Origin of the sequence: Lysinibacillus contaminans, assembly GCF_001278945.1 — a bacterium.
GTDB classification, from domain to species: domain Bacteria; phylum Bacillota; class Bacilli; order Bacillales_A; family Planococcaceae; genus Lysinibacillus; species Lysinibacillus contaminans.
Map to the genome: position 1 here is coordinate 57,672 of NZ_LGRV01000005.1, position 57,671 is coordinate 115,342.

At 38.0% G+C, this 57,671-nt stretch carries 62 protein-coding genes, 1 riboswitch and 2 other annotated features (2 of these 65 cut by a window edge); of the genes, 54 read left to right on the top strand and 8 right to left on the bottom strand.

The window, feature by feature from the left end; genetic code table 11:
- Both AEA09_RS15430 and abc-f read left to right on the top strand, forming a co-directional pair.
- A protein-coding gene (locus AEA09_RS15430; protein WP_053584855.1) for an AraC family transcriptional regulator crosses the window boundary here: on the top strand, positions 1 to 182 show its end. Its footprint begins 667 nt before the window's first position; the window shows 182 of its 849 coding nt (coding positions 668-849); its start codon lies off the left edge, out of view; its stop codon occupies positions 180 to 182.
- Between the two features lie 302 nt (positions 183 to 484).
- Positions 485 to 2,113 (top strand): ribosomal protection-like ABC-F family protein, encoded by a 1,629-nt coding sequence (abc-f, locus tag AEA09_RS15435; protein WP_053584856.1) that lies wholly within the window; start codon positions 485 to 487, stop codon positions 2,111 to 2,113.
- 141 nt (positions 2,114 to 2,254) lie between these two features.
- On the opposite strand, the gene AEA09_RS15440 is transcribed toward abc-f, so the two are convergent.
- Both AEA09_RS15440 and pdxR read right to left on the bottom strand, forming a co-directional pair.
- The gene (locus tag AEA09_RS15440; RefSeq protein ID WP_053584857.1) at positions 2,255 to 2,680 is read right to left on the bottom strand and encodes a nuclear transport factor 2 family protein; all 426 of its coding nucleotides are present in this window, start codon (positions 2,678 to 2,680) and stop codon (positions 2,255 to 2,257) included.
- A gap of 170 nt (positions 2,681 to 2,850) precedes the next feature.
- The gene (pdxR, locus tag AEA09_RS15445; protein WP_053584858.1) at positions 2,851 to 4,251 is read right to left on the bottom strand and encodes a MocR-like pyridoxine biosynthesis transcription factor PdxR; all 1,401 of its coding nucleotides are present in this window, start codon (positions 4,249 to 4,251) and stop codon (positions 2,851 to 2,853) included.
- Positions 4,252 to 4,369: 118 nt separating this feature from the next.
- Between pdxR and AEA09_RS15450 the strand changes: the two genes are divergently transcribed.
- The 10 genes from AEA09_RS15450 (at position 4,370) to AEA09_RS15500 (ending at position 13,664) form a co-directional block, all read left to right on the top strand.
- Complete coding sequence (locus AEA09_RS15450; protein ID WP_053584859.1) at positions 4,370 to 5,329, top strand: proline dehydrogenase family protein; 960 nt, start codon at positions 4,370 to 4,372, stop codon at positions 5,327 to 5,329.
- Positions 5,326 to 6,216 (top strand): DMT family transporter, encoded by an 891-nt coding sequence (locus tag AEA09_RS15455; protein WP_082332699.1) that lies wholly within the window; start codon positions 5,326 to 5,328, stop codon positions 6,214 to 6,216. Before AEA09_RS15450 ends, AEA09_RS15455 begins: the two co-directional genes overlap by 4 nt.
- A 277-nt stretch (positions 6,217 to 6,493) precedes the next feature.
- Positions 6,494 to 7,330 (top strand): helix-turn-helix domain-containing protein, encoded by an 837-nt coding sequence (locus tag AEA09_RS15460; RefSeq protein WP_245622883.1) that lies wholly within the window; start codon positions 6,494 to 6,496, stop codon positions 7,328 to 7,330.
- Between the two features lie 213 nt (positions 7,331 to 7,543).
- Positions 7,544 to 8,527: an ABC transporter substrate-binding protein gene (locus AEA09_RS15465; RefSeq protein WP_053584860.1), complete on the top strand. Its 984-nt coding sequence runs from the start codon at positions 7,544 to 7,546 to the stop codon at positions 8,525 to 8,527.
- Between the two features lie 93 nt (positions 8,528 to 8,620).
- Positions 8,621 to 9,628, top strand: a complete 1,008-nt coding sequence (locus AEA09_RS15470; protein WP_053584861.1) for a FecCD family ABC transporter permease — start codon at positions 8,621 to 8,623, stop codon at positions 9,626 to 9,628.
- Entirely contained in the window at positions 9,621 to 10,652 is a 1,032-nt protein-coding gene (locus AEA09_RS15475; protein ID WP_053584862.1) for a FecCD family ABC transporter permease, read from the top strand. Before AEA09_RS15470 ends, AEA09_RS15475 begins: the two co-directional genes overlap by 8 nt.
- Positions 10,653 to 10,681: 29 nt before the next feature.
- Complete coding sequence (locus AEA09_RS15480; protein ID WP_053584998.1) at positions 10,682 to 11,476, top strand: ABC transporter ATP-binding protein; 795 nt, start codon at positions 10,682 to 10,684, stop codon at positions 11,474 to 11,476.
- 52 nt (positions 11,477 to 11,528) lie between these two features.
- Positions 11,529 to 12,275 (top strand): alpha/beta hydrolase, encoded by a 747-nt coding sequence (locus AEA09_RS15485; RefSeq protein WP_053584863.1) that lies wholly within the window; start codon positions 11,529 to 11,531, stop codon positions 12,273 to 12,275.
- Between the two features lie 91 nt (positions 12,276 to 12,366).
- Positions 12,367 to 12,849 (top strand): GNAT family N-acetyltransferase, encoded by a 483-nt coding sequence (locus tag AEA09_RS15490; RefSeq protein ID WP_053584864.1) that lies wholly within the window; start codon positions 12,367 to 12,369, stop codon positions 12,847 to 12,849.
- 302 nt (positions 12,850 to 13,151) lie between these two features.
- Positions 13,152 to 13,664 carry a YfiT family bacillithiol transferase gene (locus AEA09_RS15500; RefSeq protein WP_053584866.1) on the top strand — a complete coding sequence of 171 codons (513 nt, stop codon included), beginning with the start codon at positions 13,152 to 13,154 and terminating at the stop codon, positions 13,662 to 13,664.
- Positions 13,665 to 13,757: 93 nt separating this feature from the next.
- On the opposite strand, the gene AEA09_RS15505 is transcribed toward AEA09_RS15500, so the two are convergent.
- Positions 13,758 to 14,300, bottom strand: a complete 543-nt coding sequence (locus tag AEA09_RS15505; protein WP_053584867.1) for an isoprenylcysteine carboxyl methyltransferase family protein — start codon at positions 14,298 to 14,300, stop codon at positions 13,758 to 13,760.
- A gap of 1 nt (position 14,301) precedes the next feature.
- Positions 14,302 to 15,384: a type III polyketide synthase gene (locus AEA09_RS15510; RefSeq protein ID WP_053584868.1), complete on the bottom strand. Its 1,083-nt coding sequence runs from the start codon at positions 15,382 to 15,384 to the stop codon at positions 14,302 to 14,304.
- A 313-nt stretch (positions 15,385 to 15,697) separates the two neighbouring features.
- Between AEA09_RS15510 and rsgA the strand changes: the two genes are divergently transcribed.
- The 3 genes from rsgA to metG all read left to right on the top strand — a co-directional run bounded on the left by rsgA (position 15,698) and on the right by metG (position 19,323).
- Positions 15,698 to 16,771: a ribosome small subunit-dependent GTPase A gene (rsgA, locus tag AEA09_RS15515; protein ID WP_053584869.1), complete on the top strand. Its 1,074-nt coding sequence runs from the start codon at positions 15,698 to 15,700 to the stop codon at positions 16,769 to 16,771.
- Positions 16,772 to 16,855: 84 nt separating this feature from the next.
- Complete coding sequence (fosB, locus tag AEA09_RS15520) at positions 16,856 to 17,278, top strand: metallothiol transferase FosB (RefSeq protein WP_053584870.1); 423 nt, start codon at positions 16,856 to 16,858, stop codon at positions 17,276 to 17,278.
- A gap of 99 nt (positions 17,279 to 17,377) precedes the next feature.
- Positions 17,378 to 17,634: a binding site (T-box leader), on the top strand.
- Positions 17,635 to 17,688: 54 nt separating this feature from the next.
- Positions 17,689 to 19,323, top strand: coding sequence for a methionine--tRNA ligase (gene metG / locus AEA09_RS15525; protein WP_053584871.1), 1,635 nt, complete (start codon positions 17,689 to 17,691; stop codon positions 19,321 to 19,323).
- Between the two features lie 65 nt (positions 19,324 to 19,388).
- Here metG and AEA09_RS15530 read toward each other — a convergent pair whose 3' ends face one another.
- Positions 19,389 to 20,963 carry a 2-isopropylmalate synthase gene (locus AEA09_RS15530; RefSeq protein WP_053584872.1) on the bottom strand — a complete coding sequence of 525 codons (1,575 nt, stop codon included), beginning with the start codon at positions 20,961 to 20,963 and terminating at the stop codon, positions 19,389 to 19,391.
- A 133-nt stretch (positions 20,964 to 21,096) separates the two neighbouring features.
- Positions 21,097 to 21,336, bottom strand: a binding site (T-box leader).
- A gap of 190 nt (positions 21,337 to 21,526) precedes the next feature.
- Between AEA09_RS15530 and AEA09_RS15535 the strand changes: the two genes are divergently transcribed.
- The 7 genes from AEA09_RS15535 to AEA09_RS15565 all read left to right on the top strand — a co-directional run bounded on the left by AEA09_RS15535 (position 21,527) and on the right by AEA09_RS15565 (position 25,886).
- Positions 21,527 to 22,276, top strand: coding sequence for an HAD-IIB family hydrolase (locus AEA09_RS15535; protein ID WP_053584873.1), 750 nt, complete (start codon positions 21,527 to 21,529; stop codon positions 22,274 to 22,276).
- A gap of 107 nt (positions 22,277 to 22,383) precedes the next feature.
- Positions 22,384 to 22,878, top strand: coding sequence for a DUF1648 domain-containing protein (locus tag AEA09_RS15540; RefSeq protein ID WP_053584874.1), 495 nt, complete (start codon positions 22,384 to 22,386; stop codon positions 22,876 to 22,878).
- Positions 22,879 to 22,966: 88 nt separating this feature from the next.
- A complete protein-coding gene (locus AEA09_RS15545) occupies positions 22,967 to 23,623 on the top strand; it encodes a YdeI/OmpD-associated family protein (protein ID WP_053584875.1) in 657 nt (218 codons plus the stop codon).
- A complete protein-coding gene (locus AEA09_RS15550) occupies positions 23,620 to 24,054 on the top strand; it encodes a DUF1801 domain-containing protein (RefSeq protein WP_053584876.1) in 435 nt (144 codons plus the stop codon). The genes AEA09_RS15545 and AEA09_RS15550 overlap by 4 nt, the downstream gene beginning before the upstream one ends.
- Positions 24,051 to 24,434 carry a VOC family protein gene (locus AEA09_RS15555; protein ID WP_053584877.1) on the top strand — a complete coding sequence of 128 codons (384 nt, stop codon included), beginning with the start codon at positions 24,051 to 24,053 and terminating at the stop codon, positions 24,432 to 24,434. The genes AEA09_RS15550 and AEA09_RS15555 overlap by 4 nt, the downstream gene beginning before the upstream one ends.
- A 12-nt stretch (positions 24,435 to 24,446) precedes the next feature.
- Positions 24,447 to 24,902, top strand: a complete 456-nt coding sequence (locus AEA09_RS15560; RefSeq protein ID WP_053584878.1) for a nucleoside deaminase — start codon at positions 24,447 to 24,449, stop codon at positions 24,900 to 24,902.
- Between the two features lie 3 nt (positions 24,903 to 24,905).
- Positions 24,906 to 25,886, top strand: a complete 981-nt coding sequence (locus AEA09_RS15565) for a GNAT family N-acetyltransferase (RefSeq protein ID WP_053584879.1) — start codon at positions 24,906 to 24,908, stop codon at positions 25,884 to 25,886.
- A 312-nt stretch (positions 25,887 to 26,198) separates the two neighbouring features.
- Here AEA09_RS15565 and AEA09_RS15570 read toward each other — a convergent pair whose 3' ends face one another.
- Entirely contained in the window at positions 26,199 to 26,636 is a 438-nt protein-coding gene (locus AEA09_RS15570; protein WP_053584880.1) for an RrF2 family transcriptional regulator, read from the bottom strand.
- A 192-nt stretch (positions 26,637 to 26,828) separates the two neighbouring features.
- On the opposite strand from AEA09_RS15570, the gene hmpA reads away from it, so the two are divergent.
- The 15 genes from hmpA to AEA09_RS15645 all read left to right on the top strand — a co-directional run bounded on the left by hmpA (position 26,829) and on the right by AEA09_RS15645 (position 39,780).
- Positions 26,829 to 27,995 (top strand): NO-inducible flavohemoprotein, encoded by a 1,167-nt coding sequence (gene hmpA / locus AEA09_RS15575; protein ID WP_053584881.1) that lies wholly within the window; start codon positions 26,829 to 26,831, stop codon positions 27,993 to 27,995.
- A gap of 178 nt (positions 27,996 to 28,173) precedes the next feature.
- Positions 28,174 to 28,434 (top strand): metal-sensitive transcriptional regulator, encoded by a 261-nt coding sequence (locus AEA09_RS15580; RefSeq protein ID WP_053584882.1) that lies wholly within the window; start codon positions 28,174 to 28,176, stop codon positions 28,432 to 28,434.
- A gap of 41 nt (positions 28,435 to 28,475) precedes the next feature.
- The gene (locus tag AEA09_RS15585; RefSeq protein ID WP_053584883.1) at positions 28,476 to 28,817 is read left to right on the top strand and encodes a rhodanese-like domain-containing protein; all 342 of its coding nucleotides are present in this window, start codon (positions 28,476 to 28,478) and stop codon (positions 28,815 to 28,817) included.
- 12 nt (positions 28,818 to 28,829) lie between these two features.
- Positions 28,830 to 29,126, top strand: coding sequence for a rhodanese-like domain-containing protein (locus AEA09_RS15590; RefSeq protein WP_053584884.1), 297 nt, complete (start codon positions 28,830 to 28,832; stop codon positions 29,124 to 29,126).
- Positions 29,127 to 29,198: 72 nt separating this feature from the next.
- The gene (locus AEA09_RS15595) at positions 29,199 to 29,753 is read left to right on the top strand and encodes a sulfurtransferase TusA family protein (RefSeq protein WP_053584885.1); all 555 of its coding nucleotides are present in this window, start codon (positions 29,199 to 29,201) and stop codon (positions 29,751 to 29,753) included.
- A gap of 15 nt (positions 29,754 to 29,768) precedes the next feature.
- Entirely contained in the window at positions 29,769 to 30,164 is a 396-nt protein-coding gene (locus tag AEA09_RS15600) for a DsrE/DsrF/DrsH-like family protein (protein ID WP_053584886.1), read from the top strand.
- Positions 30,165 to 30,248: 84 nt separating this feature from the next.
- A complete protein-coding gene (locus AEA09_RS15605; protein WP_053584887.1) occupies positions 30,249 to 31,376 on the top strand; it encodes an MBL fold metallo-hydrolase in 1,128 nt (375 codons plus the stop codon).
- A 200-nt stretch (positions 31,377 to 31,576) separates the two neighbouring features.
- A complete protein-coding gene (locus AEA09_RS15610) occupies positions 31,577 to 31,804 on the top strand; it encodes a sulfurtransferase TusA family protein (protein WP_053584888.1) in 228 nt (75 codons plus the stop codon).
- Between the two features lie 63 nt (positions 31,805 to 31,867).
- Positions 31,868 to 32,644: a sulfite exporter TauE/SafE family protein gene (locus AEA09_RS15615; RefSeq protein ID WP_053584889.1), complete on the top strand. Its 777-nt coding sequence runs from the start codon at positions 31,868 to 31,870 to the stop codon at positions 32,642 to 32,644.
- A 12-nt stretch (positions 32,645 to 32,656) separates the two neighbouring features.
- Positions 32,657 to 33,361: a DsbA family oxidoreductase gene (locus tag AEA09_RS15620; protein WP_053584890.1), complete on the top strand. Its 705-nt coding sequence runs from the start codon at positions 32,657 to 32,659 to the stop codon at positions 33,359 to 33,361.
- A gap of 239 nt (positions 33,362 to 33,600) precedes the next feature.
- Positions 33,601 to 34,551, top strand: coding sequence for a c-type cytochrome (locus AEA09_RS15625; RefSeq protein ID WP_053584891.1), 951 nt, complete (start codon positions 33,601 to 33,603; stop codon positions 34,549 to 34,551).
- Between the two features lie 199 nt (positions 34,552 to 34,750).
- Positions 34,751 to 35,251, top strand: a complete 501-nt coding sequence (locus tag AEA09_RS15630) for an RNA polymerase sigma factor (protein WP_053584892.1) — start codon at positions 34,751 to 34,753, stop codon at positions 35,249 to 35,251.
- Positions 35,241 to 36,224 (top strand): hypothetical protein, encoded by a 984-nt coding sequence (locus tag AEA09_RS15635; RefSeq protein ID WP_053584893.1) that lies wholly within the window; start codon positions 35,241 to 35,243, stop codon positions 36,222 to 36,224. The genes AEA09_RS15630 and AEA09_RS15635 overlap by 11 nt, the downstream gene beginning before the upstream one ends.
- Positions 36,225 to 36,311: 87 nt before the next feature.
- Positions 36,312 to 38,300, top strand: a complete 1,989-nt coding sequence (locus AEA09_RS15640; RefSeq protein WP_053584894.1) for an ABC1 kinase family protein — start codon at positions 36,312 to 36,314, stop codon at positions 38,298 to 38,300.
- A gap of 358 nt (positions 38,301 to 38,658) precedes the next feature.
- Complete coding sequence (locus AEA09_RS15645; protein WP_245622885.1) at positions 38,659 to 39,780, top strand: C40 family peptidase; 1,122 nt, start codon at positions 38,659 to 38,661, stop codon at positions 39,778 to 39,780.
- Between the two features lie 158 nt (positions 39,781 to 39,938).
- Here AEA09_RS15645 and ytvI read toward each other — a convergent pair whose 3' ends face one another.
- Positions 39,939 to 40,997 (bottom strand): sporulation integral membrane protein YtvI, encoded by a 1,059-nt coding sequence (ytvI, locus tag AEA09_RS15650; protein WP_053584895.1) that lies wholly within the window; start codon positions 40,995 to 40,997, stop codon positions 39,939 to 39,941.
- Positions 40,998 to 41,105: 108 nt separating this feature from the next.
- Between ytvI and AEA09_RS15655 the strand changes: the two genes are divergently transcribed.
- The 17 genes from AEA09_RS15655 (at position 41,106) to AEA09_RS15735 (ending at position 57,163) form a co-directional block, all read left to right on the top strand.
- Positions 41,106 to 41,654, top strand: coding sequence for a hypothetical protein (locus tag AEA09_RS15655; protein WP_053584896.1), 549 nt, complete (start codon positions 41,106 to 41,108; stop codon positions 41,652 to 41,654).
- Positions 41,655 to 42,068: 414 nt separating this feature from the next.
- Positions 42,069 to 42,289, top strand: a riboswitch (cobalamin riboswitch).
- A 238-nt stretch (positions 42,290 to 42,527) separates the two neighbouring features.
- Complete coding sequence (locus tag AEA09_RS15660; RefSeq protein ID WP_053585000.1) at positions 42,528 to 43,070, top strand: hypothetical protein; 543 nt, start codon at positions 42,528 to 42,530, stop codon at positions 43,068 to 43,070.
- 1 nt (position 43,071) lies between these two features.
- On the top strand, positions 43,072 to 44,016 hold the full coding sequence (locus AEA09_RS15665) for an ABC transporter substrate-binding protein (protein ID WP_082332702.1): 945 nt from the start codon (positions 43,072 to 43,074) through the stop codon (positions 44,014 to 44,016).
- Between the two features lie 172 nt (positions 44,017 to 44,188).
- On the top strand, positions 44,189 to 44,968 hold the full coding sequence (locus tag AEA09_RS15670; RefSeq protein ID WP_053584898.1) for a tyrosine-protein phosphatase: 780 nt from the start codon (positions 44,189 to 44,191) through the stop codon (positions 44,966 to 44,968).
- Between the two features lie 101 nt (positions 44,969 to 45,069).
- The gene (locus AEA09_RS15675) at positions 45,070 to 46,449 is read left to right on the top strand and encodes an MATE family efflux transporter (RefSeq protein WP_245622886.1); all 1,380 of its coding nucleotides are present in this window, start codon (positions 45,070 to 45,072) and stop codon (positions 46,447 to 46,449) included.
- On the top strand, positions 46,449 to 47,282 hold the full coding sequence (locus AEA09_RS15680) for a putative RNA methyltransferase (protein ID WP_053584899.1): 834 nt from the start codon (positions 46,449 to 46,451) through the stop codon (positions 47,280 to 47,282). The genes AEA09_RS15675 and AEA09_RS15680 overlap by 1 nt, the downstream gene beginning before the upstream one ends.
- A 79-nt stretch (positions 47,283 to 47,361) precedes the next feature.
- Positions 47,362 to 47,970: a lysophospholipid acyltransferase family protein gene (locus AEA09_RS15685; RefSeq protein WP_053584900.1), complete on the top strand. Its 609-nt coding sequence runs from the start codon at positions 47,362 to 47,364 to the stop codon at positions 47,968 to 47,970.
- A 118-nt stretch (positions 47,971 to 48,088) separates the two neighbouring features.
- Complete coding sequence (locus AEA09_RS15690; protein WP_053584901.1) at positions 48,089 to 48,553, top strand: low molecular weight protein-tyrosine-phosphatase; 465 nt, start codon at positions 48,089 to 48,091, stop codon at positions 48,551 to 48,553.
- A 184-nt stretch (positions 48,554 to 48,737) separates the two neighbouring features.
- Complete coding sequence (locus tag AEA09_RS15695) at positions 48,738 to 49,457, top strand: YebC/PmpR family DNA-binding transcriptional regulator (RefSeq protein ID WP_053584902.1); 720 nt, start codon at positions 48,738 to 48,740, stop codon at positions 49,455 to 49,457.
- A 201-nt stretch (positions 49,458 to 49,658) separates the two neighbouring features.
- Entirely contained in the window at positions 49,659 to 51,401 is a 1,743-nt protein-coding gene (locus AEA09_RS15700; protein WP_053584903.1) for a methyl-accepting chemotaxis protein, read from the top strand.
- Between the two features lie 134 nt (positions 51,402 to 51,535).
- Entirely contained in the window at positions 51,536 to 52,111 is a 576-nt protein-coding gene (locus AEA09_RS15705) for a YdcF family protein (protein ID WP_053584904.1), read from the top strand.
- Between the two features lie 72 nt (positions 52,112 to 52,183).
- Positions 52,184 to 53,881 carry a M3 family oligoendopeptidase gene (locus AEA09_RS15710; protein WP_053584905.1) on the top strand — a complete coding sequence of 566 codons (1,698 nt, stop codon included), beginning with the start codon at positions 52,184 to 52,186 and terminating at the stop codon, positions 53,879 to 53,881.
- A gap of 119 nt (positions 53,882 to 54,000) precedes the next feature.
- On the top strand, positions 54,001 to 55,080 hold the full coding sequence (locus AEA09_RS15715; RefSeq protein WP_053584906.1) for an AI-2E family transporter: 1,080 nt from the start codon (positions 54,001 to 54,003) through the stop codon (positions 55,078 to 55,080).
- Between the two features lie 11 nt (positions 55,081 to 55,091).
- Positions 55,092 to 55,706 (top strand): NUDIX hydrolase, encoded by a 615-nt coding sequence (locus AEA09_RS15720; protein WP_053584907.1) that lies wholly within the window; start codon positions 55,092 to 55,094, stop codon positions 55,704 to 55,706.
- A 155-nt stretch (positions 55,707 to 55,861) separates the two neighbouring features.
- Positions 55,862 to 56,326: a hypothetical protein gene (locus tag AEA09_RS15725; protein WP_053584908.1), complete on the top strand. Its 465-nt coding sequence runs from the start codon at positions 55,862 to 55,864 to the stop codon at positions 56,324 to 56,326.
- A 21-nt stretch (positions 56,327 to 56,347) separates the two neighbouring features.
- Positions 56,348 to 56,539 carry a hypothetical protein gene (locus tag AEA09_RS15730; protein ID WP_053584909.1) on the top strand — a complete coding sequence of 64 codons (192 nt, stop codon included), beginning with the start codon at positions 56,348 to 56,350 and terminating at the stop codon, positions 56,537 to 56,539.
- Between the two features lie 18 nt (positions 56,540 to 56,557).
- Positions 56,558 to 57,163, top strand: coding sequence for an alpha/beta hydrolase (locus AEA09_RS15735; protein ID WP_053584910.1), 606 nt, complete (start codon positions 56,558 to 56,560; stop codon positions 57,161 to 57,163).
- A gap of 47 nt (positions 57,164 to 57,210) precedes the next feature.
- On the opposite strand, the gene AEA09_RS15740 is transcribed toward AEA09_RS15735, so the two are convergent.
- On the bottom strand, positions 57,211 to 57,671 hold the end of the coding sequence (locus AEA09_RS15740) for an MMPL family transporter (RefSeq protein WP_053584911.1). Its footprint extends 1,648 nt past the window's final position; 461 of the gene's 2,109 nt are visible here — the last part of the coding sequence; the start codon falls outside the window, past its right edge; its stop codon occupies positions 57,211 to 57,213.

The window sequence follows — 57,671 nt, forward strand, 5'->3', positions numbered from 1 at the left end:
CAGTGTTTGAAGTAAAGGGAGCTATGCCCACAGCTATCACAACCATGTGGGAGAAGATTTATCAAGAGTGGTTACCATCAAATGCATATGAGCTGACGAACGGTCCTGAATTAGAAGTATATAGTGATGGCGATACATCAAGTGCCGATTACTATTCGGAAATTTGGCTACCTATTAAGTAATATTTTCGTTTTTTCAAAAGTGATGTTAAACTAATTGTAATTATGAATGAAGGGAAGATGGGTGGCCCATGAACAACTAATCTTATTTTTACGTTTGAAATTTAAAATTTCAATGAATAAAAAATAGGATTAGTCTGCCCATTTTCTATAAAACAACGAGCTATTACACAACAATTGCGCCTTGGCGTAATTGTTGCTGGATGACAAAATAGTCTTTTTGTGTAACGTTATTTTTGCAGCTAATCCTTCCAAAAACATTGGAGGGATTTTTTTATGCCTCCGAATAGAGAGGAATGGATTGTATGAAGGAAATTTTGAAATTACGAAATATTAGTTATGAAATTATGAATACATTGATTTTCGAAAATATCAATGCGACGGCAAAGCAAGGTGAGGTAATTGGTATTATTGGCAAAAATGGTGCGGGAAAATCTACTTTATTGCAGCTTATCAAAGGTTTGATATCACCTATAAAAGGTCATTTGCAGTGGCTTCAGAATGTAGATATTACTTACGTTGAGCAAGAATGTGAGAGGTATTTGGAGCGTGACGTTTCAGCGAAAGAGGCTGATTTGCTGGCGAAATGGGGAGTGCCAACCGTATCATATGCTTCATTAAGTGGTGGTGAAAAGCTGAAAATACGGTTAGTAAATGGTTTTGCACAGGATGCACAGCTTTTATTATTAGACGAACCAACTAATCATTTAGATGAACAGGGTACGGCCATGCTTATAGATGAGATAAAAAATTATCCCGGTACCATACTTGTTGTTTCGCATGATCGGTATTTTCTAGATAAGGTGACAACGAAAATTTGGTCACTTGAAAAGACAAAGCTTATCGAACACAGTGGCAATTATTCGAGCTATATGGAGGCCCGAAAGCTGCAAAGGTTGTCACAAGAGCGTGCTTATGAGAAGCAACAAAAAAATATGGAACGTATTGAGGCACAAATGAAGGAACTGACGTCTTGGTCTCAAAAGGCACATGCTCAGTCAACAAAGCAGGAAGGCTTTAAAGAGCATTATCGTGTGAAGGCAAAACGTATGGATGCGCAGGTAAAGTCGAAGAAAAAGCGTTTGGAAAAGGAACTTCTCAAAGAAAAGGTTGAACGCGTCGTTCCAGACGATAACGTACTATTTTCAGTAGAGTCTAATCAGCGAGTAGGGAAACGTTTTTTAGAGGTAAAGCATTTAACAAAATCGTATGGGGACCGTTTACTATTTAAAAATGCTCACTTCACCATAAAATATGGCGAAAAACTTGCTATAGTTGGACCAAATGGCAGCGGGAAAACAACATTGTTGAAAGTTCTAATCAGTCAGGAGCGAGCTGAAGGGGATATATGGATTTCACCAGCTGCTAATATTGGCTATTTAACACAGGAAGTATTTGATTTGCCACTCCACAAAACGCCTGAGCAATTATTTTATAAGGAGACGTTTGAGGAAAGAGGGAAAGTCCAAAATTTAATGAGGCATTTAGGGTTTACACCTGCGCAATGGACTGCATCAATTGATAATATGAGCATGGGTGAAAGAGTAAAGTGTAAGCTGATGGCATATATTTTAGAAGAAAAAAATGTTCTTATCTTAGATGAGCCAACAAATCATCTCGATTTGCCTTCTCGTGAGCAGCTTGAGCAAACATTAGCACAGTATAACGGTACATTACTTGTCGTGTCACATGACCGTTACTTTCTTGAAAAAACAACGGAGCAAACATTACAGATTACAAATGGCAGCATCAAGAGACAGTGGCAAGATAAATCCCCTCAAATTGATGATACTGTGGCTATCCGATTAAAACTTGAAACAGAAAGGCAAGAAGTATTAGGGAGATTAAGTTTTTTAACAGCAAAAGATAAAGAGTATGGCACACTGGATCAAAAATTTAATGAGCTATCGAAACGGATTAATGAGCTTTCGTAAAAATGGATTGTAGAAAACCCCTCGAGTCATCAACACTTTATTAGTGAGGATGCTTCAAGGGGTTTTTATGATGGTGGTATTTAAATTGATTTCGTGTTTTCTACAATAATTTTTATTGATTAATAGTCTTTTTGTTGTTTATTAATTGTAGCAAACATCCGTATTCCCTATTGAAAGGTTATTGATATAAGTGGAAATTCTTTGGATTTTTGCGTTTTCTCCTGCATTACTGAAATGGTAAATATCGCAGAAGGTATAGTTTATATTATCGTCTGAATGTACAACACCATTTACTGCACTTGTACGACCGTTTATGATGATATTTTTAATGTGTAGTGTTTTTATTCTAAGATTTTTCATTTGCTTTAACTTTTTAGCGAACATTTCTTTTCCCAAGATAAGGGCTTTATCGACAATTTGCCAATGAACGTCATTTTCAACATGATCTAAAATAAACTCTACATTTTGTGAAGTAAAGGCGATATAGAAGTTTTTGATTAATTGTTTTTTATTGGTGTTTTTATAATCTTCAGCGTATATAATTTTTATATTTTCCACAGTATTCATTGTTGTCATTACCCCTTTTCAAAGTGTTTTTATAATTTTTGTGTGGCATTGAAATACAAAGAGTATAAATTATTTTGTGTAAGTAAATAGATTATGTGAAAACTTTTTCTTGTGGAATAGCAATGCAATAATTATGTCATTTTTGTTTATAGCATAGAAATTAAATAACACTAGTAATTTAGATTATAAAGTGCTTGATATAGTTTGATTACACCTTCTTTTATTTCCCCTTTTTGTAGATGCCCAAACCCTAAAATGATTCGATTATGATATTTATCCTTTTCAATTGAATGATCTTCTACTGGGTATACCTTAACACCATAAATTTCTATATTTTTTAGTAATTCTTTCGAAAAATAGATTTCATTAAATTCTGCAATGAGATGTAAGCCAGTTGAGTACCCTGAAATTTGAATTTTATTTGAAAACGTTGTATTTAAACAGTCCATAAGGAAATCTCTTTGATTTTTATAATACTTTTTCATCTTTGCAATATGTCGTTCCAAGTAACCTTCTCTAATAAAGCCAGCAAGGATAAGCTGATCTAAAGAAGGAGTATGTAAATCTGAAAACCATTTGAGCTGGCGACATTTCTCGATAAGATGCATAGGAAGAATTAAATAGCCTATACGAAGGGCTGGTGATAGAATTTTGCTAAAAGAACCAATGTATAGTACACGTTCTGAATCTAAACCTTGTAAGGAACTTACTGGTGGACCTTCATAACGAAATTCACTATCATAATCATCCTCGACAAGATAACAATTGTTTTTTCTGGCATAGTTAATTAAATGTATACGCCGTTGAATAGGTAATATTCCGCCTAAAGGAAATTGATGTGAAGGCGTCACAAAGATAAATTTAGGGTTTTTATCTTCCGGTAGTAAAGATGTCTTTATGCCATATTCATCAACTGGTACTGGATAAATGGAAGAGCCAGAAGCCTTAAAGATAGATTGAATGTCACTGGTTATGGGATCTTCCATTATTGCTATATCCTTCGGTGATAAAAGTAGTTTAGAAACAAGTGTTAATGCTTGAGTTGCCCCAGAAGTAATCACGATTTGTTCTGGATGACATTCAACACCCCTTGTTCTCGAGAGATAACGTGATAAAACTTGTCTTAATTCTAGTCGCCCTTCAGGAATATCATATCCGAAGTTAGAAGGTGCAATGTCATTCCATAAACTGTGAGATAATTTTGCCCACAACTTACGTGGAAATAAATCCAATGCAGGTATCCCTGAACGGAAGTCGATGATATTTTTTTCTTTGCTTTTCTCGTCAATCCTGTCCAAAGCAGGCTTTTTTTCATGTTGTTTTAAAAATGCACCCTCGGCAACAAATGTCCCCGAACCTCTTCGTGAATCTAAAAAACCTTCAGCCAATAATTGATCGTATGCCTCTAAAATCACATTCCTAGAAACTGTTAACTCAGAAGATAGTTCACGTGTCGATGAAAGTCTTTCGCCTGATTGTAAATCTCCATTTAAAATCTTTTCTCGAATTTGCTGATAAACTTGTCTGTTTAAAGGTATATCTATTGACCGGTCAATGGGTATCCATAGCATCTTTGTATTCCCCTCCTCCCTAAAATTGGTACCTTCAAAAAGGATAATAAGTGGCACTTCTACGGACAATTCCGTCATGATAAATTGGTTTTAAATAACAAATAGGAGTTGAATGAAGATGGGAAATCCAGAAATACAAGTAATTCAAGCATTAAAGTCTGCTGCAAGAAACGAACAGTTTAAACACCAAATACAACAATCAAATGAACTTTATCCATTGCTATTAAAAGCAGCAAAGCGATATATAGCTGGAGAAGAAAGACAAGAAGCAATCAAATCTGCAAAACAATTAATTTCAAAAGGTTATCATATTTCATTAGAATTCATCGGAGAAAATACAAAGGATGCAGAAGAGTGCCAAAAAGCTAAAAATGAATTTTTGTATCTTATTGAAGAAATGGGATCATTGGCTATGGAACAAACAGTGTCATTTGATTTATCTCATATTGGATTATCCGTGAATCCAGAACTTGCTTATAAACACCTACTAGAGCTTGCCCATAAAGCACATCAGTATGGGATTACGCTGATGGTAAGTATGGAAGAGTCAGCAAAGACGAACGACATTATCGACATTTATAAAAAAGTTAGTACACAATATCCAAACGTCGGGATAACGGTACAAGCACATTTATATCGAACAGATTTTGATATTAAGGAGTTAATGCAATGCCCCGGAAAGATACGGCTTGTTAAAGGTGCCTTTCAAGAATCTAGGGATATTGCTTTAAAAAGATCAAAAGAATTGGATGAGCGTTATCTGAATTTTGTCGAACAGTTAATAGAAGTAAATCATCCAGTTTCAATTGCTACTCATGATGAACTGCTGATTCAGGAAATGGAGAAACGTCAATATTTCGAGCATCCTAGTGTAGAAATAGAAATGCTTTATGGAATACGTCCAGATTTATTAAGTAGTTTAAAAAACAAAGGGTATAACTGTAAAGTTTATCTTCTATATGGAAAGGAGTGGCACTTGTATTTATGTCATCGTTTAGCTGAGTATCCGGAAAATCTTTACTTAGCAGTAACAGATATTATTAACCCGTCCTTATCAGATAACAGGGGGCTATATTGAATGCCCACTTACTGCCAATCTTAAAAATAATTTTGGCTATGATAATCGTGGGCAGCTCGGTTGTGGCTGGTAAACTGATAGTTAAAAGTTTTCCAGTATTCTTAGCTTCTGAATTACGATTCCTTGTAGCAATAATAATTTTAGTGCCATTATTGATAAAAGTGGAGGGGATACCGTCAATTCACAAGAAAGATTATATATTTTTGTTTTTGCAAGCATTATCAGGCGTGTTTTTGTTTAATATTTTCATGTTGTATGGTCTTACAAAAACCACAGCTATTGAAGGGGGGATCATTACAAGCACAATTCCGGCAGTTACCGGTGTGCTTTCTTTTTTAATTCTTAAAGAAAAAGTAACAACGAATGTCGTGATAGGAATACTACTTGCTGTTTTAGGCATGGTGATTATAAATGTTTACGGAGTTCTTTCAAATATAGGTAGTGGTTCATCCTCTCTATTTGGTAATTTACTTATTTTTGGTGCTGTTATTAGTGAGGCTTTGTTTATTATATTTGGGAAATTTGTTGCTCAAAGAGTAAGCCCTCTTGCTATTTCAACAATTGTCAGTTTCTTTGGTGCTATTTTATTTCTTCCATTTGCCCTTTATGAGGGTTGTCAGTTCAAGTTTGAAGAGGTATCCATTGCAGAGTGGGGATTAGTATTATACTTCGGTCTAGTTGTAACGGTTATTGCCTTCATCCTGTTGCATCAAGGTGTTTCAAAAGTGTCAGCAAGTACAACAGGTGTATTAACTAGTTTTTTACCGTTGAGTAGTGTTTTCTTCTCTATGTTTATCTTAGGTGAGGAAATCTTCTTTCTCCATAATATAGGATTTGGATTTATATTAATAGCTATTTTTTTCCTTTTTAAACAAAAAGTTTATTGACATTTAAAGTGACAGTTTTTAATGAATTAAAGTAGATAGTAATAGAAATTGAAGAACCGCTTCATTGTAATTTTTGTCTTCATCTGTGTCCCGTGGAAGCTAATAATACAACTAGTTGAATTGCTATTGTATAGTAACGATTCTTATTTTAGTGCAAGAAAAAAATGAATTATCGCTTGTAATTGAAAAGGATTATCATTATCATTTGATGTACTGGTATAGTGTTTTTCCTATATAAGGAATGTGACAGAGAAGATGCAAAAAGAAGGTGTTAATTTTGGAAATTTCACTAAATCAAATCATTGATTATTTTGGGCAGGTACCAATTGCATTTGTAGATATTTTTACTGATACCCTCGAGCCTGGCACAAGGGATCAAGGGCGAACAACAGCACCTGGTTTATGTGGTCTCGTTATACCGATTTCAGGTGGTGCTTCTTTTAGCTTTAATGGGACTTCTTACGAAATGAAAACAGGCATGGTTGTGCATGCGGGTCCTAAGATGCCCTTAGAAATTGATGTGAAGGGTACGAAAGCATGGACATATGCAGTTATACATTATCAAATTCTAAAGGGTATGGAGAATAGTTTTCCATTAAATGAGCAGCATTTCTTAATAGATACAGGTGATAATGCAAAAATAATAGATTTACTCAATCAACTAATAGCTTGTTATGCAACACCAAGTAGCATGGCAATGCTGAAGGCTAAAACAATATTCATGAATATACTTGAGGCCATTTTGCTATCGGCAAAAATGAATGTCCAGAATTGTTCAAACGAAATTATGGAGCATGCTCTTCAGTATATAAATACAAATTATGCACAGCCAATTTCTATAGAAAAAATTGCTAGGGAGTTTGGCATTGAGCGACGACGTTTTGCCTATTTATTTGAGCAGCATACGGGTATGAATCCTAGCAAGTATTTAACTGAATTCCGCATTCGTCGTGCAAAAAAATTGATGTGGTCTAGTAATTGCTCCATTGCGCAGGTAGCTGAATCAGTGGGGTATATGGATTGTTTTTATTTTAGTAGAGTTTTTAAAAAACACACTGGGATGTCGCCATCAGCATTTCGTAAAGGAATCAATGATGAAACTCAATATATTTAACAAGTGCTGTTATTAATAAGGAAATGGTACCTGTTATTTTTTTCTCAATCGGCAAAAATCCATGATAGTTGTAAATGCGTCCATTCTATTTATCTTTTCAGTTTGTTACAATGACTATCGAAAATGATAATCAATCTCAATAGAGGATGGCGTGTCTTTTTGCGGAAAAGTAGATATGGTTATCGCTAAATAAAATAGTATAGGAGATCAGACATGAAAAAATATTTTAAGTATTGTGCACCAGCACTTTTAGCGTTATCGCTTGCGGCATGTGGATCAGAAAAAGTGGAAGATTCTACATCTTCATCAAACAACACAGCAGAATCGAGTGCGACAGAATCACAAACAGAACAGGCAAAAACGCAAACAATTACATATTTAGGTGAGTCATATGAAGTTCCTTCTGAAATAAACAACATTGTAGCAGCGAGTCTTGAGTCGATGGAAGATACCGCAATGCTTGGTATTAAACCAGTAGGTGTTCTTGAAATTGGTGGTGAAATTCCAAAGTATCTAGCAAATGATTTAGCGGGCGCAGCACTTGTAGGAAATAAGAGAGAGCCAAATGCAGAAGCTATTTTAGCTTTAGATCCAGATGTGATTATTGGAACATCTAAATTTCCTGAGGATACTGCTGGCAAGATGAATAAAATCCAAACAATGATTCCTTATTCGCATATATCTACAAATTGGAAAGAAAATTTAACGGTTCTTGCGCAACTTGCTGACAAAGAGGCAGAAGCTAAAAAAATAATAGCTGATTACGAAGCAAAAGTAGCAGATGCTCAAGTGAAATCTAAAGAGCAATTGGCTGATAAAACGATTTTAATCATTCGTGTGCGTGGTGGGTTAATGAATATTTATCCTGCAGGCGTTTATTTAAATCCAGTGCTATATGAAGATTTAGGTGCACTGGTGCCAAGTGTTTTGACTGGTGCTGATGCACAAGCAGAACTCTCGTTAGAAACGTTAGCAGAGGTAAATCCAGATGCGATTTTCTTACAATTTGAAACATCTGAAAATGCAGATGCGCCTCAGGCTTTAGAGGAACTACAAAAGAACCCAATCTTTACAAGCCTAAAGGCAACGCAGAACAACCAAGTTTTTGTTAACGCAATCGACCCTTTAGCTCAAGGTGGTACAGCTTGGTCTAAAGTGAAATTCTTAGATGTTGCAGTAGAGAAATTACTGAAATAGTGCATAAAAAGCTGGTAGTAGAAATGGTGATACCACCAGACTATTACCAGCTTTTTGTACAGTAAATATATTCGAAAGAAAAAGGTGTGAAAGTTGAAAAGAACGAATATTGTACCGTTTTCTATATTGGTAGCTTCTCCATTTCTAATTGCGATTGTGTCACTTATTTCTGTTGTATATGGTACGAAGGATATTAGTGCATTAACTGTCTGGCAGTCTATTACGGCTTTTGATGTCCATAATGTTGATCACCAGATTGTTCGCACTGGACGAATACCTCGAATAGTTGCTGTTTTACTTGTCGGGTCTTTTTTAGCAGTTGCGGGGGCCATTATGCAAGGGATTACGCGCAATTATTTAGCGTCGCCATCTCTTATGGGTGTTAATGATGGTTCTGCCTTTGTTATTACATTAGCAATAGTCTTTTTTCCAGGACTACAAAATTATCAAATGATATTACTTTCTATGCTTGGGTCGGCATTAGGCGCTGGTATTGTTTTTGGCTTTGGGTCTCTCATTAGAAATGGGCTATCACCAGTAAGACTGGCCATTATCGGGACAGTTATCGGGACATTTTTAAGCAGTATTGCAACAGCAATTGCCATGTACTTTCAAGTGTCACAAACGGTTAGTGCCTGGTATAACACGAAGGTGCATGTGGTTAATCCTGATATGCTGATGCTCTCTATTCCTTTTGGTATCGTTGGTTTGGCATTAGCATTATTGTCTTCTAGAGCGATTACCATTACCTCATTAGGTGAAGATATTGCCATTGGACTTGGTCAAAAAACGAAAACAGTAAAAATCATCAGTATGTTGGCTGTCGTATGTTTAACAGGAACGGCTGTTGCACTTGTTGGGAAGATTGGCTTTGTCGGACTTGTGATTCCACATATTACACGATTTTTTGTAGGTGAGGATTATCGCTTTATCATTCCTTGTGCAGCAGTGATTGGCGCATTTTTCTTAGTGTTTTGTGACTTGTTAAGTCGCTATGTAAACTTCCCATTCGAGACACCAATCGGGGTGATAACAGCGATAATTGGCGTCCCGTTCTTCTTATATTTAATTCGTAAACATGGAGGTGAAAAGCATGCGTAAGCAAGTTTCGCGCGTATTTTTCCTCACAGTTTTTTTTCTGGTTCTATTAATAGTAGGAGCTAGCTATTTACATATTACGAATGGTGTTTTTGACATGTCGATAATGGAAGTGCTGAAAACGATCCTCCGTATAGAATCAAATCCCAAGTTTGATTTGGTTATTTTTGAATTTCGTTTGCCTCGCATAGTTATTGCAGCGCTTGTAGGCGTAGGGCTTGGAATGGCGGGGGTTGTGTTACAAGGAATTACACGTAATGGACTTGCAGACCCTGGCATTTTGGGGATTAATGCTGGTGCTGGCGCAGCAGTTGTCATCTTCATGTTTTTCTTCCAGTTACGTCTAGTAGATGCGGATATCAGTAGCTGGGCTTCGATTTTAATGATGCCGATTTTTGGTTTTATCGGTGGTACGGTGGCGGCAGCTTTTATTTTCTCATTTGCTTTGAAGCAAGGTCGACTTGATATGCAACGTTTAATTTTAACAGGTATTGCGATTAATAGTGGATTCGGAGCTTTGTCGATGTTCATATCATTGAAGATGAACTCTCAGGATTTCGAATCAGCAGCTGTATGGATGGCAGGTTCTATTTATAATGCGAACTGGATTTTTGTTGTAGCCATGTTACCATGGCTTATACTTTTAGGTTTTTATGTGTATAAAAAATCATATTTACTCGATTATTTTCAGCTTGAGGAAGATAGTATTACGAGTTTGGGAATTGCCGTAGAGAAGGAGAAAATTAAGCTTCTGTTAGCAAGTGTTGGCTTAGTGAGCGCTTGCGTGTCGGTGTCAGGTAGTATTGGTTTTATTGGACTAATGGCACCGCATATAGCAAAGCAACTAGTTGGTATTCAACATCGGTATGTCATGCCAGTCAGTGCGCTTGTCGGTGCAGCATTACTTATTGTGGCAGATTTTATAGGGAAAACGATATTTGCTCCTTCTGAACTTGCTGTAGGAATTGTTGTATCAATTATCGGAATTCCTTATTTCTTATATTTACTTGTGAAATCAAAAGCATAGGAGGGAACAATGTGCAAACGGCGTTTCGTATGGAAAATTTATCTTCTGGTTATGAGCAGATTTGTGTATTTGAAGGATTAAATTTAGCTATTGAAGAAGGAAAAGTGACAACGATTATTGGACCCAATGGCTGTGGCAAATCAACGCTTCTTAAAACAATTGGTCGAATATTAAAGAAGAAACAGGGGTCCGTCTATTTACAGGAACAAAACATGCAGGACCTGTCCACCAAGGATATTGCAAAAAGGCTGGCAATTTTGTCTCAGACTCCAGTTGCACCTGGACAGTTAAAAGTGGAAGAGCTTATTGCATATGGTCGCTATCCTCACCGTAATAATGTAAATCGTTTGACGAAAAAGGATGAGGAAATGATCGAGTGGGCCCTTACCGTAACAAATACGATTAGTTTTCGTAATCGAGAATTAGCTCATCTTTCGGGAGGACAACGGCAACGAGTATGGTTGGCAATGGCATTGGCCCAGGAGACTAATATTTTGTTACTCGATGAACCAACGACGTATTTAGATATGGCGCATCAGCTAGAGGTGTTGGACATTGTGAAAAGTTTAAATGAACAACATGGATGTACAGTAGTGATGGTATTGCATGACATAAATCATGCGGCGAGATATTCAGATCAACTGATTGCGATGCGACAGGGTGTAGTTATGGAAACAGGCACGCCAAAGGAGATTTTAAGTGTCGATGTTATGCGTGAGGTTTTCCGTATTGATGCTCGCATAATGGAAGATCCAGTGACAAAAACGCCTGTATGCTATGGCTACGATGTCGTAAAGGGGACAGAAGAGATTAGCGAAGACTAGTACCAATTTATTCAGGATGCTAGGTGAGTAGCGGCAACAATATTATTAAGAGGTGAATAGATTGGAGCTATATTCAAATCATACAAATTATCTATACAATATTGACGTTTATGTACCAGAGGGAGAAGTTCCAATAGAAGGTTTTCCAGTCTACTATGTGTTAGATGGGGCTTCGTATTTTCAAATTGTAAAGGAAGCGGTTCGTCTGCAAAGTCGTAATGCACCAAAAACAGGTGTTAAGAAGGCAATTGTTGTAGGTATTGGACATGGCGCGGATATGCAGGAGCGCCGCTTTTATGATTTTACAGCGCCAGCAGCATCCTATATTTACCCTTCTCGTTTTAAAGGGAAGGGCCATGACAATCATGGCGGGGCACAAGACTTTAATCAGTTCTTAGAAGAAGAATTAAAGCCGAGGATTGCTTCTGATTTTCCGATTAATACACATCAACAAATCCTTTTTGGACATTCGTTAGCAGGTTATTATGTGTTGTGGCAATTATTCAATGTGAAGTCGAATTTTCAACGGTATATCGCTATAAGTCCATCTATATGGTGGAACGAGCATGAGCTATTAGAATACTCGCAGACTTTTGTGAAAAAATATCAGCATAGCGATGAGAAAGTATTCATCGGTGTGGGCGAGTTAGAAATGTTTATGGTGGATGATGCAAAGCTAGTAGCTGGCACCCTTGAGAAAACCATGAGTACAAGCTTTTATGTAGCAATGGAAGAAAATCATGCATCTATCGTGCCGACTGTACTGAGTAGAGCACTACGTTTTGTGAATGAAAATTAATAAGTGTAGCCGTATTATCTTTTGATAATGCGGTTTATTTATGTTTAAAAATACAGTAAAATGAATATTAAAACAGTTAGGAGTGGGAGGAATGAACATAGTATTAGCGAAATTTGAAGATGCAACGGTGATCCACCAGGTAATGTTAGAGGCTTTTAAAGAGTATGAACATGCAACTCCGCCTTCAAGTGCATTAAGTGAAACAGTGTTTTCCATTGAGCAGGCATTAAATGGTGGAGAGCAAGCTTTCATTGCATATGTAGATGAGCGACCAGTCGCAATGGTGAGATTTACGCTGAATGATAAGGGTATTTATTTCTTTAGACTATCTGTAATTCCAGAAAGACAAGGGCAGGGATTAGCAAAGGCGTTAGTTACTGAAATCGAAAAATATGCATGTACCCAAGGGAAGCTAATAAGTGAATGTAAGGTGCGTATGGATGTGCTTAAAAATATTGCTTTATATAAATCAATGGGCTATGTAATTACCAAGGAAGAAGTAGTCGAAAACCGTGATGGCGTAGAGATTCCAGTTGTGACGATGGCAAAGATACTTACGGCTAAGGGGATTTAAGATGAAAAAAAGACCAGGTTTTTTGCATGCACATTAATCCTGTGTTTGAGCATCATTCTATTTTTAGTAGGCTGTACACAAAGTGCAAAGGAGATTGTTCTACCAGAGTATATCCTGGACTTTGTTAAGGTAAGTGAATTTGAAAGCAATGATTGGGATAAAAAAGCTGTAGAATTTGAGGATAGGGGCATTATCGGCAATGAACATAAATCGGGCGTAATTATACCAGAGCCTGGTGAATGCAAAGTACTTCGATATGCTAATTTATGATCTAAATCAATAACAATATAGGAGGGATTATGATGAGAGATGAAAGATATCCAATTGGTCAATTTCAATATCCAGAAGAAATTTTAGAAAAGCATGTTGCAGGATGGATAGAAGATATCCGTTTGTTACCAAGAAAGTTAGAAGAGGTTCTTAGTGGTGTGAGCGAACAATCATTAGGAAAAACTTATCGTGAAAATAGTTGGACCGTGTCTCAACTCGTGCATCATATTGCGGATAGCCATATGAATAGCTATATCCGTTTTAAGCTGGCATTAACTGAAGAAGAGCCGACGATTAAGCCGTATAATGAAGTGAAGTGGGCAAATCTACCTGATTCAGAAATGCCGATAGCGGTTTCGTATAAAATGATTGAAAGCCTGCATGAGCGTTGGGCTTATTTGCTAACAAGTCTAACAGCTGAACAATTACAAAGAGCTTTCAAGCACCCCGATACAGGACTGGTAACACTTGAACAAGCAGTTGGTCTATATGCTTGGCATGGGAAGCATCATCTTGCACATATCCAAAATGCTTTAGTAAATTAACAGTGTAGTACCCTTTTTGATGAAGGAGAATTATTTTGTCTTCTTTAATTATAGCTAATAAGACAGCGAATTGATTAATAAAGAAGATCTCGGCTAAGGCTCCGAAATCTTCTTTTTAAATACATTATTATAATTTGTAGTTTCTCTTAACGCTTTTTCTTCAATTGGAATGCGTACTGATAACATGGTGATATTTAAAAGTGTGAAGCAAAAAGCTGTGAAGTACGCTTGGAACATCAAGGGTAGTAGCACAATTTCCAGGCAGACAACGGCGTAATTGGGGTGGCGGAAAAATACATAGGGACCTTTTTTGACGATTTGGGAACCAGGTAAAATAATGATTTTCGTATTCCAAAATGGTCCTAATGAACGTAAGCACCAAATCCGTAAAGCTTGAACAGCCATAAATAAAATAAAGAATAACGGGAATAAGGGCGAGAGACTACTATTATTCGTCAGCACTTCTACTATTAAAAACAGAAAAAAACTACAATGCAGTGCAATCATATAAGGATAATGTGAGGCACCTACTTCATAGGCACCTTGTAACAGCATCCATTTTTCATTACGCTTCGCTATAAAAACCTCAGTTATTCGTTGGGCGATAACAAGAAATACGATGATGAAAAATAACATACTACTCCCTCCATTTTAGTAATACGGCTTCCGCACAGAAGCCAGGACCGAGAGCGACGAGCAAACCAGTATCATTGACATTACATTCTCTCAACATGAACTGCTCTAATACATAGAGGACGGTAGGAGACGACATATTGCCGTGATGTCGTAATATTTCCCGAGAAATGTCGGTTTTTTGTTTTTTTAGTTGTAACGTGTCTTCATAGGCTCGTAATACTTTTTTTCCGCCAGGATGCGCGATGAAGTGATTAATTTGTTCACTATAGAGATGCTGTTCTGCTAGAAAGCTTTCGATAAATGGTCCGAGCCAGCTTGTAATAATAGAAGGAATACTTTTCTGGAAAACGACATGTAGGCCATTATTTCTAATATTCCATCCCATAACATTTTCTGAATCAGGCATCCACTTAGAGCCGGTAGTTATAATAGAAGGAATACGTTTTTTCGTGTGAATGTCCACGTCATCGCTACATACAAGTATGCAAGCTGCGCCGTCTGCAAAAAGAGAAGCCCCGATTAAATTACTTTTTGAAAAGTCGTTCTGCTGAAATGTAAGACTGCAAAGTTCGACACATACGACGAGGACCTTTGCGTTAGGATGTGCCTTGCAAAAATCATAAGCTCTACTTATGCCAGCTGCTCCACCAGCACAGCCAAGCCCCCATAGTGGAATGCGTTTTAGTCTGTCTGAAAAAGGAAGTCGATTCATCACCCGCGCATCAATACTAGGTGTAGAAATACCTGTACTGCTCACAAAAATAATGGCATCAATATCCGTAGGGTTGATTGCTGTTTCTAAAAAAGCGTCGTTTTGGAGGCAGGCTTGAATGACTTCAACACTATAATGTGTTGCCAGCTCGATATATAAATTATTGCGTTCTTCAAAAGTATGTTCGGTACGGTGCCACTCAGCTGGAACACAAAAATGTCGAGTTTCAATGTCGCCAGTTTCAAATACTTTTAAGTAACGCTCTAATCGTGGGATTTTCTCATGAAAGAGCTCTCTCGTTAATTCTTCTGCATTTGTCTGTTGTAATGTGTAAGGTGGTTGATATGTACTGACAGAAATAATTTTAGGCAATCAAAAACATCTCCTTCGAAAAAAAGTGGTCTCTTTAATTGTATGCATGGAAGAATAGGATACATGCTTAACAAACTGGAATTGACAATATTAAAGGATTTCTATATATTTGAAAGTAACTATTATGGAAGTAGGTGATGTGACATGATGAATAGATCCGTTTTTAGAGAACTGCAATTCGGTTTGTTCAATTTCACACGCCTAAAATGTACAATATGATTGTATATTCCCTTGAACGTGCCTGTGAAACCTTGTAACTGCCGAATTGCAGTTATAAGGTTTTTTTAATACGCATTTTCAGGAGGAAAACAAATTGAAATTAACAACATTAGGGTTTTCAACATATTTTGAAGAGCAAATGACAGCATTTATGGAGGAATCGAAATTAAAGAACTGTGTGCCGGCACGAGTTGTGTTAGAGCATAAGCATTCGTATCGTGTGCTAGCAGAAGAAGGGGAATGGCTGGCAACAGTTGCTGGGCATTTTGCCTATAGATCTCTGTCACGTGGGGATTTCCCGGCAGTGGGTGATTGGGTGCTTGTTGAAAAAATGGATGGTGAGGAAAAGGCCATTATTCCCAAGGTGTTTGCTAGAAAGTCAGTATTTTCACGAAAGGTTGCAGGCAGAGAGATTACGGAGCAAATCGTAGCATCGAACGTTGACATTGTGCTCCTTGTGATGAGTTTAAATGCAGATTTTAATATTCGCCGCTTAGAGAGATACTTAGTGGCAGCTTGGGATTCAGGAGCGAAACCAGTAATTGTTCTGACAAAGGCAGATTTATGTTCGGATGTAGAAAGTTATTTACGTGAAGTTGAGGCAGTGGCATTTGGTATAGATGTTTTTGTGACGAGTGCATTGTCTGGTGAAGGGTTAGCCGATATTCGTGCACTCTTTACAGAAGGTGTAACAGGTGCATTGCTCGGCTCTTCCGGTGCTGGGAAATCGACGCTGACTAACGCGCTAGTGGAAGATGAGTTGATGAAGGTTTCAGATATTCGTGAAGACGATGCGAAGGGCCGTCATACAACGACTCATCGGGAATTGGTTGTCTTACCGAGTGGCGGTTGTTTAATAGATACGCCAGGAATGCGCGAGCTGCAACTATGGGATCAAGGAGATAGCTTGACTTCTAGTTTTAAGGATATTGAAGAGCTTACCGCTGTTTGTCGCTACCGTGATTGCTCGCATCAAAATGAACCGCAATGTGCGGTTCAGCAAGCGATTCGAGACGGGGAACTAGAAGAATCACGCCTGCAAAGCTATTTTAAATTGCAAAAGGAACTGGCCTTTATCGAGCGTAAAACAAATACGCAGGCAAGACTAGATGAGCAACGTAAGTGGAAGCAAATTGCTAAGGGATTAAAGAAAGTCAAAAAGAAATAAAGATTATAGAACACAGATATTGTTGAGCAGTATCTGTGTTTTTTGTTGATAAGACATAAGATTTTTAATAGTTGAGGTGAAAGTATGACCATACAAAGCATTAATCATTTTTTATTTTCAGTGTCCAATTTAGATGCTTCAATAGCGTTTTATCAAAATGTACTTGGTGCAAAATTATTAGTAAAAGGGAAAAGTACCGCCTATTTAGATTTAAATGGTGTTTGGCTAGCTTTAAATGTAGAGGTAGGCATCCCGCGTAATGAAATACATCAATCTTATACACATATTGCATTTTCTATAAATGAAGATGACGTCGATACGATGTTTGATAAGTTGCAGCGGAATAATGTGAACATTTTAGAAGGTAGAAAAAGAGATGTGGGGGATAAGTCGTCAATTTACTTTACAGACCCAGATGGTCATAAATTTGAATTCCATACAGGAACTTTAACAGATAGATTGAATTATTATAAAAAGGAAAAAACATATATGGAGTTTTTTGATTGATTTTCTTATAGAGAAGATTTAAAGGAATTACTACATGTCAGGGGTTTCTGATGTTTGCATTGCTTTTCAACAGAGAAAAGAGTAAAATAATGCAAACTATAAAAAGCGTTGAGAAGGAAAAGTAAATTGGACGAAGTTTGATAGAGAGCCTCTGTTGGTGGAAATGAGGTAAATGGCCCCTTTCGAAAATGACCTTTGAGCTTCGTACCGAAAGCATTCGCGAGTAGGCTACGACGAGATAGGCACTCGTTATAACAGCAGCAGTATCTCTTGCAACAAGTAGACGTACTGAATGAGGCAAATAGTGTAAGCTATTTGTAAATATAGGTGGTAACACGGGTAAACTCGTCCTAATCGTAATGATTAGGGCGTTTTTTTATACACTTTTTTAGTGAGGGGAGCAATTTAGCATGACAATTGTTATAGGAGGTGCGTGGCCATACGCTAATGGTTCACTGCATTTAGGGCATGTTGCCGCATTATTACCAGGTGATATTTTGGCTAGATATTATCGACAAAAGGGCGAGAAGGTTTTATATGTATCGGGGAGTGATTGTAACGGTACACCGATTTCGATTCGAGCAGCGCAAGAAAATACCACGACAGAGGCGATTGCCGATCATTATCATGCTGAATTTACGAAGTGTTTTACTGATTTAGGTTTTACGTATGATAAGTACACAAGAACAGACGCGAAGCACCACCATGAAGCGGTGCAAAAGATATTTTTGCAGTTGTTAGCAAATGGATATCTCTATAAAAAGAAAATCGAGCAGGCGTATTGCGAGACGGACAATCAGTTTTTACCTGACCGTTTTGTAGAAGGGAATTGTCCAAACTGTGGAGCTAAGGCTCGTGGAGATCAGTGTGATAATTGCTCTACAATTCTAGATCCGCTCGATTTAATCGACAAACGTTGTAAAATTTGCGGTAATGAGCCGAAGATTAGGGAAACCGAGCATTTCTATTTTGCCTTTAGTCAGTTTCAGGGGAGACTTGAAACGTATTTGGCAGATGCGAAGGCAGAGGGGAGCTGGCGAGATAATGCACTGGGCTTAACCGAGCGTTATTTGGTTGAAGGTGTGCCAGACCGCGCTGTGACAAGGGATTTACCGAATGGCATTGATGTGCCAGTTGCTGGATTTGAAGGCAAGAAAATTTACGTGTGGATTGAAGCAGTGGCAGGATATTTAACGGCAAGTATGGAATGGGCGAGACAGCAGGGCGTTGCGTTTGAAGATTTATGGAATAAAGAAACGATTTCCTATTATGTGCATGGTAAGGACAATATCCCGTTCCATACAGTTATTTGGCCGGCGATTTTAATGGGTATTAACCAGAAAGCACTCCCGACACATATTGTATCGAATGAATATTTGACGTTGGAGAAACGAAAGTTATCTACGAGCCAAAATTGGGCGGTGTGGGTGCCTTATATTTTGAGTAAGTATGATGCCGATTCAATTCGATATTTTTTAACGATGAATGCGCCCGAAAATCGTGATACTGACTTTTCGTGGCGAGAATTTATTTATAGTCATAATGGAGAGCTGCTTGGCGCATACGGCAATTTCGTCAATCGGACATTGAAGTTTTTGGAGAAGTCGTTTGAAAGTAAGGTACCACAAGTTTCTGTAGATAGAGATGTGCAAGAGCGTACAGTGAAGCTATTTGTTGATGCTGGTCAGCAAATTGAAGGTGGGCATTTTAAACAGGCTTTGGAGGGGGTTTTTGAATATATTCGTGCGGCTAATCGTTATTTTGATGAACAGCAGCCGTGGATACAGGTAAAGGAAGATACGGTAGCCGGTGATGTGACACTCGCAACTTGTGTTTATATCATTGCCAATCTGGGTCAGCTATTACAGCCGTTTTTACCATTCTCAGCAGGAAAAATTCGTGACATGCTGGATGTGAAAGAAGTTGTGTGGCATGAGCAGGTGGTACTTCCGTTGGTTATTGATGAGGTCTCTCCATTATTTGAACGTATAGATGTTGGAATGATTGAAGAAGAGTACAATAAATTAGTGGACAGCAGTAAATAAATACAAAAAAAGCAGTATGACTGATTGTCTAGTCATACTGCTTTTTATTCTGTTAACGACAATGATTAAGTGTTCATGACAGGTGTTAATTTGGCAACAACAATGCTGTTAATGGCATTAATATACGCAAGCGCACTCGCTTTTAAAATATCTGTATCTGCTGCTTTAGCGATATACTTTTCGCCTTCGTGTTCGATCGTAATTTTCACTTTACCAAGCGCTTCTTTTCCGCGAGATACGCTATTGATATTATATTCCACTAGCTTTACATCTATTTTTGTAATGTCTGCAATCGCAGAATATAAGGCATCAATTGGACCAGAACCAACGGCGCTCGCTTTAAATACTTCATCGCCTTTGCGGATTTTTACGCTAGCAGATGGGAAGGTTGCATTGCTAACGACTTGTAAATCATTGAAGTCAAAAAATTGCTCACTATAATGAGTAGCGTTGACATGGTTTGCATCATGTTTTTCATAATAGTTTTCCACGATAACATATAAATCATGATCATATACTTCTTTCTTCGCATCTGCTAATTTTAGGAAGCCTTCGAAAACACCTTCAAACTCATCGGTAGCAAGATTAGAAAAGCCTAACTTCTCAAGTGCATTCTTCACCGCGTGACGCCCTGAACGAGCCGTTAATACTAGTTCCATATCGTCTAAACCAACGTCTTCAGGATGCACGATTTCGTAAGCATCACGAGATTTTAGTAAACCATCTTGGTGAATGCCTGAAGAATGGGCAAATGCATTGTCACCAGTAATTGCTTTATTTACTTGTACATCTAAGCCCATGAAGCTTGATACAAGGCGAGATGTGTTCATAATTTCTTTTGTGTTGATGCGCGTTTCTGCGTTATAGACAGAACTACGTGTTTTTAATGCCATCACAACTTCTTCAAGTGCGGCATTCCCTGCACGTTCACCGATACCATTGATTGTACATTCGACTTTGTCTGCACCGTTTTTAATCGCTGCAAGTGTATTGGCTGTTGCCATACCAAGGTCATTATGGCAGTGAACACTTAGTAATACGCTATCGTTTAGGTTTTTCATACGATCATTTAGCTTGTAAATCATTGCACCGAATTCCTCGGGTTCTGCAAAGCCGACTGTGTCAGGTACGTTAATCATTGTTGCTCCGGCCTTCATAACAGCTTCAATTGTTTTCCATAAATATTCAAAATCAGAGCGAGATGCATCTTCAGTTGAATATTGTACTTGTGGTAAAAGAGTTTTTGCATATTTCACGGCATCTACGCCGATTTGTAAAATTTGATCTTTGGATTTACTAAATTTCTTTTCTACATGAATATCTGAAGTGCCAAGTACCATATGAATCATTGGATTTTCAGCGTATTTTACGGCGTTATAAACAGAATCGATATCTGCTTGCACAGCGCGTGCTAGTGCTGTAATCATAATGTCATTTGTATTGCCGACTTTTTGTGCGACAGCTTTCACCGCGTCAAAGTCACCTTGTGATGATGCCGGGAAACCAGCCTCAATAATATCGACGCCTAATTTTTTTAGTTGTTGTGCAATCTCTACTTTTTCGTATAAGTTTAGTTTTGCCCCTGGTACTTGCTCGCCATCACGTAAAGTTGTATCAAACACCCAAATTTTTCTTCCCATTTTCAAACACTCCTTTTGTTTAAGTTCTGTTACTGTTAACTGTGGATTTTTGTGCCTGTATACGCTCATAAAATCAGTATTGAGGTATAACAGAGCTTTAAAAAAAATAAAAAAACCCGTCTCTATATAAAAATATAGAGACGAGTTTTTACTCGCGGTACCACTCTAATTGACTTTATCTTTACAGAAAAAGTCCCCTTATCGACAGCTATCACTGTCTATCCCTATAACGGGGGAAACCGACATCCCTTACTCTTTATTTTCAGGGAGTGGCTCATGGACGAGTTCAAAATGTGTGTCTGCCGATTTGCACCAACCACCGGCTCTCTACAAGTACACAGGCATTTCTACTATTTCCAATCTAGGCCTACAATGTGTTGTTGAAAGCAATAATACTTTGATATTGTCATTATGTCAATAATATTCTGAAAATTATTTATTTTCTGTTCGGTGTTAGGGTACTACTTAATTTTTAGGTGTTTACATTTTTGAATGGATATTAAAGCAAGGTACTTTTTATGAGACAATAGAAATGAATTTTTTTTATGGAAAGGAGAAATAGCGTGAAATTTGTATTCGATTTAGATGGCACTATTTCCTTTAAAGGTAAGCCATTAAGTACAGGCATTATCGCAGAATTAGAGAATTGTATAGTGAATGGGCATGAGGTTATTTTTGCATCGGCGCGCCCAATTCGTGATTTACTTCCCGTATTACCAGAAGCGATGCAAACGTTCCCGATGGTTGGCGGGAACGGGGCATTTGTCGCAAATGCTGGTGAAATGATTGCAGTAACAGCGTTTCAAACAGAAATGGTAGAACATATTCGACACTTGATTAGTACATATAAGTTGCCGTATTTGGTGGATAGTAATTGGGATTATGCATATACGGGTAGTGAGGCACATCCTATTTATCGAAATCTTGACCCACTAAAACTGGCGAAAAAGGTTACTTTAGATAAACTTCAAGAGATTGTAAAAGTGGTTTTATTCCCAGGTGAGCATCTTAAGGAAGTAGTAGAGGCTTTACAGCAGCTACCAATTTCAATATATGAGCACACGTCAGAAAATATTTTAGACATTAGTCCGAATGGAATTGATAAATGGAATGGCTTATCGAAGCTTGGTGTTGTAGCGGGTGAATTTATTGCATTTGGAAATGACGCGAATGATGCACCGATGTTTGTAAAAGCGAAAGAAAGTGTTTGCGTGGGGGATCATCGAGTGAGCGAACTTACAACGATGCAGGTGGCAAGTTCAGAGGAAGCGGTAATAGCTAGCATTCGTTCATACAGTGCGAAATATAAGTAACGAAGTGAGGGCGATGAATTTACATAAGTATTTGCTGGAAAAAGGAAACTAAGTGGTATAGAGCACCGTAGATAATAGTAAGAATTAATAACCAAGGGTGTGAGATGATGTATAGGCCGATTTTAGACTTACCAAAAACGAAGCGTGAAAAAGTGTGGGATTGGATTGGTGGTGGAATATTTCTTGCATCAATATTTTATATTTTCGTTATATGGGGCAAACTTCCGGATGAAATCCCAGGCCATTTTAATGGAGCTGGAGAAGTAGATCGATGGGGATCGAAAATTGAATTATTTATTTTGCCATTTGTCGGTTCATTTTTGTGGATACTAATGGGATTATTAGAAAAAGCACCGCATATGCATAACTACCCAGCGCGTTTAAATGAAAGTAATGTTGAAGTATTTTATCTAAGTAGCCGAAAATTATTAAATGAAATAAAAAATCTCTGCTTAATTTTATTTGCGCTTATTAGCTTTCAAATAGTACGAATTGCTTTAGGAGAAGCACAGGCTTTAGGGTGGTGGTTCCTCCCAATTATATTAATTGGTACAGCTATTTTAATTATTAAGGGCTTAGTTGCAATGTCAAAAATTAAATAAATATGTAAAAAATCATCATTCCATAGTGGGTTGATGATTTTTTTGTGATAAATTTATTATAAATGAGCGCAGAAGGGGTGCCAGGTCGATGCAAAAAAAATTCAAAGTGAAAGACATGCTGTCTATTGATATTCATCATCAGCCACAAAATGTGGTTTTAGAGGGTATTCAACAGAGTGGGAATGCTCCTTATGACCGTATTATTTCTTTTGTATTTTCAGCTGATGAAATGGTGCAGTATTTACAGAACTGTATACGGGATAGCAATTTAGCAGACCAGGGCTATTTATTTTTTGTTTATCCGAAAAAGGGGAATAAGCAATATGAACAGTTTATTCACCGAGATGAAATTTTTCCAGCCATTCAAGTAGATGAAGAAAAATATATTGTCGGTAGTGACTATAAGTTTGCGAGCCTCATGTCTTTAGATGATACGTTTTCCATTCTAAGCATCAAACGGGATGGTAAGGCACGTGGGAAGAAAAAGACGGCAAGTAGTCAATGCGTTAGCGATTATGAAAGTATGATTCCACAATTACGTGAGCAACTGGAAAAAGTTGAGGCTGACCTAGCCTTTTATGATGGATTGACACCGGGTTATCAGAAGGATTGGGCTCGTTTTATTTATAGTGCGAAAAGAGTGGAAACGCAAAAAGCACGTTTAGCGGAAATGCGTGAACTTACTAGGCTGGGCTTTAAAACGAAGGAATTATACAGAAAAGCGAAAAGTGAGGGGAAAGTATGAGTGAATATATTGAGCAAGTCGATGAAAAATGGCGTGCAGACTTCGCAAAGCTTGTAGACGTAGTGGAATCGAATTTACCAGATGGCTTTGAACGTACAATGCAGTACGGCATGATCAGTTATGTCGTGCCGCTGTCAACTTATCCTAAGGGCTATCATGTGACACCAAATACACCGCTCCCTTTCATTAGTCTAGCTGCGCAAAAGCAACATTTGGCTTTGTATCATATGGGTGTTTATGCGGATGAGGCGTTGCTAGCTTGGTTCCAAGAAGAATATGCGAAGAGCGTACCGACAAAGTTGAATATGGGGAAAAGTTGTATTCGTTTTACCAACGCGAAAAATATTCCATTTGATTTAATTGGCGAGCTTGTATCAAAAATGACACCAGCAGAGTGGATAGCAAAATATGAGGGGGAGTTGAATAAATGAGAAGTGCAACAACATTTTTAATGTTCCAAGGACAAGCGAATGAAGCAATTCAACAATATAAAGAGTGGTTTACAGATTTAACTGTACAGAGCTTATCATATATGGAGGATTCACAGCAGGTCGCAATGGCGGTAATGGATTTGAAGGGGCTTAAAATAATGGTAAATGATAGCGTAATAAAGCATGATTTTACCTTTACTCCAGCTACATCAATTTTTATAGAGTGTGAGACACTTGAAGAAATCATAAATCTGACAGCCCAAGTATTAGAGGGTGGGAAAGCCTTGATGCCACTTGGTCATTATGGCTTTTCTGAGCAATTTGCATGGATCGAAGACCGTTTTGGTGTATCATGGCAATTTACGTATAACTTGAAATAAGGGGGAGTATATATGAATAAGTGGATGGAACGTGCGATTGAATTGGCTTTAGAAAATGTAGCACAGGGTGGTCAACCTTTTGGCGCTGTGTTAGTAAAGGACGATAAAATTATTGGCGAAGGTGTTAATGAGCTACATATTCGTCCAGATAGTACAGGGCATGCTGAGTTACTTGCTATGCGCCGTGCGCAGCAAAAATTGAATTCTACAGATTTACGTGGTGCTGTGATGTATGCAAGTGGTGCACCTTGTCCAATGTGTTTTGGCGCAATGGCAATGGCTAATATGGACAAGGCTTATTATGCAAATTCACTAGCTGAAGCATTAGCAGTTGGCCTAACCCGTTCGAGTGAAGTATATGCAGACTTGCAGAAGGCTGATTCGGAACGAGCTTTTCAAATGATTCATATGCCCGTGGAGAATGAAGCGATAAGCCCGATGCACGTGTGGTATAAAAAAGGGGAATAAAGTATGGTAGTAACTTTAGTAAAGCACAATTTAAAATATGCAGAGGCAATACATGCATTATCCTCAATGCCACAAGTACGAGATGCACTTGGATTACCTGTTGGTAAAGTGGAAGATACGATAAACTTCATTAAGCGTGAATGTGTGGATGAAGAAGAGGGAAAGACTGTGCCTCGAGTTGTTTTGGATGAGGAAGGGCAAGTTATTGGTGTAACAACGCTCATGTTTATAGATCATCAAAAAAAGAGCTGCCATATTGGTTCGTGGCTTGGTTATGAATTTTGGGGTAAGGGTTATAATTTAGAGGCGAAAATTGCGATTCTAGAAATTGCTTTTTTTGAACTTGGATTAGAACGTGTTTTTGCGGGTGCTAGAGAAGTGAACATCCGCTCGAAAAAGGCGCAAGAAAAGCTACCGTTTATCCGTCTGAATGTGGAAAAAGATTATCCACAGGAGCACGCATGGCTAGAGATAAAAGAAAAGCAACGATGTGTATTGAATGTTTTTGAACGGGAAGATTTTATTCGTTTTCGTACATCTTTAGTGGAAATTACAGGCGAACGCGAACTTTATTTACCCTATCTGCTAGTAGCCGATGGAAATGAAGAAGTTGTTCGTAAGTATATGAATGACGGCGAGTTATACGCGATTTATTGTGGTGAGCATTTAGCAGGTGTTGCATTACTCATTAAGCAATCCGAAGCGTCTATTGAATTGAAAAATATTGCTGTTGTGCCAGAATTCAAAGGTAGAGGCATTGGCAAGATAGTACTACAAATGATTAGTGACAATTGCAAAGCAAAAGGTTATACACAAGTCATTGTAGGTACAGCGAATTCCAGTATAGATAATATCGCGTTTTATCAAAAGGCAGGTTTTCGAATGGAGAGGATAGAGAAAGACTTTTTCAGTAGTTATAACAAGCCAATATATGAAAATGGTATACGTGCTGTTGATATGGTTATTTTTTCAAAGGCTTTATAAAGGAACGGCAAAAAGGTATCTCGAACTCATTTGAGATACTTTTTTTGCGTATACAAAAGATAGGATTTAAAATGTGAAGCTATCACAAAGGGAATGTTTGAAGCATTTTGATCATTATTTTCATATGAGGCATTGTGGATAATACATGAATTGGGCTGTGGATAATTGGTGAACGGATCCGGTAAAGAAGTTGTCCACATTGTGGAAAAGTATTTGTGAGAAAGTCCGGGCTGTGATACGAGATTTTATCTGGAAGAATAGCCAGATATTCAATGATAAAAACCCCGTCTAACTTTTGTTAAGCGGGTATTTTTAATCGCCACGTAAGAGCGCCATTAGCTTTTCTTTTGAATGTAAAAAATCATCGAGTGAATAACGGTCGAGTACGGCTAAATATGCTTGTAATGCTTCATAAAGCACACCCTTTAGCTGACATTCCGGTGCAATTTTACATAAGTTATTCTCTTTGTCGAAGCATTCGACAAGATAAAAATCCTCTTCAGTATGGCGCACGATTTCGCCGATTGTAACGGTTTTTGGATCAATGGCAAGTCGAATACCACCACCACGGCCACGTATTGTTTCGATGTAACCGAGCTGCCCAAGTTGATGCGTCACTTTCATTAAATGGTTTTTCGATATATTATAGGCATCTGAAATTTCTTGAATTGTAGATAGTTTACCATTTTCCTGGGCACCTAAATAAATGAGTGTCCGAAGGGAGTAATCTGTGTATAAAGTTAATCTCATAGGAACACCCTACTTTCTGAAGTTCAATACACATTATAGCATTATCCCTTATTTCAAAGGAAGATGAATGCTTTTTTTAAAGATGTATTTAAAATGCATTAATTATGTCTATTTCGTTAAAGATGTATTTTATATATTGCTTTAATAAAATTAAAGGTATATATTGTAAGCATGAGAGGGTGGTTATGCGATATGTTAAAACAAGAAACAGTTCAAATTATTAAAGCAACAGTACCAGTATTAGAAGTTCATGGTGTAGCGATTACGAAGACGTTTTATAAAAATATGTTTCAGAAACATCCAGAGTTATTGAATATTTTTAATCATACGAACCAAGAAAAAGGACGCCAACAAACCGCATTAGCAAACACAGTGTATGCGGCGGCAGTTCATATTGAAAATTTAGGGGCCATTTTACCAGCGGTTAGGCTAATTGCTCATAAACACCGTAGTTTAGGAATTTTACCAGAGCACTATCCGATTGTTGGAGAGAATCTATTACAAGCAATTAAGGAAGTACTTGGCGATGCGGCAACTGATGACATTATTAACGCATGGGCTGAAGCATATGGTGTTATTGCAGATATTTTCATTCAGGTAGAAGAAGATTTATATCAGAAATCTGAAGAAAATGGTGGGTGGCGTTTATTCAAACCATTAAAAGTAGTAAAAAAAGAAGTTGAAAGCGAACTTGTTACATCAATATACTTTGAAAATGAAGATGGTTCACCGCTACCAACCTATCAACCAGGTCAATACATTAGTATTCGAGTTAAAGTACCGAACGAAGAATATTTAATGACACGTCAATATACACTCTCTTACGCAAACGCAGAGGAAGGCTACCGTATTTCTGTGAAGCGTGAGGATGAGCAAACACCAAATGGTAAAGTTTCGAACTTTATTCATGACACATTACAAGTTGGAGATATAGTAGATGTAAGTGTACCGGCAGGTTTATTTGTTCTTGAAGAAACGTCTGCCCCAATCACATTTATTAGTGGTGGTATCGGTGTAACACCACTAAACAGTATGCTACAATCTTTAGCTGATGACGCAACAAATGAAGTGAACTTCATTCAATGTGCACGTAACGAAAAAGTAGTTGCATTTAGTGATGAAATCCAAGAAAAAATAAATGCGCTTCCAAACGCATCCTATACAGCGTTATATTCTGATGAGGACAAACTCATTACCAAGGAATTATTAGCTGAAAAGGTAGCAGACAATGCTGACGTTTATGTATGTGGTCCAGTTGGCTTTATGGAAGCGGTTATTAAAAACTTACATGAAATTGGCGTAGCTGATGAAAAAATTCACTATGAATTCTTTGGTCCAGCTATGCAATTAGCAAAATAATAGTATTAAATTCAGCACTGTTACGAGTAGGTATTCTCGTAGCGGTGCTTTTTTATATGCGGCAATTAACTCTTAGAAAGAAGTGAGAGCTTTCATGTTGACAATATACCTAATGGGGTATAACATAAAGCGCATAAACAAATTCAATTATTCGTTTCGAAAAGGAGGCGTGCACAGTATGGCATACAATGTGAAAACGGCAAATCGAGTGAAGCGAATGGAAGGTCAATTACGTGGGATTTTGCGTATGATGGAAGAAGGTCAAGACTGTAAAGATGTTATTACACAGCTATCTGCCGTGCGTTCAGCTGTCGAACGAACTATTGGTGTTATTGTGAGTGAAAACCTATTGAATTGTGTAACGACTGCTGAAGGAGATTCTGAAAAAGTGAATTCAGCCATTCAGGAAGCGATGGATTTAGTCGTGAAAAGCAGATAAAAAATTATACCCTTAACAGTATGAATGAGGAGGAAGTTTGTTTGGAAACATGGATTATTATAGCAGCTCTTGTAGCATTTTTAGTATGGCGTATGAAACCAACAAAAGGTGTACATTCAATTTCGGCAGCACAACTGAAAAATATGTTGAATGATAAGGATAAAGTATTCATCGATGTGCGTACACCTGCTGAGTACAAAGGTCGTAATATTCCGCAATTCAAAAATATCCCACTTGGAGCTAGTTTCGACAAATTACCGAAAGAGAAAGAAATCGTCGTGATTTGTCAAAGTGGTATGCGCAGTAGTCAGGCGTGTAAGCAATTGAAAAAACAAGGATTTGAGCGTGTAACAAATGTCCGTGGCGGCATGAGCGCTTACTAGGGGGAGAACAATATGAAAGAAATTTCAGCAAAAGAAGTGCAGACGGTTTTGGAGCAAGGGCGATCTTTAAATTTAATTGATGTACGTGAAGTAGATGAAGTAGAAGCTGGTCATATTCCAGGTATTTTCCACATCCCACTTGGTTTACTTGAATTTCGAATGAATGAATTAAATAAAAATGAAACGTATATTATAGTTTGTCGTTCGGGTGCGCGAAGTGGTCGTGCTACTCACTTTTTAGAAAGCCGAGGCTTTGATGTGACCAATATGGTTGGTGGTATGCTCGCTTGGGAAGGCGAAGTACAGTAAAAAATGGACTCAAGAGGCCTCGCTATATTTTTTTAGCAAAAATAATACCCTTATAGGTATAAGGAGGAAGTTATGAGTATTAAAGCAGATTTTCAGCTAGATGCAAAGGGGCTTGCCTGTCCTATGCCCATCGTGAAGACGAAGAAGGCAATGGCTGAATTAGTAGATGGTCAAGTTTTAGAAGTGGCTGCAACAGATAAAGGCTCAAAAGCGGATATTGCAGCTTGGGCTGAAACAGTTGGTCATCAATATATTGGGACAACTGAGGAGGATGCTGTGTTAAAGCATTATATTCGTAAATGTGCAGATGACACAGTAGTCGAAAAAACATTTGAGCAGACAATCGATCTAGGTGAAATCGTTGGTAGAGATGGACTTATTCTTGATGTGCGAGAGGAAGCAGAGTTTGCTTTTGGTCATATTGAGGGTGCGAAATCAATACCAATGGGTGAACTACCTACTCGAATGGCTGAACTCGATAAGGCGCAAGAAATTTATGTGATTTGTCGCACGGGTAAGCGCAGTGATTTAGCGGCGCAAAAGCTTGCGGCAAATGGATTTACTAAGGTCTTCAACATCCTACCGGGTATGACAGCTTGGACGGACGAACTAAAAAAATCAATTTAATTGGAGGAATTTATTATGTCAAACAAAGTAGCAATTATTGCAAGTAACGGTGGTCTTTTTGATGCGTATAAAGTGTTCAATATCGCAACAGCAGCGGCGGCTTCTGAGAAGGAAGTAACAATCTTCTTTACATTTGAAGGGTTAAATTTAATTCATAAGCAAGGTATGCATGCATTACCAATGCCTGCTGGAAAAGAGCATTTTGCTGAAGGTTTTGCGAAAGCCAATGTACCTACGATTCCACAATTAGTAGAAATGGCGCAAGAGTTAGGTGTGAAATTTATCGGTTGCCAAATGACTATGGACGTAATGGGCTTAACAACAGATGATTTCGTTGATGGTATTGAAGTAGGTGGAGCAGTAACATTCTTAGAGTTTGCTAAAGATGCAGCACCATCATTAGCATTCTAATTATTAAACAATAGACAGATAAGCGGAGAGGCATGTCCTTTCCGCTAAAAAAATCAATAAAATAATACCTATGGGGGTAAGATAATGTCGGTTCAACAATGGAGCGCTGCGGATGTAGCGAAAAAAGTAATTAATAATGATGATCTATTTATTTTAGATGTACGTAATAACGATGCATTTGAAGATTGGAAAATTGAGGGGCATAAGTTTGAATACCTCAATATTCCGTACTTCGAGTTACTTGATGGTGTAGAAGAAATCTTACCGAAAATCCCAACAGATAAAGATGTGTTAGTCGTTTGTGCAAAGGAAGGGTCATCTCTGATGGTTGCAGAAATGCTAGCGGATGCTGGTCGCCCTGTTGGATATTTAGCGGGTGGTATGAAAACGTGGAGCGAATACTTAGAGCCGATTAAAGTCGGTGATTTAACAGGTGGGGGTGAGCTTTACCAATTCGTTCGCTTAGGAAAAGGTTGTCTTTCTTATATGGTGATTTCTGAGGGCGAGGCGGCAATCATTGATGCAGTGCGATTTACAGAAATATTCACGAAGTTTGCAGAAGAAAAAAATGTGGAAATCAAACATGTATTTGATACACATTTACATGCTGACCATATTTCAGGTGGACGTCATATCGCAGCTGAAACAGGTGCCATTTATTACTTACCACCAAAGGATGCGGAAGAAGTTGTATTTGATTACACTTCATTAGTAGATGGTACAGCGGTTCAAATTGGTGCATCGAAAATCGACGTAGGTGCGCTTTATTCACCTGGTCACACTATTGGTTCAACTTCATTCGTTGTAGACAGCAAATACTTATTAACTGGGGACATTTTATTTATCGATTCAATTGGGCGTCCTGATTTAGCGGGGCTTGCTGAAGATTGGGTTGGTGATTTACGTGAAACACTTTACGAACGTTACCGTGAATTGTCGGAGGATTTAATTGTACTACCAGCCCACTTTATGATTATTGATGAGTTAAATGAAGATGGTACGGTCGCAAAACGTCTGGGTGAATTATTTGCTGAGAATCATGGTTTAAACATTGAGGATGAAGCAAAATTCCGTAGTATCGTAACGCATAACTTACCACCACAACCTAATGCATATCAAGAAATTCGTCAAGTGAACATGGGTAAAATTACACCAGCACAAGAAGAACAAACAGAAATGGAAATCGGTCCAAACCGATGTGCCGTAAGATAAAAGCAAAAAAAGCCCGTTAATATCCGAAATGCAAGTGCGATAGAGGGAAAATAGAAATGCTGAAATGTAATGAATACGCATGTATGTTAGTCGCATGCAAGTATCGAGATACGAAGGAGCTCATCCTTGGTAAGTTCGCAAAAAAATCAAAAAGGACCGGTAAATTGCTTACAACGTATACCGTTCTAAAGGAGATCAACATGAATTCAAACTTACAATTAGATGCAAAGGGATTATCTTGTCCGATGCCAATCGTTAAAACAAAAAAGGCAATGGATACATTAGCTTCAGGCGAAATTTTAGAAGTACACGTAACAGATAAAGGTTCTTTAGCAGACATCCCAGCCTGGGCAAAAGCAGGTGGGCACACGATTTCAGATCAATCTGAAGATGCTAGTGTTCTTATATTCTTTATTCAAAAAGCGTAATTCAGTAGGTGAGTGTTCAAGTTTGGACATTCGCCTTTTCAATATAGAAAGAAGGGAAAAATAATGGATATAACATGGATCACTACGATATTTTTAATAGGATTTGTAGGCTCATATGTATCGGGGATGCTAGGGATTGGCGGGGCAGTTATTAAGTATCCAATGTTATTATATATTCCACCGTTATTTGGTTTTACTGCTTTTACGGCACATGAGGTATCGGGTATTAGTGCAGTAGAAGTATTTTTCGCCTCCATTGCAGGTGTTTGGGCATATCGAAAAGATGGCTATTTGAATAAATCACTTATTATCTATATGGGTAGTGCTATTTTAGCTGGTAGCTTTGTCGGAAGTTTTGGTTCGCAGTTTTTATCAGAGAATGGCGTAAATGTTGTCTACGGTATTTTAGCCTTATTTGCAGCAATAATGATGTTTATTCCGAAAAAGCAAATCGATGATAAGCCAATGGATGAAGTAACATTTAATAAGGCATTAGCGGCAGGTTTGGCGCTAATTGTTGGCGTTGGTTCAGGTGTTGTTGGGGCTGCGGGTGGCTTCTTGTTGGTACCAATTATGCTCGTGGTTTTAGGTATTCCTACGCGTATGACAATTGCGACTAGTCTCGCGATTACCTTTATTTCATCTATCGGTGGTACAATCGGGAAACTTATGACAGGGCAAGTCGATTATTACCCAGCGGCAATTATGATTGTAGCAAGTTTAATTGCAGCCCCACTTGGCGCGAAAGCCGGGAAAAAAATGAATACAAAAGTATTGCAAGGAATATTAGCGGTGCTGATTTTAGTAACTGCCATTAAAATTTGGTTCGATATATTGTAGGAGGTTTTAAGAATGAAAATTGAGATCTTCGCGGATTTCACATGTCCGTATTGTTATATTGGGAAACGTGAATTAGAACATGCAATTGACACATCAGGTTATACAGGTCAGGTGGAAATTGAGTATAAAACATATCAAATTGGCCCAGAGACACCAAAGGAAAATGCTCCTTCTTTGTATCAAGGGATGGCAGCTAAATTTGATTCTTCTATAGAGGATGTAAAAGAAATGACAAAAGGCATTGCGATGCGTGCAACTGAAGTAGGACTTCATTACAATTTTGAAGATATGAAAACGGCGCATACTGAAAAAGCTCACCGTCTTGCGAAATGGACAAAGCAGTTTGGCGTAGAGGCGGACTATACAGAAGCCTTGATGAATGGTTATTTCACAGCTGGAAAAGACTTAAATGATGATGTTATGTTACTTGAGGTAATCGCTGAATTAGGTTTAAATGTAGAATCTGCAAAGGTAGTCCTCGCTTCTAGTGACTTTATAGAAGACTTAGATGAGGATCGCTATGATGCGCAACAGATTGGCATACAAAGTGTCCCATTTTTTGTTTTTGAAAATCGCTATGGCATTAAAGGGGCGGAGCCAAATGAAGTATTTGTCCGTACATTACATCAAGCAGCTGAAATTGCGGGCATTAAACCAGCTCTGAAGATAATTGGTAATGGAGAAGCTGTGTGTGCTGATAGTGAGTGTAAATTATAAGAGAATAAGAAAAGTCGAGTGCGTGATGTTGTGCTCGACTTTTTTTATTGACATGAAAATCTAAATGCATCAAGGAGTATTAAGTCTGATTTCTTGTGTTATAGCACAAAAATAATTTCAATAAATATCCATTTATATCGTCTTTTTGGTTCTAAAATTGTGAAGTGTGAGAAAAATCACATCGAAAAGAAACGCTATATTGATAAAATGAGAACAAGGATATATAGGGGGGATTAAATATGAAAGCAATAGTAACAGGTGTAGCAGGAACGATATTATTGGCTGGCGCGCTTTTCGTTGGTGCGGTAATCAGCGACAACATTTTAGGGGATGCAAAAGGTGAAATGCAGGAAACAGCTGTACAAACACAAACACCGGCGAACACAGCAACTCAAACATTAGCATATGCACCTCCAAGCATTGAGGAAGTGCCAGATGGACCAATGAAGGAATCGATTTTATATGGCTATGAGCTTGTGAATAACACACATGTAGCGGCAGACGAATACGTGGGAAACCAGTTATCGTGTACAAGTTGTCATGCAGGAGCAGGGTATGATGAGCAAGCTTCTTCATTAGTTGGGGTTATGGCAAATTATCCACAATATATTGGACGTTCAGGTGGCGTCGTGACGATTGAGGAGCGTATTAATGGCTGTATGGTGCGCAGTATGAACGGTAAAAAATTTGAAATGAACAGTGATGAGCTAGAGGCAATGGTTGCGTACTTCGCTTATATTTCAGAAGGAGTGCCAATTGGTGCTAAACGTGAATGGGCAGGTACAAGTAATATGGAAAATGTTCCTGTGCCAGATGTAGCAAATGGCCAAGAATTGTATGGACAATCTTGTATTGCTTGTCACGGAGCTGATGGCTCAGGTACTGGCGCCAATACGGGTCCAGCGTTATGGGGTGAAAACTCATTCAATGATGGTGCAGGGATGATTCGTATGTCGAAAATGGCTGGTTACATCCAAAATAATATGCCAATTGGGGCTGGTGGTACATTAACAGACCAGGATGCCTCTGATTTAGCAGCATATATTTTATCGCAAGATCGTCCAGAATGGGCAAACCATGATAAAGACTGGCCAAAAGGTGGTCGTCCAAATGATGTTATGGATAAAGAAAAGCGTGAGCAAGTGAAAAATGGCACGATTGATTGGGAACAAGTGCTTTCAACAAATTAAAAAAGAGGGATGCGGCAATTTTGCTGCATCCCTTTCGTATTATCTGTAACTAAGAATAGTGTACTAGCAGTAATACTCATCATTTTGAATTTTTATCCGGGTGAAATAATAGATAGCTATCTGGTATGACATTACATAATTTTTTTTGCGATGATTCCTTTGCTTGCATCATACGTCTATTTAAGTGAGGAGGTAGATTATGGACCAACATCAGCTGTATCAGCAGTATCAACCTGCTATTTATCAATACATATTTTTTCTTGTACAAAATAAGGAACTCGCCGAAGATTTAACACAAGAAACTTTTTATAAGTGTTTTAAAAATATAGAAACATTTCGCCAAGATGCTGAGATCAACACATGGCTCCATCGGATTGCAAGAAATTTGGCATATGATTATTTTAGGCGTAAAAAACTTATTCAATTTATACCGTTTGCGAAAGTATATGAAGGAATGACAGAAGACTTGCCCGCACAGTGGGTCGAACATAATGAACAGATGAAAGAATTATTTAATGCAATGGCAAAGTTGAAATTTGCGTATAGGGAAGTACTTATCTTACGTAAAATTAAGGGTTTATCAGTAAAAGAAACAAGCGAACTTCTCGGTTACTCCGAGACAAAGGTGAAAAACAATACAGCGCGGGCAATTGAGGCTTTACGAAAGAATTGGAAAGGAGGCGACTTGCATGAAAAGTGAATTTGATAAGTTGTTTGAGGAGATGGGAACCTGGCAGCTAAATCAGTTAGAAAAAGAGCATGGGTGTAAGAAAGTGAAAGGGCGTATAAAGAAAAGCAATCGTTGGGAAAGAATCATGTACCCGCTAGTATTAGTAACGGCAACAGCACTTATTTTTATCATGCTTTTTTTCATCATAATGCCTAAGTCGCCTTCGATGGAGAGTATAGGGCATGCTGAGTTACAAAAAGATGTAAAAGTAGAGAAAATCTATGCACAGTCAAATGAAAAAGTAGATACGTTTAAGGCGTATAGCACATGGCAATTGGTGTGGACAGGTAGTTCAACAGACGCTGAAATGATGGCAAGTGCAACCGGATTTATTCATGCAATAGAGTATTTGCCATTGTCAAAAGAAAAAAACGTAGAGTGGGCTATCGATGCAGTTTTTGTCTTGAGTAATGGCACTGAACAACCATGGAAATTTGGCTACTCAGATATGGGTTTTATAGCAATGGATATGAAAACGGGTTTGCGTTATGTAGACGAAGGGAAAGGTATTTTAACTTTTTTATTGTTTTTACCGACCGGCCCACAAAATTCTTGGCGTGGTTATATACGTGTCATCGGTTTACTCCTTTTATTAAACAATGTTTGGTTAGCGAGAGTAGTATGTCGTTTTAGTAAGGAGGAATTGAAAGATATTAATGAGAAGAAAAAAATAACGAAAGGTCGTTTGCGATATAAAATTACGGCTATTAATATCGTAAAGTTAATCATACTAATCTTGTTATTAGTTGTTTTAATTTATAACGGTATGCCTAGAATTATTTTTATACCAGTAGTGCTTTTACTATTTGTTGTTATCATATACATGAATGGGTATGAGCGAAAAGTAGAAGGAGATACACGTAACGAAAAAATGAAGAAAGTAGATAGATGGGCAACAGTGTTTTTACTTATGGGCGCGTTATTAATGGCTCTAGGATTTTAATACAAATGTATAGGGCTCATAAAAGATAATATGAATGTGAATTTGGTATACTTGCAATATTAGGAAGAGACAACGGGGGTGACGCTGTTGATTTATATAAAATTTCTCATTCAACTATTAATCGTTTCAGGTTTTATTTATTTTGTCAGTGGCCGATTAATTGGTTCGAACATTAACTTTGTACGTCGTGTGCTATCGGTTATCATTAGTGTGATTCTTACATCTTTCGTCTATTGGTATTCGTATTTACGACATACGAATTTTCTATCAGGAACAATGATGGACATGGTAACAGAAGTCAGCACGCTCATATGGGTAGGGAGTATGCTCCTTATTTCCATGTTGTTGTATTTAGTGTTTGAGTTATTTGATCCGATAGGTATTTCGGGCGGAGAACGTCGCAACGGCCAAAAATCATTATTACTCCGTATGCGTAGTTATTGGCGCCAGCAAAAGCGACTACGTCAGGTATTGAGAATTGCCGTTACAAATGGCGTTGTACAAACGATTAAATATGCTCGTCAACGTGAAAATGAGAAGGAGCTAGCCATTGCTTTACGTACTACGCTAGAGCAATGTGGTGGAATATTTATCAAATTCGGACAGGTGTTATCGACACGTAAAGAACTATTTTCTCCGGTGTTTATCGAAGAATTAGAGCGCCTGCAACAAAGTGTAAAGCCTTTACCAAGTGACCAGGTTACAAACATTTTGGAACATTCACTACCCAAAGATATAAATGATATATTTGCTACATTCCAGATGGAACCCCTTGCAGCAGCTTCAATCGGACAAGTACATAAAGCACGACTGAAAAATTATGATGAAGTCGTTGTGAAGTTACTGCGTCCCGAAGTGAAGGGAATTATGCGTGATGATTTAGATATATTAGAGGAATTTGCGAACTGGTTTACGAGCAAATCGACATGGGCAGAATCTTTAGGATTTCGAGAACTTGCAGGAGGATTTGCGGACGGGCTACGAGAGGAAATTCATTTAGATATTGAAGTGCGTAATACAGTACAGGTGACAAATGCAATGGCAAAAAGTGATTACAAGGTTCGTATTCCGAAGATTTACACTCAGTATTGTGATGAAGATATTATCGTGATGGAATATGTGCACGGGAAAAGTGTGGCGGAAGGAACATCGGAATTTAGACGATTACAGGTAGACCCAAGAGACTTTGCGAGAACCGTGCTATATTCATTTTTCGAACAAATGCTATTTTCTGGGATATTCCATGCTGACCCACATCCAGGCAACATTTTTATCGATGGGCGAGACGGTACGCCAATCCTTCTTGATTTCGGTGCGGTAGGCCGTTTAGGTGCAACGCAGCAAGAGGGATTGAAACTGTTTTTAATGGGTATCCATCAAAATGATTCAGGTATCTTATATGATGGTTTAATGCTACTAGTTGAAAATACCGATCTTGCAGAACGTGCCAAAATAGAACAGGCAATAGATCAAATACTGCTGAAAATTTCGTATGTGGAGAGAATTCCGACCGAAGAATTGATATATTCGTTATTTACTGTTGTCCGTGATTTTGGGCTTGCATTCTATCCAGCTGTTGGGTTAGCGTTACGATCGCTCGTTACTTTGGATGGAACATTACGGGTAATCGATGCGAAGTTTGATATTTTTACTGAAGCGAAAGAATTTTCTTCGTCGTACTTGCGTGCATCCTTTTTAAGGCCGTTTAAGGAACCGAGGGAGACTAAGGAACGCTTGCAAGAAGAGTTGTCGATGATAATACCAACCTTAAGAAAAATGCCAAGACGTGTTGATCAGCTAATTCAGCGAGTGGAAAGCGGGAAAATAATCTTACATCATGATATTTTTTCAGACGAGCATAATTCACGCTTTATTACTCAATTGTTTGCGCGGTTTGTCTTATTACTCGTTGGTATAACTTTCGGTATTATATCAGTCGCACTTTTAGCGATTTCTCAATTCATTCAAGATGTATATGCAGTGTACTTGAATACAGCGGCCTATTTAGGATTGTTCTTATGTGCAATTCTATTAGTGAGACTATCGATTCAAGCCATACGCTCAATGAAACAATAGGTAAGGGATTCTTTCCCTTGCCTTCTTTTTATTTCGGCATAAATAAAATCCGTATATTACATAAACATTACAAATTATAGGAATAAATCAGTTTTGTTGTAGATATAACTGGTTATTTGTAGGATATTGCGCACTTAATAGAGAATAAATGCGCGTTTTCGATAATATTACAGAAATATTTCAAGTTTTACTAAACTATTAAAAATGTGCAATTTGGTATAAAAGTTATGGAGCAAATGCTAAACTAACTATTGGCTAATATAAAATATAGGAAAATAACAATATAAAACTATCGTTCAAGTGATTACATACAGGAATACGAAGAGCGAAATTAATGTTTGAAGGGGTATGAGTATTCGTGGGTAAGCGTAACAAATGGCGTAAGTCGATGGTGTTAGCACTAGCTTTAGCAGGCGGCTTATTATTTAATACAGTTCAACCGATCCAAGTACAAGCAGAAGAAACGTCTCAACAAATGATTGAGAAGAAAGCACAAATAGATGCAGAAGTAAAAAATTTAGAAGCGGAGTTAACGCAGCTTCAAAAAGATATGGATGCGAAGGTTAAAGTGTTCAATCAAGTACAAGCAGATATTCAAGAAGTAGATGCAAGTATTGTTGAAACAGAAAAACGCATTGAGCAACGCACAGCAATTTTAAGTGATCGTATGGCTGCATACCAAGCACAAGATAATACAATGGGTGTTTACTTAAGTGTAGTACTTGAAGCAAAAAGCTTTGCGGATTTAATGGACCGTGTCGTAGCGGTAAAAACATTAATGGACGCTGACCAAGAATTAGTAGATCAGCAAGAAGCAGATCAAGCAAATTTAAAGGTACAAAAAGCTACATTAGACGAAAAACAACAAGAATTACAAAAGCAATTCCAAGAGCTTCAACAAGCTGAAAGTGAAATGGAAGTGAAAAAAGCTGAGAATGAAGCAAAATCACTTGCATTACAAGCGCAAATTGCATCGAAGCAAGAAGAAGAACGCTTAGAAGCAGCGCGTAAAGCAGCTGAAGAGGAAGCGGCTCGACTTCGTGCACTTCAAACAGCTACACCAGTCGTGCAAACAACGAAAAACGGTAAACCACAAACAATCGTTGTTGGTTCAGGTACAGGTACTGCTTCTTCAGGTGATGCTATTTCAACAGCGAAGCAATTTTTAGGTCGTTCTTATGTATGGGGCGGTAACAATCCAACAACTGGATTTGACTGCTCGGGTCTTGTGCAGTGGGCTTACAAACAAGCAGGGGTATCATTACCTCGTACAGCATCACAGCAATATTTAGCAACGCAACGTATTTCAGCAAGTGAAGCACGTGTTGGTGACTTAGTATTCTTCAGCTATGGCTCAGGTGTAGCACATGTAGGGATTTACTTAGGTAACAACACGATGATTGACGCGCAAAATAAAGGTGTCGTTATTGAATCACTAGATTGGTGGAACAAATATTTAGTAGGCTTCGGTCGTATTTAATAAACTATTAGTAACTTCACAGTCTATATAAAAAGGTCATCTTTGTAGTTCACTCCTACAAAGATGACCTTTTTGATTTTATTCAGTCGGCGTTCAAATACTAACTGAATGAAGCTAATACCCCCGAACGCAACTTCGCTTTCGCGTAATAGATAATGCTAAATCTTGAAGTTTAATTTAATAATGCCAGTTTCTTTTAAAGCAAAATACAAAATGATGATAAATGGACCAATCAGTAAACCGACGATTCCAAACAACTGTAATCCAACGAACATTGCAATTAGGGTAGGTAAAGGGGATAAGCCAATATGGGCACCCATGACCTTTGGTTCGACTGTTCGACGAATAATGAGTAGAATAGTAGCTAAGATAAATAATTTAATAGCTAGCGAAGTATGGCCCATTAATAAATGATAAGTTCCCCAAGGTGCTAAAATGATAATAGAGCCGAGGAAAGGGATGACATCAATAATCCAAATTATAATTGCCATAGTAATCGCATATTTTGGTTGAATGATGAATAGCCCGATAAGTGCAACCGCACCAATGATAAAACTAACGAGCACTTGCGCTTTCATAAAACCGAAAAATGCATCTTTTAAACGGGTTGTGATGATTTTCATCTTGTTTGCGGTCGTTGGTTTTAAATATTTATAGACAATACGTTTTAATTTCGGTAAATCAAGCATAAATAAAAATAGAGCAATCATATAAACGAGAAGACTAATAAAAAGGCTTGGAATTTCTGCAAGGAAGCTCGTAACTTTGTTATAATTAAAGAAGCTTAAAAAGGATTCTTCTACCTTTTTGACAAAATCTGATGTTGTATTTTGAAGTGAAGTTCGTACTTCAGTTGGAAAGTCTTCGGTGAATTGTGAAATGTGTCCCTGCATTTGTAGCCACATGTCTGATAGCTTTGAAATATAGTAAGGTGTTTGTTTAGAAATGGAAATAATTTGCGACATTAACTGTGTAATAGTAAAGTAACACATAACAGAGATAAATACTGCACTTACTAAATAAATGACCGCGACAGCTATTTTACGTGACATTTTCCATTTGCGTTTAAAAAACATAACAATAGGTTCTAATAAAAATGCAGTAATGCCAGCCAGAATAATTGGTACCGAAACAGGTATAATGAAATACCCTGCAATAATTAGACCGATTATAACAAGAGTTCGGAAAATCGTTTTTCTTGCAATTGTTCGATTCAAAAGCTCACCTGCTTATAAAAAAGTTTAATAATAAAGTATATATTAAGTGTAACATAAATTTTTCATGAAATTATGGCGTTCTGAAAGAATTAAAGGTAGGGATGGATAATGGAAAAAGAAATTTTGCAACTTTTTAGCAAATTGACAGAGCATGACCGTGATATTCAATTTGAATCGTTTGAAGAGTTAATGAAAATTGTGAAGGAACCTGTAGATTGGACATATTCAGTCTGGGAGCAACTTATTAAAGCACTTACATATAAAAATGCGCACTCACGCGCACAATCAGCACAGTTTTTATGTGCTTTAGCGGCAAAAAGTGATCCTGAGGAACGTGTATTAGAAGATTTTATGAAAATTTGGGCTGTAACCTATGATGAAAAAACGGTGACAGCAAGGCATAGTTTGCAGTCTATTTGGCGTATTGGATTAGCTGGACAGGTGCAAAGGGATTTAGTTGTTTCGCATTTAGCGAAGCGATTCCATACATGTGTCGGTGAAAAACATCCAACGCTTATTCGCTATGATATTATAGTATCCTTCAAAAATTTGTTTGATGCAACAGGCGATATAAAGCTATTGAGTATTGCACAAGATTTAATCCAAAAAGAGCAAGATATTCAATACCAAAAGAAGTACAAGACAGCCCTTCGTTAAATGTCGAGGACGGCTGTTTTTCTATAGGAGGAGAAAATATTTATCTTGATTCAGTAGAAGGCTCCCACGGCTATAGGTGGTGAGAAAAATGCGGAATTAGCTTTTTTTCAGTGAGTATACAAACGTCGACTGGACGAAGCTAAAGCCTTATTGATGCAAATAGGCCAAGGGGAATTTGATTGATATATAATATGGTAGATTTGATGAATGAGATACAAAATATACGTAGTTGTAAGTGTTTTTATAAGTAACGAACATTGAGTTTTGTCGATAGCGATTTATTGAGTACATAATGCGGGATTTTCTGTGTTTAGCAACAGATAACTGGTTGCTATAGTGAGAGTGTTTACTTGTTTTCTTAATCTTTCAACTACTATTAGGTATGGATTTATGATAAACTGCTTAACAAGTGAATAATTCTTGCAGAATAAAGGGGCTAGCTATTAGCATAATCGGGAATTCGGTGTAAGGCCGAAGCTGTTTCCGCAACTGTAAGTGCAGATGAAGTAAGAGAAATGCCACTGTCGAAAGAAGAAAAATGCTTCTACTAGATGGGAAGGCGCTTATGATTTTGCTACAAAATTATTGTAGTAAGCTGCACAAGCCAGGAGACCGACCTTTATTTGAGCGTATAAGCACTCTTCGGGAGATAGGAGGATATACGGCAAATACATATTGAGCGTTATATGGCGTGATCAATTATGCTATTTTCGTCGTTCCTTTTCGAAGAGGAGCGCTTTTTTTATGGCTTTTTTATTGGTATATGGCATTCTCGTCGCACTCCAAACATTTGATGCACAAATGAGCTTATCGAAATGTATAGAGTCTTATAGCAGCAAGAATATCTTCATAGTAGAAAGAGGGGACCTAGATTTGAAAAAAGATGCACGCTATTCTTGTTATCCATTCATGCGTGAAAAAGTAGCGACTGTCGACTTTGAAATTCGTACAGACTGCTTAACGACGCATGCTGGTGTGGCACTTGTAGCAGTAAAAAAGGAAGCAGTCGAAGTAGTAAAAGAAGATCTGCTTGAAATTTTACCTATGGCTTATCATGTCAATGGTTCGGTACGTGGAAAATTAGCAGTTACTGACGAGGATTTAGCTTGGTTAAGTAGTCGTTATGATTTCTATGTGAGTCATGTAAAAGAAGAGATCCAAAACTTTGTGTTACCGCAGGGTACGGAAGCGGCAGCAGCATTGCACTTATGTCGTAGCGAGGCCAAAAAATCTTATCGTGCGCTCCATAAAGTTTCCGAGGAACGAGAAGTACCAGAAATTCTGTTTGATTATTTAGGTCTACTGGCAAATGTATTTTTTGTTATGGCTGTATACATGAATCAACAAGCAGGCCTTGCAGAAATTCCGTTTATAAGTAAGTCTTACCCAATGAAAAAGAAGAAGGAGAATGTCTAAATTGAAAAAAATATTTAATTTCAAATGGCTTTCAGTATTAATGCTTGCACTTTTACTTGTAGGCTGTGGTACAGCAGATGAAAAAACAAAAGAGGATTCACAAGGTGCACAAAGTGATGAGTCAGGCTATAAAGTGAAGGATGATCGTGGGGTAGAAGTAGCGTTTGATGCAGTACCAAAAACAGTTGTTTCATTACAACCTAGTAACACAGAGATTTTATTTGCATTAGGTGTTGGCGATAAAATCGTTGGTGCAACTGATTATGATACGTACCCAGCAGAAGCGTTGGAAATCGAACGTGTTTCAGATTCGATGGTATTTAACAGTGAACGTATTTTAGAATTGAACCCAGATGTAGTTATTGCCTATACAATTGGTGAAAAAGATGCACTGAAGGTACTTGAAGATGCTGGCGTAAAAGTATTCGTCATTCAATCAGCAACATCTTTTGAAGACGTTTATGGCGACATCGAGCAGCTTGCAACAGTAATGGGTGTTGAAGATAAAGGTGAGCAGTTAAATAAAGAAATTAAAGCGAAAATTGCTGATGTACAAGAAAAAGTAAAAGAAGTAGAAACACCAAAAAATGCATACTATGAAGTTAGTCCATCACCTAGCATTTATACGGTTGGAGGAGATACGTTCCAACAAGAGATTTTAGATGCTGCTAATGTAATCAATGTATTTAGCGATTTACCAGGATGGCCACAAGTTTCTGAAGAAAATATCATTGCGAAGAACCCTGAAGTTATATTAGTACCTAGCATGGGTGATAAAGGTGTAGTAGAAGAAGTCTTAGGTCGTAATGGCTGGAACACAATACAAGCTGTCCAAAATAAACAAGTATTTTCATTAGATCAAGATACATTATCTCGTCCAGGTCCACGTATTGGTGAAGCAGTTGAGCTAGTAGCTAAAGCTGTCTACCCTGAATTATTTCAATAATTAAATGTTGTAGGAAGTCGTCTCAATTACTGAGGCGACTTTTTTACTGCGCATTTGATTGTGAAAAGCATAATCCTCGCGAAGAGCTTGCCTAGTGTGAAAATTGGTATTCTATCTTTGTATTCTATAAAATGGAAGTTAGGTGGTTGCTAAAACAAGGGAGGCGTAATGGATGAGACAATTTGACATGCAGGTTATTCCGTTTGAGGCAGTCTATAATTTCCGTGATATGGGTGGATACAAGACAAAGGATGGTCGTTTTGTAAAGGATGGCTTGTTTTACCGCTCGGCAGCTCTTGGTAAGATGACAACGGCAGATAAAGAGCAATTTGAAACGTTAGGGATTAAAACAATTTTTGATTACCGGGACGACCATGAAGCCCAAAGTAATCCGAATCCAATATTTTTGAACACGAAGTATATTCAAATTCCGGCAAAGGGCAACCATGCTTTTGAAATGCCGACAAATGCTGAAAAAACAATGGGTCGCCAGAATTTTTACAAAGTCATTAATCCAGATATGTTCCGAGATTTTTATGCGCAAATGCCGTTTAATAATGCTTCGTTTAAAGCACTTATGGCGACGATTCAACAACCTGAAAACTTAGGCCTTGTCCATCATTGTGCAGTAGGGAAAGACCGTACAGGCATAGGTGGTGCATTGATTTTATTGGCGCTTGATGTACCTGAGGAGACAATCATGCAGGATTATTTAGATACGAATATTCACCTCCGTCCAATGGTAGAGCGTATGACACAAGCTATTCAACATGATTTTAATGATAAAGAATTACAACAATTTCATGCATTAATGTCTGCCAGAGAAGATTATTTACAGGCAGCTTTTAATGAAATGGATGTACGTTATGGCTCAAAGGCAACATTTTTAGAGCAAGAATTTGCCCTGACAAAAGAGAAACGTGAGCAGTTACAAGCATATTGCTTAAGTTAGTCCTATTCCTTCCCTCAAATATGTGGGAAGGGATATTTTTTTGCGAGAAATATGATAAGATACAGTGTGTTTTCACTCAAAGAAGGAAGAAGTGACGTAAGTTGACTGATGCAGTCATAAAGAAAAAAGGGGACGGACAGTTAAGTTTATTTCACTTAACATGGCCGATCTTCTTAGAAGTTTTTTTATTTATGTTAATGGGACTAGCAGATACGTTCATGCTCAGTGCATTATCAGATGATGCCGTATCGGGTGTCGGCGCAGCCAATCAATATATTCATATTGCAATTTTAATTCTTGAAGTGGTTGGTAATGGTGCTGCGATTGTGGTGTCGCAGTATTTAGGCTCAAGGCGTTATTTTGAGGCGGCGCGGATTTCCGCATTGGCTGTCACAATGAATTTAGCAGTTGGGTTGATTATGAGCATGGTGTTCTTCTTTGGTTCAAGTCATGTAATGACGATGATGAATTTAAAAGGTGAAGTGCTTGTACATGCGCAAAGCTATTTAGTGATTATCGGTAGTTTCATATTTTTGCAGGCAATCATTAATGCGCTGGCAGCAGTTATTCGTGTACATGGTTGGACGAAGCAGACGATGTACGTGTCACTTGGCATGAACATATTACATGTTGTGTTGAACTATGGTTTGATTTTCGGTAACTTAGGTTTACCAGAGCTAGGTGTACAGGGGGCGGCTATTTCTTCTGTAATTAGTAGAGCACTAGCGGTACTCGTGTTCTTTTGGCTACTATATCAGGTCATGGAAGTGCACTTGAAGCTAGAATATTACTTTACGTATTCAAAGGAATATGTACGGAAAATTTTAAATATTGGCCTACCATCAGCATTTGAACAGGTATTGTATCAGTTTTGCCAAATTGTGTTTTTATATTATGCGACTTATTTAGGTGCAGAAGCGCTAGCTGCAAGACAATATGCGATGAATATTTCAATGTTTACATACCTATTTGCCATGGCGATTGGAATGGGAACAGCGATTATAATTGGACGTTTTGTCGGCGCTGGCAAAAAGGAGGAAGCGTATCAGCAACTTTGGTTGAGTGTACGTGCGGCATTTATCTTTACGATTACAATGGTGATTGTTGTGATGATTTTCAGAAAGCCGTTAATGGGTATGTTTACTGATAATCTAGAGGTTATTAAAATTGGTGCTTCTGTATTGGCACTAAGTATTTTACTCGAAACAGGACGTACTATGAATATCGTTGTCATTAATTCCTTACGAGCGTCTGGAGATGCCAGATTCCCTGTGAAGATAGGGTTTCTATCGATGGTATGCATGAGTTTGCCTCTCGGTTATTTCTTTGTCTTCGTGTTAGACTGGGGATTAATCGGCATTTGGCTAGCTATCTCAGCAGATGAATGGGTGCGTGCAATTATCGTATACTTTAGATGGAAAAGCCGGAAATGGGAGCGATATGCACTCGTTCCTTCAACAGAACAAAAGGAGGCAAAATAGTGGGCGCATTATCCAAAAGAGCTGCAGGGGCGGCATTGATGAACGAAAATATTACGTTATTTGCCTGCCCGATTTGTACATCGAAAATGCAAGTACGTGAACAAGGTAGCCTTGTTTGTACGGCAAATCATTCTTTTGACGTTGCCAAGCAAGGCTACGTGAATATGATGACGCATGCAGCTTCTTCAAAATATAGTAAGGAATTATTCGAATCAAGAAAGGCCATTATAGATAGTGGATTATATGATTTACTAGAGGGGAAAATTGCAGAGAAAATCGCTGGTGTAAAAACTGTATTGGATACAGGTTGCGGTGAAGGATCTCATTTAGCACGCATTATGGCGCAACTTGAAGGAGCTATTGGAGTTGGCATTGATATTGCTAAAGAAGGGATTTTAGCGGCGGCACGTCATTACAATGAGCAAATTTGGTGTGTTGGTGACTTGGCGAAAAGTCCATATGCAGAAGAGAGCTTTGATGCAATTTTGAATATTTTATCGCCAGCGAATTATGAGGAATTTAAGCGACTATTAACACCAGATGGCTGTGTGGTTAAGGTTGTCCCGCAAAGTGGCTATTTACAAGAGCTTCGCACGCAACTTTATGCGGAATCTGAAAAGGAAACGTATTCTAACGCACAAACAGTTGAACGCTTTAAGGAAAGCTTTGCAGATGTGACAGTGGAGCGTGTCACGTATACTGTGCCACTTGCTGTGGAGCTTTTACCAGCGTTGCTTGAAATGACACCAATGGGCTGGCATAAGACAGAAGGTAAAGAAATAACACTTACAGAAATAACGATTGATTTAGACATTTTGGTGGGTAGAATGTGAGAAGTATTACTGTAATTGCAGTGTAATGGTATTTTCGATTACAATGGTGTTAATCAAAGTATAAGGTAGGAATGCGACAGTGTATAAATTAGCAGCTAACATTGTGAAAGCAATTTTAAAGTTATCTGGTTCAAAAGCTCGTGTATATGAAGAACAAAACTTGCCGAAAGATGGCGGGTTTATTATTGCATGTACACATACCGGCTATGTTGATATTTTAAATTTAGGTATTTCCGTCTATCCGCGTGAAATTCACTTTATGGCAAAAAAACAATTGTTCGATATGAAAAGTCTTGGCTGGTTAATTAATCGTTTGAATGCATTTCCGGTAGACCGGGATAACCCAGGACCAAGTGTTATTAAGATACCTACACAATTGCTGAAGGAAGGGAAAATTGTTGGGATTTTCCCATCTGGTACACGTAACGCAGAAGGAACGGATTTGAAACAAGGGGCCATTACGATTGCGCAACTTTCGAAATCGCAAATCGTTCCAGCTGCTTATGTCGGTGCAAGTTCAGTTGGTGATGTTCTAAAGCGTAACAAAGGGTATTTGATTTACGGCGAACCGTTTTACGTAACAGGTAAAGGGAAAGAAGGTCGTGAAGAATTTACGCATCATTTGGAAGCTGAACTTTTAAGATTAACCGAAGAATTACATCAGCGTATTGCTGATCAAAAGAAGTAAATAATAACACTCAAAATCAATGTGATTTTGAGTGTTTTATATTCGATCTTTTTTCAGTAGGTGTCACAAACGCTTGCTGAATTACGCGAAGGCGAAAATAATCGTAGGAGGAAAAATAATGATTCGTGTACTTTTTGTTTGTTTGGGAAATATTTGTAGATCACCAATGGCAGAAGCGATAATGCGTGATTTAGTGGAACAAGAACATTTAAGTGACAAAATCGAAATAGATTCAGCTGCGACAAGTACCAACCATATTGGGGAACCACCGCACCGTGGCACGCAAGAAAAACTACGAGAATACGGTATATCAACGACAGGGATGAAAGCGCGTCAATTGAAGAAGGACGATTTTGAACAATACGATTATATAGTGGGTATGGATGAAAGCAATATTCGTAACATCAACACGATACTTGGAAATCCTAATTCATTGAAGATTTTTCGCTTCTTAGATTTAACTAATCTTAAAAAAGATGTACCTGACCCATACTATACAGGTGATTTTCAAGAAACTTATGATTTGGTAGTAGAAGGTTGTCAGGCGTTATTGCAAAAAATTAAACAAGAGTACAAGTTATAATTAAAGGTAGCGAACCATTTAACACCCAATAGTTATAAGGAAAAAAGAGGAAGAGGTCATGCGTATGTATTATTCTTCTTTTTTTTTCGTGTTGAAGTAGTGTATAATACTACAGTATTTAAATACCATTTATTGTTGTCTATCAATTATTATAATAAATTAACTTGAAAGAGAGTGGAAAATCATGGGTCGTAAGTGGAACAATATTAAAGAAAAGAAGGCGTCTAAAGACCAAAGCACGAGCCGTATAAATGCAAAATTCGGTCGTGAAATTTATGTAGCAGCTAAATCAGGCGAACCAGATCCAGAATCAAACCGTGCTCTTAAAGTAGTTCTTGAACGTGCAAAAACATATAGCGTACCAAAGCATATCATTGAAAAAGCAATTGAAAAAGCAAAAGGCGGCGGCGATGAAAACTTCGATGAATTACGTTACGAAGGTTTCGGACCAGCAGGCACAATGCTGATCGTAGATGCATTAACTAACAACGTAAACCGTACTGCATCTGATGTACGCGCAGCCTTCGGTAAAAACAATGGCAACATGGGTGTAAGTGGATCAGTTGCGTACATGTTTGATTCAACAGCAGTTATCGGTTTAGAAGGTAAGACTGCCGATGAAGTTCTTGAAATTTTAATGGAAGCTGATGTAGACGCTCGTGACATTCTTGAAGAAGAAGAGACAGTGATCGTTTATGCAGAACCGGATCAATTATTTGCTGCACAAGAAGCACTTAAAGCTGCAGGTGTAGAAGAATTCAAAGTAGCAGAGCTTTCAATGCTTCCACAAACTGAAGTTACTTTAACAGGTGATGACATTGCAAAGTTTGAAAAATTAATTGATGCATTAGAAGATTTAGATGATGTGCAAAATGTCTACCACAATGCTGATTTTGGAGAATGATTTTTAGAAAAGAGGAATTCCAGTAGCTGATACAGGCTACTGGTTTTTTTATTGAAAAAATAGATAAAGTAACTTGTTTTTAAGTGAAGTAAAGAATTTACGAAGGAATTGTGATTTACCCATTGTGTAAATATTCAAACCATACCATAATATACATATTAGTAGAATTTGTGAATTTAGATAAAAAAGGGGTGTTAAACTATGAAATTTTTACGTTCTATACAGGGGAAACTTATAATCATTTCTATGGCATTATTAATCGTGCCAAGTTTAATTATTGGGATAGTAAGTTATGAAAAAGCAAAAACAGGTATGGAAGATATCGGGGAGCAAGTTCTTTTAAATAGTGTAGAATCTGCTATGCAATTAATTGAAGTTACTAATGAAAGTGTTGAGAGAGGCGACATTACTTTAGAAGATGCACAAGAAAGAGTGCGCGAGGCCTTATTGGGTCCAAAGGATAGTGAGGGGAAACGACCTATTAACTACCCTGGTGATTTGGGTGAGTATGGATATTTATACATATTAGACCACGAGGGAACGTTAACAACGCATCCAACACGTGAAGGTGATAATCTATGGGAGGACCAAGACAGTAGTGGTCAATATTTCATTCGTGAAGTAACTGCTAGAGCACTAGAGGGCGGGGGTTACACGGTATATGAATTTGAATTACCGGGACAAACTGTATTAGCAGATAAAATTATTTATTCGAAATTAGATCCGAATTGGGATTGGATTGTCGTATCGGGAACGTACATGCAAGATTTCAATGAAGGGGCCAACTCATTACTATTTTTAATTAGTCTGACATTATTAGGAGCAATTATAATAGGTACGATTATTGTTATTTTAGTATCAAGACATTTGGCATTACCGGTACTTCGTTTATCCAAACGAGTACGTGAAGTCGCAAAAGGTAATTTAACTGTAGAAATCGAAAATCTACAAAGGTCCGATGAAATTGGCCAACTTAATGAAGGCTTTAACGACATGGTCAATCAGTTAAAAACATTAATTACTGATGTAGAGGAAGCAATTGTCGAAATTCAATCGACGTCTTCTAACTTAACGGCTGTTGCCGAGGAAACAAATGCCTATGGTGATGAAATTGTGAAAGCGATTACGGAAGTTTCTAGAGGAGCGACCCAACAGGCATCAGATGCTGAGGATACAAATCTGACGGTCATTGACTTTGCACAACAAATTGTAATTTTGCATGATAAAAATGAATTGATGCTGGAATCTTCTCGAGTGATGAAGCAATCTAATGAAGAAGGTCTTGTAAACTTAGATCTTTTAAAAGAGAAGTCAGAGCAATCATCTGCTCTTATTAATAATGTGCAAACAGTATTTGATAGTTTGATTGTAAAAGTACGAGAAATTGAAGGAATCGTAGGAACTATTAATGAAATTTCAGACCAAACTAATTTGCTAGCGTTAAATGCATCCATTGAAGCAGCGCGTGCAGGTGAACATGGTAAAGGATTTGCCGTCGTGGCTGAGGAAGTGCGAAAACTTGCCGATCAAACATCGGTGGCGACAGATTTAGTACGTACAACATTACGTGGTATCGAAAGTGAAACGAACTTAGTGACTGGCGAGATGCATAAAACACATGCAATTGTCCAAGAACAAAATAATTCTGTAGCAATTACAGAATTATCATTTAAGGAAATCGAATCGGCAGTAAAGAAAATTATTTCTGCGATTGAGGAAATGACTACGGGTGTAGATTATTTAAACAATTCAAAAGATACGATGATGTACTCGATTGAAAGTATTGCTACGATTAGTGAGAAAAATGCAGCTTCATCAGAAGAAGTAACAGCATCTGTTGACGAGCAGCAGCGCGCAATTCAAATGATCAGCGAATCATCGAATGATTTAACAGATGAACTTCACACATTACAAGAATCCATAAAACGCTTTACTATACGGTAAAAACAAGAATAGGGGGTATCGTATGTCAAGTATGTGATACCTCCTTTTATAAAGTCTACGGATCAAAGCTTACACAAAGGAAACTTCGTGTAAGCTTTTTTCGTTTCTTATTGTAAATACTTGGGGGTGAGTGTATGAGGAAAGGAATGTTGGGTGTTGCAGGTGCAATACTAATAGGAGGAATTACCCTGTATCTTTGGTCTGGTACGCTACTTGAAAGAGGAATGCAACCACAAGCAGACGGCACAAATGCTTATGCCATTGTACTCGGGGCGAAGGTGAATGAAAACGGAGAACCGAGCTTGTCTTTACAATATCGCTTAGAGACGGCTGTAGCTTATTTGGAGCAGTATCCACATGTGAAGGTCATTGTATCGGGTGGTCAAGGCAAAGAAGAGCCAGTGAGTGAGGCAGAACTGATGCAAACATATTTACTGGAGGCAGGGATAGCAGCGGATCGTGTTCTACAAGAAAATGCATCGACCTCAACTTTTGAGAATTTATCGTTCTCGAAGAAGTTACTCCCTGAAGGGGAAACGGGTGTGACGATTATTTCGAGTGATTTCCATTTAACACGTGCACAGTATTTAGCGGGGAAGCTGGATTTAGAGGTAGATGTCGTATCGGCTCGAACACCGAAATCAGTTGAAGAAAAGCTGCGGCTACGCGAAAGAGCCGCGTTGTTAAAAACATATGTAGTGGGATATTAAAAATAGATATTGTTTCTTAATATTGGAGATTCGTCATATAATTAGAAATAAAATGTTATTGGGGGTATTGTCATGACAACGTTTAAAGATTATGAATATAAACGTCCGAATGTAGAGGCGTTGAAAGAGCAGCAACTTACGATAATTGAGCAATTCAAAAATGCACAATCTGTAGAAGGACAAAGTGACCTCATTGAAAAATTTAATACATTAAGTAACGACTATGCGACAATGGCAAACTTAGTATTTATTCGTGCGTCAATAGATACGACCGATGAGTTCTATCAAGCAGAGCGCGATTATTTTGACGAGGTAGGTCCAGAGCTTGAAGAAGTTTCAACAGAATACTATAAAGCTTTAGTTACTTCACCTTACCGCACGCAGCTAGAAGAAAAATGGGGGCAGCAACTATTCGATTTAGCGGCGTATCAAATAAAAGCTTTCTCACCAGAAGTAATCGGTTTAATGCAAAAGGAAAATAAACTAGTATCTGAATACAGTAAACTCGTTGCCTCTGCACAAATTGAATTTAATGGTGAAACGTTAACATTGGCACAGCTTGGCCCTTATTCTGAGTCAACTGATCGTGCGATGCGTAAGGCGGCAATGGAAGCGCGTTTCGGTTTCTTCTCAGAGCATGAGTTGGAGTTTGATCGACTATACGATGAACTTGTAAAGGTACGTCATGAAATCGCTGTGAAGTTAGGTTATAAAAACTATGTAGAGCTAGGCTACATACTCATGAACCGTATTGATTATAACGCAGATATGGTGAAAAAATTCCGTGATCAAGTGCGTGATTTAATCGTACCTGTTGCGACGAAATTATATGAACGCCAAGCAAATCGTATCGGTATCTCAGACTTTAAGTTTTACGATGAGAGTTTAAATTTCTTATCTGGTAATGCAACACCAAAGGGCAATCCTGAGTGGATTGTGGCAAACGGTAAAAAAATGTACGAGGAATTATCACCCGAAACAGGTAAATTCTTCGACTTCATGATTGATAATGATTTGATGGATTTAGTGGCAAAGAAAGGGAAAGAAAGTGGCGGTTATTGTACATTTATCGAAAACTATCATGCGCCGTTTATTTTCTCAAACTTCAACGGTACATCAGGTGATATTGATGTGTTAACACATGAAGCTGGACATGCCTTCCAAGTGTATTCTAGCCGTGATATTGGTATTCCTGAATACTTGTGGCCAACATACGAGTCTTGCGAGATTCACTCTATGAGTATGGAATTTTTCACTTGGCCTTGGATGGAACTATTTTTCAAAGAGGATACTGAGAAGTATAAATTCACACATTTGAGTAGTGGTTTATTATTCCTTCCTTATGGGGTAGCGGTTGATGAGTTCCAACATGTCGTGTATGAAAACCCTGACATGGCACCTGCAGAGCGTAAAGCAGCATGGAAAAAAATAGAGGAGAAATATTTGCCACACCGTGACTATGACGGTAATAGTTATTTAGAGGCTGGCGGTATATGGCAGCGTCAGGCACATATTTATGCGAGTCCATTCTATTACATCGACTATACGTTGGCGCAAATTTGTGCGTTCCAATTTTGGAAACGTTCACGTGAAGAATTTGACGCAGCTTGGAAGGATTACGTGCATTTATGTGGACTGGGTGGCTCGCTGTCGTTCACAAAGCTAGTGAAAGAGGCAGGGTTAATCTCTCCGTTTGATGATGGCTGCGTCGAATCGGTTATTGGTGATATCGAAGACTATTTAAATTCAGTGGATGATAGAAAACTGTAAATAATCGAAAGGTTACGGCTCAGTCGTAACCTTTTTTGTCTAAGATATATTAGGAAACTTGCGAAATGGTTAATATATAAGTAGTATTTTCAGTATATGTAGTAAAGGAAGTGAGTAGGTTGACAAGGAAATTATGGTTTCAAGTTGGGATTGGCGTATTAATTATATTATTAGTCATTAAATATTTTATTGAGATTCATTGGATTTTTTCTCCGTTGGTTATTATTTTTAAAGCTGTTTTTGTGCCACTCTTATTAGGTGGTGTTTTGTATTATATCACAGAGCCATTTCAGCGCATTTTAGAAAAGCATAAGTGGCCTAGGTGGGCAAGTATCCTCGCAATTGTTATAGGGCTTGTAGCGGTTGTGGGGGGCGTTTTATTCATCATTGGTTCTCCGATTGCAACACAAGTAAATGCTTTGGTGAAAAATGCTCCAATGATTGGTCAGAAAATTCAAGAGGCATTGGATTATGTGTTAAGCAATAAAGAAAACTTCCCGCCACAATTAAAAGATTTAATTGAGGATATCACAAATTCGGTGCAAGATATTGCTATTGTGGCAAGTGGTTGGCTTGTGTCATTTTTACAATCCATCGTATCTGTATCAATGTTAATGATTTTAATTCCATTCTTCTTTGTCTTTATGTTAAAGGATCATGAGAAGTTGGCACCTTCGATTTATAAGTATTTTCATGGCGAGCGACGTGAATGGGTAAAGAAGACGTTAAGTGAAATTGACGACGTCCTACGCACCTACATTCAAGGTCAACTATTAATTAGCTTCATCCTGGCAATGATGATGTGTGTTGGTTATTTAATCATTGGTTTAGAGTACACATTGTTGCTAGTGATTTTTGCATTCTTTATGAATATGATTCCGTTTATTGGACCGTGGATTTCCTTTGCTCCCGCTGTAATTATAGCGGTCATTCAAGATCCGATACTTGTCGTGTGGGTATCTGTTATAACACTCCTTTCACAGCAAATTGAGAGTAACTTCATCACACCAAATGTAATGGGGAAATCTCTCGATATACACCCGCTAACTGTTATTACGATTATTTTAGCTGCAGGGAATATTGCTGGTTTTATCGGCATTGTGATTGCTGTACCGTTTTATGCGGTAGTGAAAGTAATCGTGTCGAATATTTATGATGAACGCATGTCTATTAAGAAAACGGCAACAAAGTCCGTATAGGGGTTATGAAAATGGAGCAAGAAATCATTAAGGTGTTTAACGAGAAACACGAATATATGGGAACCTCAACTCGTGCCCAAGCACATGAAAAGGGCTTATGGCATGAGACGTTCCATTGCTGGTTAGCGAATGAGGAGTATATTTATTTTCAAATTCGTAGCTCACAAAAGAGGGATTATCCAGGTCTACTCGATATCACAGCGGCCGGCCATTTACTGGCGACTGAAACAGTTGAGGCGGGTATCCGTGAAGTAAAAGAGGAACTAGGATTAAATATAAATATTGATGAAGTCGTTAGGATGGGCATGACTTCTTGTAGTATCGTATCGGAAAAGATGATCGATAATGAATTTTGCCATGTGTATATAAATCCATTTGAACATAATTGGGATGTATTTGCAGTGCAATATGAGGAAGTGTCGGGTGTTGTAAGAGCAAATCTTAATGAGGCAGAGGCATTCTTTTTAGGGAAAACGGTCACGCTTAATATAGAGGGCTATGAGTTTTTCCCAGATGGTCAAAGAGTCCGACTTGCACGTCCAGTAAGTGCTACACATTTTGTACCGTACCGCGAACAGTATGTTGCAGATGTTATTCATTTTGTGAAAAATGAGATGTATAAATAACAACATAAAAAAACAAACTATTATCAGTAGTACAAGCCAAGGTTAAGGTTTGTACTACTATTTTTTTTATTAGGTTGAAAGTGATTTTAGAGTGCGATTTAGGATGGAAAATAAGTTATACTGTAAGGTAGATTGAAAGAAAAGGAGCATTTAACATGCTAACATTTGAACAAAAACAGGCGATTATTGAATCATTTCCAGGATTAACGAAGAAGGAGATTTCATTAAACCGCGTAAACTATCATTTTGAGAATAGCCTATATGAAAAAACAATTGTAGTTGAAAAGCTACATCCGAATGGTAATGGCTTTGTATTCGTAGGCGATCTATTGCGCTATGAAAAAGAAGCAAATGATAAAGGCTTAGTGAATATTCGTGACTACGATGAAATGCAACTTCGTGAAATAGTAGAGGATGCCATTACGTATTTATCAGAAGAAGTTGTAGTGGAAGAGCCAACTGTTGAAGATTGGCGTAATCGTGAAGGTGATAAATTAGATCTTGTCTGTGAGCAACGTTCTTGGAATGTTTATCATGGTGAGAATTTAGAAGAAACTTTCGGCACATATGATGCAGCAAAGGCGTATTTACTGGAAGAAGGCTTTCGTAAAAAGAACTAAGTAAGACGGGGGAAATACTGAATGAGTGGGAAGAAATTAGTAGGGATCGTTATTGGGGTTGTAATCATTGTATGTTCAATTTCCATAATAACAATTACAAACTTCTATAAAAACAATGAAGAACAGCCGAATATTGGAAATTGGGAAGAAAATAAGTCGAAAAGTTTGAATTTTATTTTGCCGCAAGCTACAATTATCTCGAATTCAAGATAATTAAGAGGTGATGTGGCTATGCAACACGTTTTTCACAAAGGAACAGACGAAACAAAACCAACACTTTTACTGCTACATGGTACAGGTGGAAATGAGCATGATTTAATCGGTCTTGCAAAGAAAATAGATGACACAGCAAATATTTTAAGTGTACGTGGGAATGTGTTAGAAAACGGTATGCCACGATTTTTCCGTCGTTTAGCAGAAGGTGTTTTTGATATGGAAGACTTAATTTTCCGTACGCAGGAGTTAAATGATTTTGTAACGCAGGCAGCCGAGGAACACGGCTTTGATCGTAAGTGTGTCGTTGCTATTGGTTATTCAAACGGGGCAAATATTGCAGCAAGTTTGTTATTCCATTATGAGGATGCATTAGCTGGTGCGATTTTACACCATCCGATGGTTCCTAGACGCGGAATTGAACTACCAACACTTACAAATGTTCCTGTATTTATCTCAGCTGGAACGAATGATCCTATGTGTTCTGCACAGGAATCTGAGGACTTAGACGCGCTTCTATCAGCTGCGGGTGCGGATGTGACAACAGCGTGGTTTAACTACGGGCATCAGCTGACAATGCCGGAAGTAGAAGCGGCAAGAGAATGGTATCAATCTAAATTTTAAACATAAAAAAAACCGAGACCGTCACAAATTGACGGTCTCGGTTTTTTTTATTTTTTCTTCGTGAACGGTAACCACCAGTTCCAATCTCCAAATAGTTTCATTAAGCTTGGTACGAGCATAAGACGAATAATAGTCGCATCAATGGCAACGGCAATTGCAATGCCGACACCAATTTGCTTGACCGGCATCACGTCTGTGAACGCAAAAGCTCCGGTAATGACAATCATAATGAGCGCAGCAGACGTAATAATGCGACTTGTTGATGTTAAGCCGTCGATTGTGGCACGTGTGTTATCCGCACCTTTTTGATATTCCTCTTGAATACGTGAGATTAAAAATACCTCATAATCCATACTTAAGCCGAATACAAGACAGAACACAATCACAGGGATAATGAGTACGAGTGTCCCAGCTTCGAGCCCGAAATGCCCATATTGGAAAATATACACGAGAATTCCGAAAGCAGAAGATAAACCAATAATATTCATGATAATCGCTTTGATTGGAA

Coding starts and splice junctions, on each gene's coding strand:
- AEA09_RS15570 (WP_053584880.1), bottom strand. CDS start 26,636: ATGAGATTAACTTTATACACAGATTACTCCCTTCGGACACTCATTTAT.
- AEA09_RS15605 (WP_053584887.1), top strand. CDS start 30,249: ATGTCGGTTCAACAATGGAGCGCTGCGGATGTAGCGAAAAAAGTAATT.
- AEA09_RS15720 (WP_053584907.1), top strand. CDS start 55,092: ATGGAGCAAGAAATCATTAAGGTGTTTAACGAGAAACACGAATATATG.
- AEA09_RS15475 (WP_053584862.1), top strand. CDS start 9,621: ATGCGTAAGCAAGTTTCGCGCGTATTTTTCCTCACAGTTTTTTTTCTG.
- AEA09_RS15545 (WP_053584875.1), top strand. CDS start 22,967: ATGCAAAAAAAATTCAAAGTGAAAGACATGCTGTCTATTGATATTCAT.
- AEA09_RS15635 (WP_053584893.1), top strand. CDS start 35,241: ATGAAAAGTGAATTTGATAAGTTGTTTGAGGAGATGGGAACCTGGCAG.
- AEA09_RS15705 (WP_053584904.1), top strand. CDS start 51,536: ATGAGGAAAGGAATGTTGGGTGTTGCAGGTGCAATACTAATAGGAGGA.
- AEA09_RS15710 (WP_053584905.1), top strand. CDS start 52,184: ATGACAACGTTTAAAGATTATGAATATAAACGTCCGAATGTAGAGGCG.
- AEA09_RS15690 (WP_053584901.1), top strand. CDS start 48,089: ATGATTCGTGTACTTTTTGTTTGTTTGGGAAATATTTGTAGATCACCA.
- AEA09_RS15590 (WP_053584884.1), top strand. CDS start 28,830: ATGAAAGAAATTTCAGCAAAAGAAGTGCAGACGGTTTTGGAGCAAGGG.
- AEA09_RS15610 (WP_053584888.1), top strand. CDS start 31,577: ATGAATTCAAACTTACAATTAGATGCAAAGGGATTATCTTGTCCGATG.
- AEA09_RS15600 (WP_053584886.1), top strand. CDS start 29,769: ATGTCAAACAAAGTAGCAATTATTGCAAGTAACGGTGGTCTTTTTGAT.
- abc-f (WP_053584856.1), top strand. CDS start 485: ATGAAGGAAATTTTGAAATTACGAAATATTAGTTATGAAATTATGAAT.
- hmpA (WP_053584881.1), top strand. CDS start 26,829: ATGTTAAAACAAGAAACAGTTCAAATTATTAAAGCAACAGTACCAGTA.
- metG (WP_053584871.1), top strand. CDS start 17,689: ATGACAATTGTTATAGGAGGTGCGTGGCCATACGCTAATGGTTCACTG.
- AEA09_RS15725 (WP_053584908.1), top strand. CDS start 55,862: ATGCTAACATTTGAACAAAAACAGGCGATTATTGAATCATTTCCAGGA.
- AEA09_RS15480 (WP_053584998.1), top strand. CDS start 10,682: ATGGAAAATTTATCTTCTGGTTATGAGCAGATTTGTGTATTTGAAGGA.
- AEA09_RS15730 (WP_053584909.1), top strand. CDS start 56,348: ATGAGTGGGAAGAAATTAGTAGGGATCGTTATTGGGGTTGTAATCATT.
- AEA09_RS15555 (WP_053584877.1), top strand. CDS start 24,051: ATGAGAAGTGCAACAACATTTTTAATGTTCCAAGGACAAGCGAATGAA.
- AEA09_RS15655 (WP_053584896.1), top strand. CDS start 41,106: ATGGAAAAAGAAATTTTGCAACTTTTTAGCAAATTGACAGAGCATGAC.
- AEA09_RS15500 (WP_053584866.1), top strand. CDS start 13,152: ATGAGAGATGAAAGATATCCAATTGGTCAATTTCAATATCCAGAAGAA.
- AEA09_RS15625 (WP_053584891.1), top strand. CDS start 33,601: ATGAAAGCAATAGTAACAGGTGTAGCAGGAACGATATTATTGGCTGGC.
- AEA09_RS15465 (WP_053584860.1), top strand. CDS start 7,544: ATGAAAAAATATTTTAAGTATTGTGCACCAGCACTTTTAGCGTTATCG.
- AEA09_RS15560 (WP_053584878.1), top strand. CDS start 24,447: ATGAATAAGTGGATGGAACGTGCGATTGAATTGGCTTTAGAAAATGTA.
- AEA09_RS15565 (WP_053584879.1), top strand. CDS start 24,906: ATGGTAGTAACTTTAGTAAAGCACAATTTAAAATATGCAGAGGCAATA.
- AEA09_RS15670 (WP_053584898.1), top strand. CDS start 44,189: ATGAGACAATTTGACATGCAGGTTATTCCGTTTGAGGCAGTCTATAAT.
- fosB (WP_053584870.1), top strand. CDS start 16,856: ATGACCATACAAAGCATTAATCATTTTTTATTTTCAGTGTCCAATTTA.
- pdxR (WP_053584858.1), bottom strand. CDS start 4,251: ATGCTATGGATACCCATTGACCGGTCAATAGATATACCTTTAAACAGA.
- AEA09_RS15630 (WP_053584892.1), top strand. CDS start 34,751: ATGGACCAACATCAGCTGTATCAGCAGTATCAACCTGCTATTTATCAA.
- AEA09_RS15490 (WP_053584864.1), top strand. CDS start 12,367: ATGAACATAGTATTAGCGAAATTTGAAGATGCAACGGTGATCCACCAG.
- AEA09_RS15700 (WP_053584903.1), top strand. CDS start 49,659: ATGAAATTTTTACGTTCTATACAGGGGAAACTTATAATCATTTCTATG.
- AEA09_RS15450 (WP_053584859.1), top strand. CDS start 4,370: ATGGGAAATCCAGAAATACAAGTAATTCAAGCATTAAAGTCTGCTGCA.
- AEA09_RS15580 (WP_053584882.1), top strand. CDS start 28,174: ATGGCATACAATGTGAAAACGGCAAATCGAGTGAAGCGAATGGAAGGT.
- AEA09_RS15735 (WP_053584910.1), top strand. CDS start 56,558: ATGCAACACGTTTTTCACAAAGGAACAGACGAAACAAAACCAACACTT.
- AEA09_RS15695 (WP_053584902.1), top strand. CDS start 48,738: ATGGGTCGTAAGTGGAACAATATTAAAGAAAAGAAGGCGTCTAAAGAC.
- AEA09_RS15440 (WP_053584857.1), bottom strand. CDS start 2,680: ATGAATACTGTGGAAAATATAAAAATTATATACGCTGAAGATTATAAA.
- AEA09_RS15595 (WP_053584885.1), top strand. CDS start 29,199: ATGAGTATTAAAGCAGATTTTCAGCTAGATGCAAAGGGGCTTGCCTGT.
- AEA09_RS15505 (WP_053584867.1), bottom strand. CDS start 14,300: ATGTTATTTTTCATCATCGTATTTCTTGTTATCGCCCAACGAATAACT.
- AEA09_RS15540 (WP_053584874.1), top strand. CDS start 22,384: ATGTATAGGCCGATTTTAGACTTACCAAAAACGAAGCGTGAAAAAGTG.
- AEA09_RS15530 (WP_053584872.1), bottom strand. CDS start 20,963: ATGGGAAGAAAAATTTGGGTGTTTGATACAACTTTACGTGATGGCGAG.
- AEA09_RS15550 (WP_053584876.1), top strand. CDS start 23,620: ATGAGTGAATATATTGAGCAAGTCGATGAAAAATGGCGTGCAGACTTC.
- AEA09_RS15620 (WP_053584890.1), top strand. CDS start 32,657: ATGAAAATTGAGATCTTCGCGGATTTCACATGTCCGTATTGTTATATT.
- AEA09_RS15615 (WP_053584889.1), top strand. CDS start 31,868: ATGGATATAACATGGATCACTACGATATTTTTAATAGGATTTGTAGGC.